General features: G+C 69.6%; 54 protein-coding genes and 1 pseudogene (2 of these 55 cut by a window edge). 24 read left to right on the top strand and 31 right to left on the bottom strand.

The genetic code is table 11. The features are described from left to right. A protein-coding gene (locus ABD907_RS11860; RefSeq protein WP_345216463.1) for a vWA domain-containing protein crosses the window boundary here: on the top strand, positions 1-1,781 show its 3' portion. Its footprint begins 274 nt before the window's first position; the window shows 1,781 of its 2,055 coding nt (coding positions 275-2,055); its start codon lies beyond the left edge, outside the window; the stop codon is at positions 1,779-1,781. Between the two features lie 30 nt (positions 1,782-1,811). On the opposite strand, the gene ABD907_RS11865 is transcribed toward ABD907_RS11860, so the two are convergent. From ABD907_RS11865 to ABD907_RS11885, 5 genes are all read right to left on the bottom strand, one after another. Continuing rightward, positions 1,812-2,588: an SCO1664 family protein gene (locus tag ABD907_RS11865; protein ID WP_486334092.1), complete on the bottom strand. Its 777-nt coding sequence runs from the start codon at positions 2,586-2,588 to the stop codon at positions 1,812-1,814. Then, on the bottom strand, positions 2,582-3,130 hold the full coding sequence (locus tag ABD907_RS11870; protein WP_345216465.1) for a DUF3090 domain-containing protein: 549 nt from the start codon (positions 3,128-3,130) through the stop codon (positions 2,582-2,584). The genes ABD907_RS11865 and ABD907_RS11870 overlap by 7 nt, the downstream gene beginning before the upstream one ends. A 30-nt stretch (positions 3,131-3,160) precedes the next feature. Then, positions 3,161-3,871: an MSMEG_4193 family putative phosphomutase gene (locus tag ABD907_RS11875; RefSeq protein ID WP_345216466.1), complete on the bottom strand. Its 711-nt coding sequence runs from the start codon at positions 3,869-3,871 to the stop codon at positions 3,161-3,163. Between the two features lie 342 nt (positions 3,872-4,213). Continuing rightward, the gene (locus ABD907_RS11880) at positions 4,214-5,536 is read right to left on the bottom strand and encodes an Nramp family divalent metal transporter (RefSeq protein ID WP_345216467.1); all 1,323 of its coding nucleotides are present in this window, start codon (positions 5,534-5,536) and stop codon (positions 4,214-4,216) included. A gap of 60 nt (positions 5,537-5,596) precedes the next feature. Then, positions 5,597-6,325 (bottom strand): GntR family transcriptional regulator, encoded by a 729-nt coding sequence (locus ABD907_RS11885; protein ID WP_345216468.1) that lies wholly within the window; start codon positions 6,323-6,325, stop codon positions 5,597-5,599. A 227-nt stretch (positions 6,326-6,552) separates the two neighbouring features. Between ABD907_RS11885 and ABD907_RS11890 the strand changes: the two genes are divergently transcribed. Further along, positions 6,553-7,932 carry an FAD-dependent oxidoreductase gene (locus ABD907_RS11890; RefSeq protein WP_345216469.1) on the top strand — a complete coding sequence of 460 codons (1,380 nt, stop codon included), beginning with the start codon at positions 6,553-6,555 and terminating at the stop codon, positions 7,930-7,932. A 56-nt stretch (positions 7,933-7,988) separates the two neighbouring features. Here ABD907_RS11890 and ABD907_RS11895 read toward each other — a convergent pair whose 3' ends face one another. Beyond that, entirely contained in the window at positions 7,989-9,218 is a 1,230-nt protein-coding gene (locus ABD907_RS11895) for an MFS transporter (protein ID WP_345216470.1), read from the bottom strand. Between the two features lie 49 nt (positions 9,219-9,267). Here ABD907_RS11895 and ABD907_RS11900 point away from each other — a divergent pair, with 49 nt between their 5' ends. Both ABD907_RS11900 and ABD907_RS11905 read left to right on the top strand, forming a co-directional pair. Beyond that, the gene (locus tag ABD907_RS11900; protein ID WP_486334093.1) at positions 9,268-9,846 is read left to right on the top strand and encodes a sugar O-acetyltransferase; all 579 of its coding nucleotides are present in this window, start codon (positions 9,268-9,270) and stop codon (positions 9,844-9,846) included. Positions 9,847-9,850: 4 nt separating this feature from the next. Continuing rightward, a complete protein-coding gene (locus ABD907_RS11905; RefSeq protein WP_345216472.1) occupies positions 9,851-10,450 on the top strand; it encodes a TetR/AcrR family transcriptional regulator in 600 nt (199 codons plus the stop codon). 24 nt (positions 10,451-10,474) lie between these two features. Here ABD907_RS11905 and ABD907_RS11910 read toward each other — a convergent pair whose 3' ends face one another. Next, positions 10,475-11,410, bottom strand: coding sequence for a LysR family transcriptional regulator (locus ABD907_RS11910; protein WP_345216473.1), 936 nt, complete (start codon positions 11,408-11,410; stop codon positions 10,475-10,477). Positions 11,411-11,554: 144 nt separating this feature from the next. On the opposite strand from ABD907_RS11910, the gene ABD907_RS11915 reads away from it, so the two are divergent. After that, a complete protein-coding gene (locus tag ABD907_RS11915) occupies positions 11,555-12,694 on the top strand; it encodes an MFS transporter (protein WP_345216474.1) in 1,140 nt (379 codons plus the stop codon). Between the two features lie 13 nt (positions 12,695-12,707). Here the strand turns inward: ABD907_RS11915 and ABD907_RS11920 are convergent, their stop codons facing one another. After that, a complete protein-coding gene (locus tag ABD907_RS11920; RefSeq protein ID WP_486334094.1) occupies positions 12,708-13,274 on the bottom strand; it encodes a TetR/AcrR family transcriptional regulator in 567 nt (188 codons plus the stop codon). Between the two features lie 208 nt (positions 13,275-13,482). On the opposite strand from ABD907_RS11920, the gene ABD907_RS11925 reads away from it, so the two are divergent. The 5 genes from ABD907_RS11925 to ABD907_RS11945 all read left to right on the top strand — a co-directional run bounded on the left by ABD907_RS11925 (position 13,483) and on the right by ABD907_RS11945 (position 18,629). Next, a complete protein-coding gene (locus ABD907_RS11925) occupies positions 13,483-14,511 on the top strand; it encodes an aldo/keto reductase (RefSeq protein WP_345216476.1) in 1,029 nt (342 codons plus the stop codon). 116 nt (positions 14,512-14,627) lie between these two features. Continuing rightward, positions 14,628-15,740 carry an alcohol dehydrogenase family protein gene (locus ABD907_RS11930; RefSeq protein ID WP_345216477.1) on the top strand — a complete coding sequence of 371 codons (1,113 nt, stop codon included), beginning with the start codon at positions 14,628-14,630 and terminating at the stop codon, positions 15,738-15,740. Beyond that, complete coding sequence (locus ABD907_RS11935) at positions 15,727-16,773, top strand: proline racemase family protein (protein WP_345216478.1); 1,047 nt, start codon at positions 15,727-15,729, stop codon at positions 16,771-16,773. The genes ABD907_RS11930 and ABD907_RS11935 overlap by 14 nt, the downstream gene beginning before the upstream one ends. 84 nt (positions 16,774-16,857) lie before the next feature. Beyond that, positions 16,858-17,550 (top strand): ThuA domain-containing protein, encoded by a 693-nt coding sequence (locus ABD907_RS11940; protein ID WP_345216479.1) that lies wholly within the window; start codon positions 16,858-16,860, stop codon positions 17,548-17,550. After that, a complete protein-coding gene (locus ABD907_RS11945; RefSeq protein WP_345216480.1) occupies positions 17,535-18,629 on the top strand; it encodes a Gfo/Idh/MocA family protein in 1,095 nt (364 codons plus the stop codon). The genes ABD907_RS11940 and ABD907_RS11945 overlap by 16 nt, the downstream gene beginning before the upstream one ends. 117 nt (positions 18,630-18,746) lie before the next feature. On the opposite strand, the gene ABD907_RS11950 is transcribed toward ABD907_RS11945, so the two are convergent. Next, entirely contained in the window at positions 18,747-19,061 is a 315-nt protein-coding gene (locus ABD907_RS11950) for a hypothetical protein (RefSeq protein WP_345216481.1), read from the bottom strand. Between the two features lie 429 nt (positions 19,062-19,490). On the opposite strand from ABD907_RS11950, the gene ABD907_RS11955 reads away from it, so the two are divergent. From ABD907_RS11955 to ABD907_RS11970, 4 genes are read left to right on the top strand one after another with little or no spacing between them, the layout of a single operon-like run. After that, positions 19,491-19,670 carry a hypothetical protein gene (locus tag ABD907_RS11955; RefSeq protein ID WP_345216482.1) on the top strand — a complete coding sequence of 60 codons (180 nt, stop codon included), beginning with the start codon at positions 19,491-19,493 and terminating at the stop codon, positions 19,668-19,670. A 23-nt stretch (positions 19,671-19,693) separates the two neighbouring features. Beyond that, positions 19,694-20,953 (top strand): aspartate aminotransferase family protein, encoded by a 1,260-nt coding sequence (locus ABD907_RS11960; protein WP_345216483.1) that lies wholly within the window; start codon positions 19,694-19,696, stop codon positions 20,951-20,953. Next, positions 20,953-22,248: an ectoine hydrolase gene (gene doeA, locus ABD907_RS11965; RefSeq protein WP_345216484.1), complete on the top strand. Its 1,296-nt coding sequence runs from the start codon at positions 20,953-20,955 to the stop codon at positions 22,246-22,248. The genes ABD907_RS11960 and doeA overlap by 1 nt, the downstream gene beginning before the upstream one ends. Positions 22,249-22,281: 33 nt before the next feature. After that, positions 22,282-23,658 (top strand): NAD-dependent succinate-semialdehyde dehydrogenase, encoded by a 1,377-nt coding sequence (locus ABD907_RS11970; RefSeq protein WP_345216485.1) that lies wholly within the window; start codon positions 22,282-22,284, stop codon positions 23,656-23,658. A gap of 52 nt (positions 23,659-23,710) precedes the next feature. Here ABD907_RS11970 and nhaA read toward each other — a convergent pair whose 3' ends face one another. Then, a complete protein-coding gene (gene nhaA / locus ABD907_RS11975) occupies positions 23,711-25,534 on the bottom strand; it encodes a Na+/H+ antiporter NhaA (RefSeq protein WP_345216486.1) in 1,824 nt (607 codons plus the stop codon). A 206-nt stretch (positions 25,535-25,740) separates the two neighbouring features. On the opposite strand from nhaA, the gene ABD907_RS11980 reads away from it, so the two are divergent. Continuing rightward, complete coding sequence (locus ABD907_RS11980; RefSeq protein ID WP_345216487.1) at positions 25,741-26,514, top strand: C40 family peptidase; 774 nt, start codon at positions 25,741-25,743, stop codon at positions 26,512-26,514. A gap of 82 nt (positions 26,515-26,596) precedes the next feature. Next, complete coding sequence (locus tag ABD907_RS11985) at positions 26,597-27,259, top strand: DUF998 domain-containing protein (protein WP_345216488.1); 663 nt, start codon at positions 26,597-26,599, stop codon at positions 27,257-27,259. Here the strand turns inward: ABD907_RS11985 and ABD907_RS11990 are convergent. Further along, on the bottom strand, positions 27,171-28,136 hold the full coding sequence (locus ABD907_RS11990) for a LysR family transcriptional regulator (RefSeq protein ID WP_345216489.1): 966 nt from the start codon (positions 28,134-28,136) through the stop codon (positions 27,171-27,173). The genes ABD907_RS11985 and ABD907_RS11990 overlap by 89 nt on opposite strands. A 72-nt stretch (positions 28,137-28,208) precedes the next feature. Here ABD907_RS11990 and ABD907_RS11995 point away from each other — a divergent pair, with 72 nt between their 5' ends. Further along, positions 28,209-29,183, top strand: a complete 975-nt coding sequence (locus ABD907_RS11995) for an EamA family transporter (protein ID WP_345216490.1) — start codon at positions 28,209-28,211, stop codon at positions 29,181-29,183. Next, the gene (locus ABD907_RS12000; protein WP_345216491.1) at positions 29,131-29,700 is read left to right on the top strand and encodes a hemerythrin domain-containing protein; all 570 of its coding nucleotides are present in this window, start codon (positions 29,131-29,133) and stop codon (positions 29,698-29,700) included. Before ABD907_RS11995 ends, ABD907_RS12000 begins: the two co-directional genes overlap by 53 nt. A gap of 287 nt (positions 29,701-29,987) precedes the next feature. Here the strand turns inward: ABD907_RS12000 and ABD907_RS12005 are convergent, their stop codons facing one another. Continuing rightward, entirely contained in the window at positions 29,988-30,869 is an 882-nt protein-coding gene (locus ABD907_RS12005; RefSeq protein ID WP_345216492.1) for a helix-turn-helix transcriptional regulator, read from the bottom strand. Positions 30,870-31,612: 743 nt separating this feature from the next. Here ABD907_RS12005 and ABD907_RS12010 point away from each other — a divergent pair. Further along, the gene (locus tag ABD907_RS12010; RefSeq protein WP_345216493.1) at positions 31,613-35,107 is read left to right on the top strand and encodes a DUF7927 domain-containing protein; all 3,495 of its coding nucleotides are present in this window, start codon (positions 31,613-31,615) and stop codon (positions 35,105-35,107) included. Between the two features lie 197 nt (positions 35,108-35,304). Here ABD907_RS12010 and ABD907_RS12015 read toward each other — a convergent pair whose 3' ends face one another. The 19 genes and pseudogenes from ABD907_RS12015 to ABD907_RS12100 form a co-directional block, all read right to left on the bottom strand. Continuing rightward, positions 35,305-36,666 carry a DEAD/DEAH box helicase gene (locus ABD907_RS12015; protein ID WP_345216494.1) on the bottom strand — a complete coding sequence of 454 codons (1,362 nt, stop codon included), beginning with the start codon at positions 36,664-36,666 and terminating at the stop codon, positions 35,305-35,307. A gap of 234 nt (positions 36,667-36,900) precedes the next feature. Then, complete coding sequence (locus tag ABD907_RS12020; RefSeq protein WP_345216495.1) at positions 36,901-37,665, bottom strand: siderophore-interacting protein; 765 nt, start codon at positions 37,663-37,665, stop codon at positions 36,901-36,903. Positions 37,666-37,828: 163 nt separating this feature from the next. Further along, positions 37,829-39,064, bottom strand: a complete 1,236-nt coding sequence (locus tag ABD907_RS12025) for an alpha-amylase family glycosyl hydrolase (protein WP_345216860.1) — start codon at positions 39,062-39,064, stop codon at positions 37,829-37,831. Between the two features lie 54 nt (positions 39,065-39,118). Further along, complete coding sequence (locus tag ABD907_RS12030; RefSeq protein WP_345216496.1) at positions 39,119-39,256, bottom strand: hypothetical protein; 138 nt, start codon at positions 39,254-39,256, stop codon at positions 39,119-39,121. Between the two features lie 132 nt (positions 39,257-39,388). Continuing rightward, positions 39,389-40,354: an N-acetylglucosamine kinase gene (locus ABD907_RS12035; protein WP_345216497.1), complete on the bottom strand. Its 966-nt coding sequence runs from the start codon at positions 40,352-40,354 to the stop codon at positions 39,389-39,391. Further along, entirely contained in the window at positions 40,351-41,253 is a 903-nt protein-coding gene (locus tag ABD907_RS12040; RefSeq protein ID WP_345216498.1) for an N-acetylmuramic acid 6-phosphate etherase, read from the bottom strand. The genes ABD907_RS12035 and ABD907_RS12040 overlap by 4 nt, the downstream gene beginning before the upstream one ends. After that, the gene (locus tag ABD907_RS12045) at positions 41,250-43,457 is read right to left on the bottom strand and encodes an alpha-N-acetylglucosaminidase (RefSeq protein WP_345216499.1); all 2,208 of its coding nucleotides are present in this window, start codon (positions 43,455-43,457) and stop codon (positions 41,250-41,252) included. Before ABD907_RS12045 ends, ABD907_RS12040 begins: the two co-directional genes overlap by 4 nt. Beyond that, positions 43,454-44,278, bottom strand: coding sequence for a carbohydrate ABC transporter permease (locus tag ABD907_RS12050; RefSeq protein ID WP_345216500.1), 825 nt, complete (start codon positions 44,276-44,278; stop codon positions 43,454-43,456). Before ABD907_RS12050 ends, ABD907_RS12045 begins: the two co-directional genes overlap by 4 nt. After that, positions 44,275-45,222: a carbohydrate ABC transporter permease gene (locus ABD907_RS12055; RefSeq protein ID WP_486334085.1), complete on the bottom strand. Its 948-nt coding sequence runs from the start codon at positions 45,220-45,222 to the stop codon at positions 44,275-44,277. Before ABD907_RS12055 ends, ABD907_RS12050 begins: the two co-directional genes overlap by 4 nt. After that, a pseudogene (locus ABD907_RS12060) lies at positions 45,215-46,537 on the bottom strand (ABC transporter substrate-binding protein). Before ABD907_RS12060 ends, ABD907_RS12055 begins: the two are co-directional and overlap by 8 nt. A 48-nt stretch (positions 46,538-46,585) precedes the next feature. Continuing rightward, positions 46,586-47,884: an ROK family transcriptional regulator gene (locus tag ABD907_RS12065; RefSeq protein ID WP_345216502.1), complete on the bottom strand. Its 1,299-nt coding sequence runs from the start codon at positions 47,882-47,884 to the stop codon at positions 46,586-46,588. Positions 47,885-47,973: 89 nt separating this feature from the next. Further along, complete coding sequence (locus ABD907_RS12070) at positions 47,974-48,354, bottom strand: helix-turn-helix transcriptional regulator (RefSeq protein WP_345216503.1); 381 nt, start codon at positions 48,352-48,354, stop codon at positions 47,974-47,976. Further along, positions 48,351-48,668: a hypothetical protein gene (locus tag ABD907_RS12075; protein ID WP_345216504.1), complete on the bottom strand. Its 318-nt coding sequence runs from the start codon at positions 48,666-48,668 to the stop codon at positions 48,351-48,353. Before ABD907_RS12075 ends, ABD907_RS12070 begins: the two co-directional genes overlap by 4 nt. A gap of 151 nt (positions 48,669-48,819) precedes the next feature. Then, on the bottom strand, positions 48,820-49,053 hold the full coding sequence (locus ABD907_RS12080) for an oxidoreductase C-terminal domain-containing protein (protein WP_345216505.1): 234 nt from the start codon (positions 49,051-49,053) through the stop codon (positions 48,820-48,822). 76 nt (positions 49,054-49,129) lie between these two features. Beyond that, positions 49,130-49,669, bottom strand: a complete 540-nt coding sequence (locus ABD907_RS12085; protein ID WP_425555766.1) for an FAD-dependent oxidoreductase — start codon at positions 49,667-49,669, stop codon at positions 49,130-49,132. Next, positions 49,587-49,985, bottom strand: a complete 399-nt coding sequence (locus ABD907_RS21110) for an FAD-dependent oxidoreductase (RefSeq protein WP_425555760.1) — start codon at positions 49,983-49,985, stop codon at positions 49,587-49,589. The genes ABD907_RS12085 and ABD907_RS21110 overlap by 83 nt, the downstream gene beginning before the upstream one ends. A gap of 48 nt (positions 49,986-50,033) precedes the next feature. Then, positions 50,034-50,192: a ferredoxin gene (locus ABD907_RS12090; protein WP_345216506.1), complete on the bottom strand. Its 159-nt coding sequence runs from the start codon at positions 50,190-50,192 to the stop codon at positions 50,034-50,036. Beyond that, positions 50,189-51,136 (bottom strand): cytochrome P450, encoded by a 948-nt coding sequence (locus tag ABD907_RS12095; protein ID WP_345216507.1) that lies wholly within the window; start codon positions 51,134-51,136, stop codon positions 50,189-50,191. The genes ABD907_RS12090 and ABD907_RS12095 overlap by 4 nt, the downstream gene beginning before the upstream one ends. Before the next feature lie 2 nt (positions 51,137-51,138). Then, positions 51,139-51,441 carry a hypothetical protein gene (locus ABD907_RS12100; RefSeq protein ID WP_345216508.1) on the bottom strand — a complete coding sequence of 101 codons (303 nt, stop codon included), beginning with the start codon at positions 51,439-51,441 and terminating at the stop codon, positions 51,139-51,141. Between the two features lie 388 nt (positions 51,442-51,829). On the opposite strand from ABD907_RS12100, the gene ABD907_RS12105 reads away from it, so the two are divergent. The 5 genes from ABD907_RS12105 to ABD907_RS12125 form a co-directional block, all read left to right on the top strand. Continuing rightward, positions 51,830-52,618, top strand: a complete 789-nt coding sequence (locus ABD907_RS12105) for an IclR family transcriptional regulator (RefSeq protein ID WP_345216509.1) — start codon at positions 51,830-51,832, stop codon at positions 52,616-52,618. Between the two features lie 151 nt (positions 52,619-52,769). Further along, entirely contained in the window at positions 52,770-53,801 is a 1,032-nt protein-coding gene (locus ABD907_RS12110; RefSeq protein WP_345216510.1) for a zinc-dependent alcohol dehydrogenase, read from the top strand. Positions 53,802-53,803: 2 nt separating this feature from the next. After that, the gene (gene rhmD, locus ABD907_RS12115; protein WP_345216511.1) at positions 53,804-54,994 is read left to right on the top strand and encodes an L-rhamnonate dehydratase; all 1,191 of its coding nucleotides are present in this window, start codon (positions 53,804-53,806) and stop codon (positions 54,992-54,994) included. Positions 54,995-55,105: 111 nt separating this feature from the next. Next, entirely contained in the window at positions 55,106-56,440 is a 1,335-nt protein-coding gene (locus ABD907_RS12120) for a GntP family permease (protein WP_345216512.1), read from the top strand. Between the two features lie 104 nt (positions 56,441-56,544). After that, positions 56,545-57,671, top strand: partial view of a UTP--glucose-1-phosphate uridylyltransferase gene (locus ABD907_RS12125; RefSeq protein ID WP_345216513.1) — the 5' portion only. Its footprint extends 274 nt past the window's final position; the window shows 1,127 of its 1,401 coding nt (coding positions 1-1,127); its start codon is at positions 56,545-56,547; the stop codon falls past the right edge of the window.

Here is a 57,671-nt window from a genome sequence, read left to right on the forward strand (position 1 = left end):
CGAAGAAGCTTCTCGACCGGGCGGTGCTGGAGGAGCGCAAGCAGCTCGCGCGGGACGTCGACCTGGACGAGGGTGTGCGTGCACTCTCCGAGATGCAGCTCGACAGCCTGCCCGGCTCGATCGCGGCCGCCGTGAGCGAGCTGAACGACTACCGGTGGCAGAGCAGCCTGGCACGCCAGGACTTCGAGGCGATCAAGGACCTGCTCGGCCGAGAGGTCCTCGACCAGCGTTTCGCCGGGATGAAGCGCGCCCTCGAGAACGCGACCGACGAGGACAGGGCAGCGGTCAAGGAGATGGTCGACGACCTGGGCGAGCTCCTCGCGGCCCACCGGCGCGGCGAGGACACCTCACAACAGTTCGACGACTTCATGGCCAAGCACGGTGACTTCTTCCCCGAGGATCCGCAGACCATCGACGAGCTCATCGACGCGCTCGCCCAGCGCTCCGCGGCCGCCCAGCGGATGCTCAACTCGATGAGTCCGGAGCAACGCCAGGAGCTCGAGGCGCTCGCCCAGCAGGCATTCGGCTCACCCGAGCTGATGGAATCGCTCGGCCGGCTCGACGGCGAGCTCCAGGCATTGCGGCCCGGCGAGGACTGGACGGGCTCGAACAGCATGGACGGCGACGTCGGCCTCGGACTCGGTGACGGGACCGGCGTCTTTCAGGACCTCGCCGACCTCGATGAGCTGACCGAGCAGCTCTCGCAGTCCTACGCCGGCTCCAGCATGGACGACCTCGACCCCGACAAGCTGGCCCGCCAGCTGGGCGAGGACGCCGTCGCCGACGCCCGGGCCCTTCAACAGCTCGAGCAGGCCCTGCGCGACTCCGGGACGATGAAGCGCGCGCCCGACGGGCAGCTCAGGCTGACACCCAAGGCGATGCGCCGGCTCGGCAAGACGCTCCTGCGTGATGTCGCGGATCGGATGTCGGGACGAACGGGCAACCGCGACCTGAGCCGGGCCGGGACCGCGGGCGAGTTCTCCGGAGCCACGCGGGAGTGGGTCTTCGGCGACACCGAGCCGTGGGACGTGACCCGCACGGTCACGAACGCCATCACCCGGACCGCCGCCGCCGGCGGAGCCACCGGCGAGGGGGTGCGGATCGAGCTCGGTGACGTGGAGATACAGGAGACCGAGGCCCGCACCCAGGCCTGTGTGGCGCTGCTCGTCGACACGTCGTTCTCGATGGCGCTGGAGGGGCGCTGGGTGCCGATGAAGCGTACCGCTCTGGCGCTGCACACCCTGATCACGAGCCGTTTTCGCGGTGACGACCTGCTCCTCGTCGGGTTCGGCCGCCACGCGGCGGCCATGGAGATCGAGCAGCTCGTCGGACTCGACGCGATGTACGACAAGGGCACCAACCTGCACCACGCCCTGATGCTGGCCAACCGCCACTTCCGCCGGCAGCCCCGGGCTCAGCCGGTGCTTCTCGTCGTCACCGACGGTGAGCCGACCTCTCACCTCGAGCCCGACGGTGACGTCTACTTCAGCTACCCGCCGGAGCCGCTGACCGTGGCCCGCACCGTCCGGGAGCTCGACAGCTCGATGCGTCTGGGTGCCCAGACGACGTTCTTCCGGCTCGGTGACGATCCCGCCCTGGCTCGGTTCGTCGAGGCGATGGCCAAGCGGGTGGACGGCGCCGTGGTGGCTCCCGAGCTCGACGACCTCGGCGCCGCGGTCGTGGACTCCTATCTCGGCTCCAGGTGGCCCGGCGGCCGGTTCGATGCCCGCACTGCTACCTACGGCGACGTGTTCGGCGACAGGGGCTTCTGGACCGGCTGACCCCGCCCGTGGCCGAGCTTCCTGGTGGCGTCAGAAGGGTGGCCACGGGATCGCCGGCATCTCGCCCTGCGGAGCAGGGAACCGCGCGTTCGCCAGCAGCCGTTCGCACCGTGCCACCAGTGCCGCGATCTCGTCACCGGCCAGCAGGTCGACGAGGGTGTTGCCGAGCGCGCCGGTGAGGGCGCAGAGGACCCGTTCGACTCCCGCCAGCTCGTCGGGGCTCAGGTCCTGGTCCAGCCATCCCCACAGCACTGTCCGCAACTTGTGCTCCGTGTGAAAGGTCAGTCCGTGATCGATGCCGTGGCGGTGCCCGTCGGCCATCTCAAGCACGTGACCGCCCTTGCGGTCAGCGTTGTTCGTCACGACGTCGAAGACCGCCATCTGCCGCAGCACGGGGGAGTCTTCGTGGATGAGGGACACCGGGCGGCCCCGCGCGTCGAGCCCGTCGACGACGTGGCACCATCCCTCGGCGGGTAGGTCGTCGGCCGCCACCACGGCGAGAGCCGGTCGCGCCGGGTCTGGGTCGCGCCACAGCTGCACCATCCCGTGCCCGAGGGGCCCGTCGCGGAGCCAGGTCGGCGGTACCAGGTTCCAACCGAACGCCTCAGACAGGACGTATGCGGCAACCTCACGCCGAGCCAGGGTGCCGTCGGGGAAGTCCCACAGCGGCCGTTCACCGACAACGGGCTTGTAAACCACCTTCACGCCTGAGATGTGGCCCGCGAAGGTTGCGTTCGACGCGGTGGTGATCTGGCCCTCTATGGTGAGCTCACCGCTCGGGAGATCCCCGTGCGGGGCTGTCACGATAGGCCGTCTGCCCGTCGGCAGACGTGGCTGCCGGGGTCCATCGGCGCGTGGCAGACGGGGCAGACAGGTCGGCCCGCATTCACCACTTCATGGGTGCGCTGGGCGAAGGCACGGGCGGCGCCGACCGGGATCCGGACGATGAAGACTTCGTCCGGCTCCGACGCGTCCGGATCGCCCTCCTCCGCAGGGTCGGCCAGAGCCGCGGCCTCGATGACGATCTGGCTGCTCGACGGGTCCCAACCCAGGGTCAGCGTGCCGACGCGGAACTGCTCGTCCACCGGCTGGTCCAACGGCTCGTCGTCGGCGAGCGCCCCGGGCGACACGGCGGGCACGCTGAACGGGTTGTCCGGCCGGGCCATGAGCTCGTCGAGGACCTGGTCGATCCCCGCCGCGAGGGCGGCCGACTGCTCCTTCTCGAGGGCCACGCTGACCAGGTCGTCACGCGTCCGGGCCTGCAGGTAGAAGATGCGCGAGCCCGGCTCGCCCACGGTGCCGACGACGAACCGGTCGGGCCAGTCGAATGCGTGGACAAGAGGTGGCACCTCTCCATCGTAGGGGCGGGCGGCACGTCTTCAGGGCTGTGCGTGGGTGGGCACCTGTGGGACCTGCGGGCCCGCTCCGCCACCGACCTGTGCCTCGACCGCGCTGCCCTCCTTCAGCCAGGAGAGGTCTCCGGCGTCGGAGTTCGTGGCGAAGACCTCGGGCCGGTCGCTCGTGTACCGCACGATCGACAGCGATCCGGGATCGACGTGTATGCGCTGGAAGTCGTCGAGACGCATGCCGAAGGCGTCCGCCAGGATCGACTTGATGACGTCACCGTGGCTCACCGCCACCCACGTCGCTCCCGGGCCGTGCTCCGCCTCGAACGCGGCGTCGTGTCGGCGGACCGCGGCCGCGGCCCTGGACTGCATCGCCGCGAGTGACTCTCCGCCGGGAAACGCGGCCTGCGACGGCCGCTTCTGCACCGTCGACCACAGGGCTTCTTTGGCGAGGTCGGCGAGCCTGCGACCCTGCCACTCGCCGTAGTCGCACTCGGTGATCCCCGGTTCGACCGGGGTCACCGGGGAGCCGGTCTGGCGTTGGAGGATCGCCGTCGAGGTCTGCCGACAGCGCTCCAAAGGGCTCGAGACGACGGCGGTCAGCGGCACGGGTCGGAGGCGCTCAGCCATGCGGGCGGCCTGGTCCCGGCCGGTCTCGTCGAGCCCGACGTCGGTCCGGCCTGCCAGCACGCCGTCGGCGTTCGCGGTCGTGCGGCCGTGCCTGGCAAGGATGACGGTCGACATGCGTTTGACCCTAGACGAGAGACTCCAGGGAGTGTCTCCCGGCGCTTTCCGGCAGGAGCACGTTGGCGCCGACGGGCGCGTATGCACAGCACCGAGGACAGCGACCCGGTGTTCAGTATTGAGGACACGGACCGACCGCGGGGCCCGACCTGGGTCCAAGCTCTGACAGACGGCTCGGGCGTAAGGCGAGGCCGACCGACAACTTCGACGCCACGGAGCTGCCTCGTGAGCCCCATCGCCGATGACGAGCACTGGACCAGGTCAGCGGGCCGAACCGAGAGAGCGGCCAGCAGCACCAGGCGAAACGCGCGGCCGCCACCGCGCCTCGTGGCGCCGGGCGCGCTAGAAGAATATTCCGACGACAGCCTGGTAGGAGGCCCAGATGCCGATGCCACCTACGACGACCAGGGCTGCGGTGACCCACCACCGGTTGACGTACTGCGGCAGGACGAACCGGCTGCTGGAGGTCAGCACGATCACCGCGATGATGATGATCGGTGCGCCCAGTGCGGCCAGAGCATTGACCAGGATCGTGAGCTCCACAAACGAGGGCATGGCCGGTATGGAGAAAACCATCGGCAGCACCAGGAGGAACCCTCCTTGCAGCCACCGGAATGAAGCCTTCTTCTCGAATCCTTCGTCCGCAACCTCCGAAATCTTTTCTGCGCTCGAAAAGGTATGGGCTGCACCATCCAGCAAGAGCTTCGTCTGCCCGTAAGAGTACGCGGGAAATGTCGTGAAGGTGATGAAGAACAGGCCGATCCAGAACAGGATCTCGCCGAGCTGGCCGATCGTGTTGCCGAGCAGGCCCGCAAGGGCGCCGACGTTATCGATGACGCTCCCCGAGACGTCCGCCTCTGCAGCGGCGACCCAGATCGCGAGGTTGATCACGAGGATCACCATGATGCCGACAAAGAGATCGATCAGCTGAATCTTGCGGTGCTGTGGTGTGAGCCAGCCCTTGTCCTGCAGGAAGTAGTTGTACATCAAGTTGGTCGTCGAGCCCCCGACGCCGCCGATGAGCGCAGCGACGATGACAAGGCTCTCGACACCGCCCGTATTCTCCGGGACTTTGAAGGTCAGGCCCTCGACGAAGGCCACGGGGTCGAAGCCCTGGATTACCGCGACGGCGCCGAAGCTGACGAGCAGGATGACCGCTGCGGCGCGTGCAGAGAACTCAAGGGTCGCGTACTGCCGGCGCGAGTAGAGTAGGACCAGCGTGATGGCCACGAGGCCCACCACTGAAAAGAACAGACCCCATTCGGAGTCACCGGGTCGCCCGATGAGGTTGTAGAACGCGGTGCCAGCACCTTTGAGGATGTATGTCGCGTATCCGAATCCGAGGATGAACGCACACAAGCCCACGATGAACGGAAGTGGCCGCCAGATCCTGCGAAACCCTTCCATGATCGAGCTGCTCGAGCTGTTGTTGCACAAGACGTACTTCGCGATCGCGGAGACGAAGACGTAGCGCGCGAGCAACGACAGGACCAGCGCCCACATCAGGGCGTAGCCGTAGTCCGCGCCGGAAACCGATGAGGCGACGAGGTCGCCGGCGCTCATCCACGCCAGCGCCATCACGACACCGGGGCCTAGGGCGCGCAGATGGCCGGCAAATCCTTCGGGTACTGCGGCTGCCTGAACTTTGGGCGCGGTGGTTACCATGCCAGATCACTACTCCTCGTTGAGTGCTGCTCCGGATCGGGTTTGCTGCGGTCTGGTCCTCTACTGGCTCAGCTGGCGCTCAGCGCCACTGGGGGTCGTCGAGGGCTGAGGCGAGTCGCCGGCGAGGTGTGATCGCAGAAAGCGAGCCCAGCTCGACACGTGTGTGCGCATCGCGTGCTCAGCTCCGCCGGGGTCGCCGCGACTGATGGCTCTCGCGATGGTCAGGTGCTCCTCCGCGGCTCGCCGTGCCCCGGAAGGCGAGGCGTGCCCGTAGGTCAGGCGACGACACAGTCTCACTCGGTCGTGGATGGTCGAGGTGAGCTCGATGACGGTGGCGTTCCGGCTGCCCTTGATGACGGCATCGTGGAAGTCGTTCCCCAGCTCGGACTCCTCGGCCGGGTCCATGCGGATCGCCCCGTCGACCAAACCTTCGAACTGCACGATGAACGGCGCGAGGTAGGCGTCGTCGACCCGTTCCGCGGCAAGCCGGGCCGCCATCCCCTCGAGCGCCTCGCGCGCCTCGTAGAGGCTTTGCATGTTCTCCGCGCTGAACCGACGGACCTGGGCGCCTCGCTTGGCGGCTATGGTGACGAGGCCGTCCCGTTCCAGTTGCGAGAGTGCCTCGCGAACAGGCACCCGGCTCACGGCGAGCTCTTCGGCTATCACCCGCTCGGGCATGGGGTCCCCGGGCTCGTAACGACCGCTGAGGATTCGCGAACGGAGCTCCTGACGGATGGCCTCGTACTTGCGAGTACCCCTCCGGCCAGCGTCGTGCTTGGCGGATGTCATCGTCGAGCCTTCCAGTGGTATACCGATGAACCGGTATGGTATACCAGAGGCAAGTCGAGTCAAGGCTTCGAGATCGACGGATCGATGCGTGGAGGAGCGGGCTTGCCGTCTGCAGCACTCTGCGCCCTGGCACTGCGTGAGATCAGATGCCCGTCAGCCGACCCCGCTTCCACAGGAGGGTCCTTGCCAGCTCGCAACCCGTACGACGGTTACTGAAAGAGGGAACCATGGAACATCTCGGCAAGTACGACACCATCGTGGTCGGCGCCGGAGTAACGGGGATCGTCGCCTCCGTCGCCGCAGCCCGTGCCGGCGCACGTACCCTGCTCGTGGAAAGTAGTGGGATTCTCGGCGGCCTCATCACAGGTGGTCGCCTGACCAAGCCGACCGGCATCGTGCAGCCGGGCGTGTACCTGGACCTGATCGAACGGGCCGCCCACTATGGAGGCGCTGACCCGGCTGTCCAGACCTCGCACTGGGGCACCTACAGCGGGGTGTTCGACACCGAGGTGATGCAGCGCGTCATCATCGAGACTCTGGAGGAAGCTGGAGTAGAGGTCCTGCTGTTCGCCCATGTCACCGGCGTCCTCCGTGAAGGTCACCAAGTTTGCGGGGTCGAGCTGCACACCAAAGCCGGACCGTACGTGGCCACCGCCACGACGGTGATCGACGCGAGCGGTGACGGTGACGTCGCGGCTCTGGCCGGTGCCGGCTTCATGTACGGGCGCCCAGGCGACGGGCATGTACAGCCCATGACAAGCTACTTCCGCATCTTGAATGTCCAGTTCTCCGAACTGGCTCAAGACTGTCTCGATCACCCGGATGACATCCGTGAGCTGGTGATCCCGGAGGGCGCTGGTCGAGACAACGACGACTACGTCCTGAAGTTCTACATGGCCGGGTTCGAGCAGCGCATCGTGGACGCACGTCGTGACGGATTCGAGTGGATCATTCCCAAGGCGCACCTGCACATGAAGGCCGGGCTCCTGCCGGGCGAGCTCAACGTGAACGCCACTCGGGTACAAGGCAACGCCCTCGACCCGCGGACTCGCACAAGAGCAGCGATCGAGGTGCGGAAGCAGGCCTACTGCGCATTCGACTTCCTGAAGCGTTACGTGCGTGGCATGGAGTCGGCGATCTTCCTCGACGTCGCCCCGGTTCTCGGCGTTCGCGAGACCCGGCGCATCGAGGGCGACTACGTGCTCACGGAGGACGACGTCCGGTCGGAAGCGAGGTTCGACGATGCCATCGGGCTGTCGAACGCCCCCCTTGATATTCACGAGCCGGGCGGCGAAGGCGGTGCGATGATCGGTGTCGGCAGCGGTTACGGTATTCCCTACCGTTGCCTGCTACCCCAGGGAGTCGAAGGGTTGTTGGTTGCCGGTCGGTGCTTGTCTGTCGACTCAGGCGCCTTTGCTTCCACCCGCAACACGCCGGCGTGCGCCATCACCGCCCAGGCAGCCGGCATCGCCGCGGCAGAATGCGCGCGACGAGACATCACCCCCCGAGAGTTGCGCCCGGAGATCGTGCAGGACGCGCTCACCGCGGTCGGCGTCTCGCTCGGAAGCCATGTGTCCGACCGTGCCGCCGTCGTCATGACGTCATGACCCGCCGCGCCGCGCGGGAGGCGGTCGAGCTCTGGATGCCGCCGCCTGTCAGGGCGTCAGGACCGTAGTGGCGGGTCTGCCACTACTACCCGCTCCTCGCCAGGACGAGCACGCGCCGCACCGGCGGCGAACGCCGCGACCACGAGCAGCGCGACCACGACGAACATCGCCGCCCGCAGCCCGGCGTGCTCGCCGAGGAAGCCGAGGAGCGGCGGCCCGACGAGGAACGCCAGGTAACCGCTGGTCGCAACCGCGCTCACGCGCTCGGAGGCCCGTTCGGGGTCGTCGCCGGCGGCGGAGATGGCAACCGGGAAGCCGAGGGACGCACCCAGACCCCACAGCGCCACGGCCGCTCCGGCCAGGACGGGGCTGGGGGAGAGGATCACGATCACGATGCCGATGATCGCGAGCACCGCGCTCGTGCGCAGCACCGGGGCGCGACCGAAGCGGACCACGATCGGCCCGCCGGCGAAGCGCCCGACGGTCATCGCCGCAGCGAAGCCGGCGTAGACCAGGGAGCCGCTCGTCGCCGAGACGCCGTGCCCGTCCACCATCAGCAGCGGCAGCCAGTCATTCGCGGCACCCTCGGCGAATGCCATGGCCAGCACGACGGCGCCGATGAGGATCAGCCGCCGGTCGCGCCAGACGCTCGGACCGGACTTGCGTGGCCTGCCGTCGGCGGCCGCCGTGACCGGGGCCCGTCCGGTCCCTGCAGGGAGGCCAGGCAGCGCCCACATCGCCAGACCGCTCATGACGAGTGCGACGACCAGGAGGTGCCACGACGGCGGGAACGCGACATTGGTCAGGGCGATACCCGCCAAGGCGCCAAGGACCGTGCCGAGGCTGAAGCTGCCGTGCAGCACGGGCAGCACGGGCCGGTCGGTCTCCCGCTCGACGGCGGCGCCCTCGATGTTGAGGCCGATCTCGCCGAGCCCGCCGCCCAGCCCGAAGGCCAGCAGGCCGGCGAACGCTCCCGCCGTCGACGTCCCTGCGGCGGAGAGACCGACGACGGCGGTCCCGACCAGGATGGCCAGCGTCCCGGCGATCACCACTGGCCGGGCACCCCAACGGCGCACCAACGAGCCGGCGGCCGTCACGCCCACCATGGACCCGACCGAGAGGTCGAAGAGGATCAGACCCATCTGTGCGGTGGACGCCTCGAGCGCGTCCCGGACTGCCGGCGTCCGCGTCACCCACGAGGAAAGCCCCAGGCCGACGAGCAACGTCAGCGCGAACAACGAGAGGCGACGACGTCGCATGGCGGCCACCCGGGCGATGGTACCCATATGTACGATCGTACGCATGAGCGACCAGCCGCTGAGCACCGACGCCGCGATGCGCACGTACTTCGCGGACGACCCGCGAACCAACTACGAGCGCATGCGCGCCGGTGAGCTCTACCTCTCCGACGACCCGGCGATCCTCGAGGAGCAGACAAGGGCCGTCCGCCTCGCCGCCCGGTTCGACGCCGCCTACCGCGAGGACCCCGAGCGCGCCCAGCAGATCGCTCGAGGGCTCTTCGGATCGCTGGACACCACGGCCTTCGTGCGCGCCCCGGTCTACGTCGACTACGGCAGCAACGTCACGATCGGCGCGCGCACCTTCATCAACTACGGCCTCACCGCCGCCGACGTCGCCACCATCACCATCGGCGCGGACTGCCAGATCGGCCCGCACGTGCAGCTGCTGACCCCGACGCACCCGGCGGACCCCCGGATGCGACGGGACAAGCTCGAGGCCGCGGAACAGATCACCCTCGGTGACAACGTCTGGCTCGGCGGCGGAGTCATCGTCTGCCCGGGCGTGACCATCGGCGAGAACTCCGTGATCGGGGCCGGTGCGGTCGTCACCCGCGACATCCGGGCCAACGTCCTTGCCGTCGGCAACCCTGCCCGCGTGGTCCGGGAGATCTAGTCCCATGCCCCCTTCCTCCGGGCGTCACGCCGACGATGTGCCGCGATCGAGCCGACGCACGCGCCGTCACGACCCCGAGCGGCGCGACCGCATCATCGGCGCCTGCCTCGAGGTGATCGCCGACGTCGGCGTCTCCGGGACGTCGCACCGCCGGGTCGCCGCGGCCGCGGACGTCCCGCTGGGGTCGATGACCTACCACTTCGGCGGCCGGGACGAGCTGCTGCACGAGGCGTTCGCGCGTTTCGCCGCCTCCGTCGCGGACCAGTTCGAGCACCGCATGGCCGGAGCGCTCGACCGCGAGGCCGCCGTCGAGGCGGTAGTGCAGATGATCGATCACGACCTGTTCGCCACCCAGCGCGACCTCGTCCTCACTCACGAGCTCTACGTCCTTGCCGCCCGCGACCCCGCCTACCGCACCCTGACCAACTGGTGGATGGGCAGCAGCCGTGCCGCACTCGAGCGGCACTTCGACCCGACGACGAGCCGGCTCCTCGACGCCCTGATCGAAGGGTTGACGATCCACCGCGCCCTGGACACCCAGCCACGCGACGAGGCCGACACGAGGGACGCGGTACGCCGCATCACTCGCGAATGCCCACCGTGACGGCCGAACCTGCGAGAGCACAGGTCACGCATCGCCGGTGAGGCCGCGCAGGGCCGAGCGGGCGTCAGCCTCGGGGCTAGGCCTCGCCCACGTGTCGCGCAGCGCCTCGAGGACCGCGTCGGTGGCGGGGCCATGGTGACGGCGGGGGTGGGTGATGACGTGGACGTCGCAGTCGGGCAGCGCTGGGGCGTCGAGTGCTTGCAGCGCCCCGGAGTCGATCTCCTCGGTGGCGGTGAGCACCGGGAGCGCCGTCCAGCCGAGGCCCGCGGCGACGCAGCGCTTGATGGCCTCGACGCTTCCGAAGCGTGAGCGTCTGCCAGGTTTCTCGCCGGTCTCGGTGAGGTGACGAGCGACGTCGTCGCTGTAGCCGCAGCCCTCTTCGATGAGGAGGGCGTCTCTGCGCGCGAGCTCCGCCCAGCTGGTGGCGTTCGAGACGGCAGCCAGTGCCGGGTGATCCAGGACAGCCAGCGGTTCCGCGCCGAGGCGCTCGGCGGCGAGCTCGCCCGGCGCGAGCCGCGGTTCCATGCACAACCCCACATCGACCGCACCGCGGCGGACCGCGTCCAGGCACGCCGTCATCCCGCCGGGCGCGACCCAGACCTGGACGTCGGGCTCACTGGCCCGCACGGCGGTGATGACGGCGGGGAGCCGGTAGGTGCACAGCGACTCGGGGGCCATCACGCGCACCGTGCCGATCGGGCGGGTGCCGTGCTGAGTGGTGTCGCGCAGGCGGTCCTCGGCGGCGAGCAGCTCCTCGGCGCGGGGGACCAGTCGGTGGCCGGTGTCGGTCAGTCGCACGCCGCTGGACAGTCGGTCCAGGAGCCGGGCGCCCAGCTGACGTTCGAGCTTCTGCACATGGCTGGTCACCGTGGACTGCGTGAAGCCCAGCTCGCCGGCGGCGTCGGTGAAGCTGGAGAACCGCGCGACGGCGAGAAAGCTCCGCAGCAACCTCGTATCCATCAGCAGCCGCCGTGCCCGGCCCGCGATCGCGCTTCCCGATCGCGATCATCTGAATTCATCGTTGGACACGATACCTCTGTTGCCTCCACAGTGGCACGCATGCGCCGGGCGTTCCCAGAACGACAGGATCACGACGGTCCGGCTGTGTCGGCTGGAGCGGGTGGCGCCGGCAGGCTGACCGCGCTGCTGGCGGTGACGTTCCTGGCCTTCGTCAACTACGCCGCGATGCTGCCCGTCGTCCCGATGTGGGCGTCCGTCGCCGGTGCGGCCAGCCTGTCGGTCGGCATGACGACCGGGTCAATGATGGCCGCCACCGTCCTGACGCAGCTCACCGCGCCCTGGTTGTTCCGGCTCTTGCGTCTGCGGCCGATGATGATCCTCGGAGCCGTGCTGCTCGCGGTCCCGACACCGGCCTACCTCCTCTCGGGGGACATGTCCTGGATCCTGACGATCACCGTGGTCCGGGGTGTGGGCTTCGCCCTGGTGGTGATGGCCGGCGCCACCTTGGTCGCGGACCTGGCCGGACCGGGCCGGCTGTCCTCATCGGCCTCGCTCTACGGGGCAGCCGCCGCACTGCCGAACCTCGGCGCGCTGGCCGGCGGGGTGTGGGTCGCCCAGACCTGGGGGTTCCCCGTCGTCTTCTGGGTCGCAGGCGTGGCCGCCCTGCTGGCGGCAGCCTGTGCGAGAGCGCTGCCGGGCACTGCCCGCGGCGCCTTCGCTCTCGCCGCGCTCGCCGACCTGCGCCGCGTCGTGGCACCCGTTGGGCTGTTCCTGCTGACCGCCGCGGCGTTCGGGGCCGCCACCACGTTCCTGCCCCTCGCGGGCCCCGGCGCCGCTGAGGCGTCAGTGGCGTTGCTCGTTGCCTCGGTCGCGCTGCTGCTGGGCAGGCTCGGCTCGGGTGTCGTCGGCGACCGCGTCCGCGCTGGCCGCATGCTGGTCCCCACCGTGCTGCTCGCGGCGGCCGGCCTGGCGACCCTTGCCGCGGCTCTGCGGCTCAGCCCGGCCCTGCTGCCGGTGGGTGCCGCCATGCTCGGTGCGGGTTTCGGTGCCTGCCAGAACGACTCCTTCGTCACCACCGTCCAGCGACTCGGCCCCACCCGGACAGCACCGGCCAGCACCGTGTGGAACGCCGCCTACGACGGCGGGCTCGGGCTCGGTGCCGTCGTGCTCGGCTGGGTGATCGGCGGCGCCGGTTACGGCTCGGCATTCCTCGTGATGGCTCTGTCGATCACGGGGCTGGCCCTGACGATCCGGCTAGCGGGGAGCCGCCGGAGCCAGAGGTAGGCCCTTGAGCCACTCAGGAAGCGGGCCGGCTCCCGCCGGTGCCGTGGCGCAGTCCGTCGACGAGGAGCGCGACCATGCGCCGACTGTGCGCGGCTCCCTCGCCGCTCATCGGCATGCAGAGCTTGGAGACGGCATACAGGAGGTCCTTGGCGCTGATGTCGTCGCAGATCTCGCCGTTCGCTCGTGCCGCGTCGAGCAGCGATCCCAGGGCGGGCCCGAGTCGTTGCATGAAGTAGTCCGGGAGGGCCGCGAACGCGGGGTCGCCGGAGTGCAGGGCTGACGCGAGTCCCTGTTTGGTCGCGAGAAACTCGGTATACCGGTGGAGCCACTTCTCGAGCGCCACTCCGGATTCGTTCGCCGCGGCCAGTTCCGGGGCTGCGTCGGCGCAGGCGTCGACCTCGCGTTGGAACACGGCCTTGACGAGGTCCGAGCGCTGGGGGAAGTGCCGGTACAGGGTCCCCACGCCGACACCGGCCAGGTCGGCGATCTGCTTCGCGGGGGCGTCCACTCCTGAGGTGGCGAACGTGGTTGTGGCTGCTTCGAGGAGTGAGTCGATGTTGCGCCGGGCGTCGGCGCGCAGCCGTCTCGGCGCGCGCTCGGCGCCGTCCGGAACTGCCGAGCCGGTCGCTTCGGTACCGGTGCTCGCTGTGTTGTCAGTCACGTCCAGGGCCTTCCTTGCTATCCGGAACGCCCTTCCGTATAGTTCTGGAAGAGCGTTCCGCTTCACTTCAGCGTACGCCATCGAAGGAGCGCTCACCACACCTCGGCCACAAACCTCAGGAGAAGTGATGCAGTACCGCACCCTCGGCCGGACCGGCTTCAAGGTCAGCCCGTACGCCCTCGGCGCCATGATGTTCGGTGCCATCGGCAATCCCGACCACGACGACTCGATCCGCATCATCCACAAGGCGCTGGACGCGGGGATCAACTTCATCGACACCGCCGACGCGTACTCCCACGGTGAGTCGGAGCAGATCGTCGGGAAGGCCCTCAAGGGCCGCCGTGGCGACGTCGTGCTCGCCACCAAGGCAGGGCTCCCGATGAGCGAGGACCCGAACCACAAGGGTGCCTCCGGGCGGTGGCTGGTCCGGGCGTTGGAGGACTCGCTGCGCCGGCTGGACACCGACCACGTCGACCTTTTCCAGATCCATCGACCTGACCCGGAGACCGACATCGAGGAGACGCTCTCGGCGCTGACCGACCTGGTGCGTGCCGGCAAGGTTCGAGCCATCGGGACGTCCTCCATGCCCGCCTCGGACGTGGTCCAGGCGCAGTGGGTCTCCGAGCGGCGCGGGCTGGCCCGGTTCCGAACCGAGCAGCCGCCGTACTCCATCCTCGACCGCGGCGCCGAACGTGAGGTCCTGCCCGTCGCCCAGCAGTACGGCATGGGCACCCTGGTCTACAGCCCGCTGGCAGGCGGCATGCTCACCGGCCGCTACCGCACGGGAAAGCGGACCGACACCCACCGGTCCCAGTACGGGTTCAAGCACCTGGCCGACGAACGGCGACTCGACGCCGTCGAGCAGCTCATCCCCGTCGCCCAGGACGCCGGGATCCCGCTGACCCATCTCGCCATGGCCTTCGCCATCGCCCACCCAGGCGTCACCTCCGCGCTCATCGGACCGCGGACGATGGACCACCTCGACAGCACGCTCGCCGGCCTGGACGTCACCCTCAGCGACGAGACGCTCGATCGCATCGACCAGATCGTCCCGCCCGGCACCGAGATCGGACGGCTCGACATGGCCTACAACCCGCCCGCCATCGAGCAGGCCGGCCTCCGCCGTCGGCCCGCCGAGTGGCGTTCGGCCGCCTGAGCCGCGGGCGCCCTCCCATCGCCTTCGGTACCGAGGGGCACACCCGGCCAAGCCGGCACGGTTCACCATGCATGAACCGTGGGTCGGCACGCCTCGAGCGGTCCTAGAGTGGCGGCATGGTGGCGATTCCGGACGTGATGAAGGCGGTGCAGCTCATCGGCCACGGCGGGCTGGACCAGCTCGTCTATCGCGATGACGTACCCACGCCACGGGCGTCGGCGGGCGAAGTGCTGATCGACGTGCACGCGTGCGGCATGAACAACACGGACGTGTGGGTCCGCGAGGGAGCCTACGGGACCGAGACCGCCCCGGAGTCGATCTCCACGTGGCGACGCGGTCGGTCCACACTGACCTTCCCCCGCATCCAGGGCGCCGACACGGTCGGCCGCATCGTCGACGTCGGCGCGGGCGTGCCGGACGAGCGGGTCGGCCAACGCGTGATGGTGGACTTCAGCATCTACAACCGTCCCGAGGGCGACGAGAGCCTGGCTGACATCGACTACATCGGGCACGGCCGCGACGGCGGATACGCCGAGTACGTGGCCGTGCCGGCCGAGAACGCCTACGAGATCACCGCCGACATCACCGACGCCGAGCTGGCCACCTTCTGCTGCGCGTACCTGACGGCGGAACAGATGCTGGACCGCGCCCAGCTCGTCGGGGGGGAGCGGATCCTGGTGACCGGGGCCTCCGGCGGGGTGGGGTCGGCGATCGTCCAGCTGGCGCGCGTACGCGGCGCCATCCCGTACGCCGTCTCCAGCCCGGGCAAGGAAGCGGCACTGCGGGAGATCGGCGCCGAGGACGTCGTCCTGCGGGACACGCCCGAGCTGGTCGCCGATGTCGAACGGGTGGTCGACGGGCCGGTCGACGTGGTCGCCGATCTCGTGGCCGGCCCGATGTTCAACGATCTGCTCCGTATCCTCCGGCCGGAGGGTCGCTACACGACGGCGGGCGCCATCGCTGGACCGGTGGTCGAGCTGGACCTGCGCACCATGTACCTCAAGCACCTGGAGCTGCACGGATCCTCCCAGGGAACGCGGACCGCCTTCCGCCGCCTGGTTCGCTACATCGAGAACGGCGACATCCGGCCGTTGCTCGACAAGACCTTCCCACTCTCCGACTTCCACGAGGCTCAAAGGACGTTCATGGCGAAGACCTACATCGGGAAGCTTGTCGTCGTCCCCGACCGGCACTGGGACAGCGTGGGAGCCCTTCATGCCGCATCGTGAACGCACCCTGGAGCTGATCGACACCCAGTCCGGCGGCGACGTGAGCCGCATCGTCACCTCCGGCGTCGAACCGCTGCCGGGGACGACGGTTCTCGAGAAGGCCCGCTACCTGCAGCGCGACGGGGACGGCCTGCGGCGGCTGCTGCTCTCCGAGCCGTACGGCGACCCGGCGATGTCTGTCGATCTGATCGTCGAGCCGTCCCATCCCGAGGCGCAGGCGGGCTACATCATCATGGAAGCGATGGGCTACCCGCTGTACTCGGGCTCGAACACGATCTGCACCGCCACGGCTCTGCTGCAGAGCGGGACGATCCCCATGCAGGAGGGGCTGCAGAGCGTCGTTCTCGAGTCGCCCGCTGGTCTGGCTCGGATCACCGCACGCGTGATCGGCGGCCGGGTCCGGTCGATCACCACGCAGGGCGAACCCGCGTACGTGTCCGACGAAGGGCTGACCGTGGAGGTGCCGCACTACGGCCAGGTGCGGTTCGACCTGGTCTGGAGCGGCGCGTACTACGCCATGATCGACGCGTCTCGTCACGGCTTCGGCATCGGACCCGAGGACCAGATCGCGCTGACGGCCTTGGGCGACGCATTCGTCCGCGCCGCCCAGACCGGGCTCCGGCAGGAGCATCCGGAACTGGGTGACGTCGGCCCGCTCTCGTTCGTCCACTTCGCGGGGCCGATCCGCGACGTCGGCGAGGGGCGGTTGGAGTCGCCCTCGGCGACCTACGTCCATCCCGGCGTGCTCTGCCGCAGCCCCACCGGGACCGGCACCTCGGCACGTCTCGCGCTGATGGCCCGGCGTGGCCAGATCCGCGAGGGAGAGTCGCTGGAAACGGTCTCACCACGGGGGAGCCGCTTCGTCGGGACCGTGATGGGCCAAGCGAAGGTGGGCGACTACACGGCGCTGCACTCGACCATCACCGGCGGCGCCAAGATGATGGCGCACTCGCGGATCACGGTCGACCTGGACGACCCGCTGGTGGACGCCTCGGACCTGGAGCACGTGCTGTCGGCCCTCCCCGCTCTCTGACGGCAGGTCCTGGTCGTCGTCACCGCTCTGCCAAGATGGCGGCAATGCCTAGCACCGCACCGTGACGACAGGGAGCACCAGCGCGTGAACAAGCAAGCGATCATCGTCCGAGGCGGCTGGGAGGGGCACCAGCCCGAGGCCGCCACCGACCTCTTCCTGCCATTCCTCGCCGACAGCGGGTTCGACTACGAGATCTTCGACTCGCCGGCTGTCTACGCCGACGCCGACCGGATGGCGACGACCGACCTGATCGTCCAGTGCGTGACCATGTCGACCATCGAGAAGGACCAGGTCCTCGGCCTGCGCGCGGCGATCGAGGCGGGCACCGGCTTCGCCGGTTGGCACGGCGGCATCGCGGACTCCTTCCGCGCCAGCGACGACTACCTCCACCTGATGGGGGCCCAGTTCGCCACCCACCCGGGCAAGCACCCCCACGAGCGGGTCGGCGAGCAGTCCGACAACTACCTCCCCCACCGCATCGACATCCTCCCGGAGGCGGCCGACCACCCGATCACGCGCGGCATCGAGAGCTTCGACCTCGACACCGAGCAGTACTGGGTACTGACCGACGACCTCCTCGACGTCCTCGCGACGACGACCCTGCCCAGCCGCGAGTTCGACCCCTGGCACGGCCGGGCCACCTGCCCTGCGGTCTGGACGCGCCGGTGGGGCCGCGGGCGCATCTTCGTCAGCACACCCGGTCACCGCGTCGAGGTCCTCGAGCACCCCAGCGTCCGCACCATCATCGAGAGGGGCATGCTGTGGGCCAGCCGCTGAACGTCGGCCTCGTCGGCGCCGGGCACATCAGCGGCCAGTACCTGGAGACGTTGGACCGCCTGGACGACCTCCGGCTGGTCGCGGTCGCCGACCTCGACCTCGACCGTGCGCGGGCGGTCGCCGAGCCACGTGACGCCGCCGGGACGAGCGTCGACGAGCTCCTCGCCCGCGATGACGTCGACGCCATCATCAACCTCACGGTGCCGACCGCACACGCCGACATCTCGCTCGCGGCGATCGCCGCCGGCAAGGGCGTCTACGTCGAGAAGCCGCTGGCCGCCACGACGACGGAAGGCCGGGGCATGCTCGACGCCGCGTCGGCCGCGGGGGCGGTGCTCGGCGCCGCCCCGGACACCGTGCTCGGCACCGGCATCCAGACCGCGCGGGCCGCCGTCGACTCCGGGCTCGTCGGGACTCCGGTGAGTGCGACGGCGACGATGGTGACGCCGGGCCACGAGCGGTGGCATCCTTCTCCCGACTTCTACTACCAACCGGGTGGCGGCCCGCTGCTCGACATGGGCCCGTACTACGTCACCTCGCTCGTCACGCTCCTCGGTCCGGTCGTCAGCGTGATCGGCGCGGCGAGCGCCCTGCGCGACGAGCGCGTGATCGGGAAGGGACCGCGGTCCGGCGAACGCATCACCGTCTCGACGCCGAGCCACGTCACCGGTGCCCTCGTGCATGCCTCGGGGGCGATCTCGACGCTTCTGATGAGCTTCGACGCGACCGCGACGCGGGCGGCCAACATCGAGGTGCACGGCACGGAGGGCACCCTCGGCGTGCCCGATCCGAACCGTTTCGCCGGACCCGTCTGGCTGACCACGGCACCGAACTCGCCGTGGCGGGAGCTGCCGCCCTCCGCGGGCTACCGCGGTGCGGCCCGCGGCTACGGGCTGGCCGACCTGCACTGGTCGGGGGCGTTCGCCTCCGATCCGTCGGCCGGGAGGGCACAGGGCAAGCTCGCCTTCCACGTGCTCGAGACCATGGAGGCGGTGCTCGAGTCAGCGCGCGAAGGCTGCGCGGTCCAGGTCGTCAGCACCGTCGAACGACCTTCCGCGGTCCCGCTCGACGAACGCTGACCGAGGGCATCGAGGTCGCCGTGCCGGTGTTCCCGCTGAGCGGGACCGGCGCGACCAAGCAGGGATGATCAGGCCGGACGGTCCGGCTGCTCGACGGCGACCCTGCGTCGGGGGACCTCACGCGCACGTCTCGCACTCGATGACCTTGCGCGCGACCGGGGTCTCGCGCAGGACCGGCGTGGTCTCGCGCAGGACCGGCGTGCCGACCGCCTGCCGGCCCGCACCCGCTCGCTGCCAGACCTCACGAGCGGCGCGAAGGAGCCCGTTCTCGGGACGTGCCGGGCGGATCCGGCCCGTGCCGTTGCAGGCCGAGCAGATCTCGGCGGCCACCTTGTAGTTGAGGACGCCGATGGACGAGCCGATCACGTCACCGTGGCGCGGGACTCCCAGCCCGTCACAGATCGGGCACTGCGCCGAAGGTGGTCGTCGCATGGTTCTACCTTTCGTCTGGCCCGGCCAGCCCGGCATGCCGAGCGCGTGAGGACGACGTGCCGGACGTCGTCGGCGAACGAGCGGGCTGAGCGCGACAGAGACAAGCTCGCCGTCGTCGTTCACCGGAGGACCGGCGCAAGCGGGCGGCGTCGCAGCGAGTGGGGAACGGTCCGTGGGGGCGCTCTCTCTGCGGCCCCGTGAACCCCGCGGCCCTGAGCCGCGGACAACAAGTTTACGAAGACTCCCGCGGATGTGGGAGGGACTGGCACTACCACCCTGCGGAGCCCGGCTCCGGATCACCGCCGACCAGGACTCGCCGAAGGCGACTGCCGCATTCCCCGAGCAGATCGGCGAGGTGTGGAGGTAGATTCCCTACATGTCGGCTACCTGGTACCACGTGAGCGCACCTCGCGGTGCCGAGGAGGCCGGTTGACGCATCGCTGGCCCACCGTTGTCCACGCAGCTCTCCGGCTGCATCACGACCCGCACCGCCGCCCAGAGACGACCGACGCCGGGGTGGACCGCGACCAGATCACGAACACTTTCATGACCCCCGCCGGCGCACCGGCCGTCGGGGAGACCACCGAGGAGACCCAACCACGCCCCTGAGCGACCAGAAAGAGGTGCCGGCTATGGACACGACCGCGTTCGAGCAGCGTGAATCCACCGTACGCGGCTACTGCCGTGCCTATCCGACCGTATTCGCGTCCGCGTCCAACGCCCGGCAGGTCGCCGAGGACGGTACGTCCTACATCGACTTCTTCGCCGGCGCCGGAGTGCTGAACTTCGGGCACAACAACCCGTTGATGAAGGACGCGATGATCGCCTTCCTCGAACGCGACGGCGTGGCCCACAGCCTCGACACCTATACGACGACGAAGCGCGACTTCGTCGAGAAGTTCCGGGACGTGATCCTCGAGCCGCGGGGCATGGACCACCGCATGCAGTTCATGGGTCCGACGGGCACCAACGCGGTAGAGGCTGCGCTGAAGCTGGCGCGGCTGGCCACCGGCCGAAGGGAGATCGTGGCCTTCAGCCACGGGTTCCACGGGATGACCCTGGGATCGTTGGCCGCAACTGCCAACCATGCCTTCCGGCAGTGGGCCGGCGTGCCGTTGGCCGACGTCGTCCGGCTACCGTTCGAGACGGCGCCGGGCGGCGATACCGCTGTGGCCGACTACGGGGCGGCCCTGCGGGACGCGTCCAGCGGCCTCACGCCGCCCGCCGCGTTCCTGGTCGAGCCGTTGCAGGCCGAAGGCGGCGTCAACGTCGCCACCGCCGAGTGGCTGCGCCAGGTCCAGGACCTGGCCCACGAGGTCGGAGCGCTGTTCATCATCGACGACATCCAGGCGGCCTGCGGCCGCACTGGCAGCTACTTCTCCTTCGACGGCATGGGCCTCGACCCCGACATCGTCACCCTCGCCAAGGGGCTCGGCGGGTTCGGCACCCCGATCGCGATGAACCTGAACAAGCCGTGGGTCGACGACCACTGGTCGCCCGGTGCACACACCGGCACCTTCCGCGGCCAGGGACTCTCCTTCGTCGCCGGCGCTGTCGCCCTCGACTACTTCACCGACGACGTGCTGATGAACGAGGTGAAGACCAAGGGCGAGGTGATGCGGAACCGTCTGCAACGCATCGCCGACGCCCATCCGGGGCAGCGCTGGGAGGTCCGTGGCCGCGGCATGATGCAGGGGCTGGACACCGGCGACGGCGCCTTCGCCAAGCGAGTCCAGGCAGCGGCCTTCGACGCCGGGCTCCTGATCGGCCCGTGCGGAACAGGTGGGCAGGTGATCAAGCTGATCCCACCGCTGACCATCCCCGACGACGACCTCGAACTCGGCCTGGACCGTCTCGACAAGGCCATCGCGACAGCAATGGAGGGGGACTGATGCTTGCTCGTGTCGACATGACCTTCCCGCCCGAGGAGTACGAGCGGCGTCTCCACGACCTGCGGGAGCGGATGGCCCGGCGACGGTTGGACGCCGTGGTCATCACCGACCCCGAGAACCTGATGTACCTGACCGACTACCAGACCACCGGGTACTCGTTCTTCCAGGCGCTGGTCGTTCCGCTCGACGGCGAGCCGGTGATGATCACCCGTGCGATGGAGGAGTCGAACGTCATCCAGCGCACCTGGGTCGACCACACCCGGCCCTATCCCGACACCGGCGACGCCATCCAGGAGCTCGTGCTGGCGCTGAACCAGTTCGGGCTGGGCGACAAGCGGATCGGTTACGAACGCAACAGCTACTACTTCCCCGCCTACCTGCAGGACCGCATCCACACGTCCTTCCAGCAAGGCGTGCTGATGGACTGCTTCGGGATCGTCGAGGCCGGCCGTGCGCGCAAGTCCGACGTCGAGATCGAGGTGATGCGCAAGGCGGCCAAGGCGAACGAGATCGGCATGGCCGCCGGCCTCGAGGCCTGCGTCCCGGGGGCGACCGAGAACGAGGTGGCCGCGGCCATCTCGGCCGCCATGTTCCGCGCCGGTGGAGAGTTCCCGGCGGTGATGCCCTACGTCGCGTCCGGGCCACGGTCGATGATCGGGCATGCCACCTGGGAGGGCCGAGTCATCGAGCCCGAGGACCACGTGTTCCTCGAGGTCGGCGGCTGCTACCGCCGCTACCACACCGCGATGATGCGCACCGCGGTCATCGGCGAGCTGTCCGAGTCGATGTTCTACGCCCAGGAGCGGATGAAGTTCGCCCTCTCAGAGCTCAAGGCCCTCATGGGTCCGGGCATGACCGTCTCCGACGCCGACTCGATCGTGCGCCGCATCATCTCGGACAACCAGGTCGGCGCCCGGCTGGTCACCCGGTCGGGGTACTCGATGGGCATCGCCTTCCCACCGTCCTGGGACGAGGGATACATCTTGTCGCTGAACCCGGGCGACTTCTCCGTCCTCGAACCCGGCATGGTCTTCCACATCATCCCGTGGATGTGGGGAGTGGACGGCGACAAGACCGTGGGGATCTCCGACACGATCCGGATCACGGAGGACGGCTGCGAGTCGTTCTTCACCCTGGACGAGGACTTCGTCGTCCACCCCGGTGGAGCAACGCTGACGTCGGTGACCGACGTCGATTCCCACGCCGACGCCTACACCGACGCCTACACCGACGCGGCGGAGCCGTCGGACGACGACGATGACGACGCGCCCGCCGAAGCCATCGAGCTGCGCTGAGTCCTCGAGCTGCGCTGACAGAAAGGCCGAATGATGAGCGTCCTCACAGCTACTGACCCCGCCCGCGGCACCGTCGTCCAGGAGGTGCCCGCGGCGACGCCGCAGGAGATCACCGCCACCATCGACCGCGCCCAGTCCGCCTTCGACAGCTGGCGCACCACCTCCTTCGAGGAACGCGCAGAGGTGTTGCGGGCGGTGGCCGGGCACATGCGCGACCACGTGGACGAGCTCGCCCTGCTCATGACCGAAGAGATGGGCAAACCCATCACCGAGGCGCGTGGTGAGGTCAACAAGGCAGCGTGGGCGGCCGAGCACTACGCCGAGCACGCGCAGGCGTACCTGGCCGACGAGGTCATCGCCTCGGACGCCACCTCCAGCTATGTGCAGTACCTGCCGCTCGGGCCGATCCTCGGGGTGCTGCCGTGGAACGCCCCCTTCTGGCTGGCGTTCCGGTTCTGCGCTCCGACGCTGATGGCCGGTAACACCTGTGTCATGAAGCACGACCCGCACGTGCCCGGCTGCGCCAAGGCGATCGCCGACGTCTTCGACGCCGTCGGCGCCCCTGCGGGGATCTTCCAGACCCTGTTCGCCCAGACGCCCGACGTCGAGCAGGCAATCCGGGACCCGCGGATCCGGGCCGTGTCCTTCACCGGGTCGGAACGCGGTGGGTCGGCCGTGGCCTCTATCGCGGCCAGCGAGATCAAGCCCGCGGTCCTCGAGCTCGGCGGCTCGGACCCCTGCATCGTGCTGGCCGACGCCGATCTGGTCGAGGCGGCCGACATCGTCACGCTCTCACGGATCGTCAACGCCGGTCAATCGTGCATCGCGGCCAAGCGGATCATCGTCGAGCGGTCGGTCCACGACGAGTTCGTCGGCCTGCTGGCCGAGCGGCTGGGCCGGCTGGTCGTCGGAGACCCGCGGGAGGAGAGCACCCAGGTGGGGCCCATCGCCCGGGCCGATCTGCGGGAGAACCTGCACCGTCAGGTCACCGAGACGGTGGCGGCCGGCGCCACCTGCGTCCTCGGCGGCGAGCTGCCCGACGGCGACGGCTGGTTCTACCCGGTGACGCTCCTGACCGGCGTCACCCCCGGCATGGCGGCCTGCCGTGAGGAGACGTTCGGACCCGTCGCCGTGGTGATGGCTGCCGACGACGCCGAGCAGGCGCTGGCGCTGGCGAACGACACGCCGTACGGCCTGGCGGCCGCCGTGTGGACCAGCGCCGAGCGGGGGGAGGCCATGGCCAGGGACATCGCCGCCGGACAGGTGGCGGTGAACGGGATCGTCAAGACCGACCCCCGGCTCCCCAGCGGCGGCATCAAGCGCTCCGGGTACGGGCGCGAGCTGGGCGCGCACGGTATCCGCGAGTTCGTGAACGCCCAGCAGGTCTGGGTCGGTCCGAAGCAAGCCTGACCCGCCGGCGCCTCGGTGCCGCCGACAGCGGCACCGCGGGCCCGCCCGCGGCTCAGACGGTCCGCGAAGCCTCGAGCGCCGCAACAAGGGAGCGGGCGTCGTGCGGTCCTCGGTGCCTGATGCCGTTGAGGAAGAACGTGGGCGTACCCCGCGCACCGCTCGCCCGGGCGCTCCGGACGTCCTCCAGGACGCGCTCGCGGACGGCCCCGTCGGTCACGTCGGCGTCGAAGCGGCCCATGTCGAGCCCGAGCTGCTCCGCGTAACCACGCAGATCCTCCGGATCGAGCCGCGCCTGATGGCTGAAGAGCAGATCGTGCATGTCCCAGAACCGGCCCTGCCGCGCGGCCGCCTCGGCGGCGATCGCGGCGTCGAAAGCCTGCGGGTGCACGTCCTCGAGCGGCAGGTGCCGCACGACGTAGCGGATACGGTCGCCGAAGTGGTCCCGCATGTCTACCCACATCCCGGTGGCGCGGGCGCAGAACGGACACTGGAAGTCCAGGTACTCGACCACGGTGAACGGGGCGTCGTCGGCGCCGTGCACGTGGTCGCGCGTGCTGTCGACGGGTGGCCGGAGCGTCACCGGCAGGTCCGCGCTCGTCTCGCCCCAGCGCACTCGCGCGAGCGTGAACGCCAGCCACCCGATCAGCGCGGCCACGACGATGGCGACGAGCACACCGACCGTCGCCGCCTGGGCCTGCGCCGGGTCGGTGAAGGCGAGGCCGATGATCAGCAGCGAGACGGTGAAACCGACGCCGGACAGCGCCGCGCCGCCGGCGACGCTCCCCGGGCCCACGCCGTCGGGCAGGCGCCCCAACCGCAATCGCACCGCCGCCCACGTGCCGATGGAGATGCCGACGAGCTTGCCGAGCACGAGGCCGCCGGCGACGCCCCACATGATCACGGAGCCGAACGCCTCGCCGAGCGCGCCCCCGCGCAGGTCGATCCCGGCGTTCGCGAGCACGAAGATCGGCACGACGACGAGCGACACCGGGCCGCGCAGCACCACGTACAGCCGCTCGTTCACCGAGATGGAGCGGGCCAGGCCGAGACGCACGTTTCGTGCCTGCCCCGCGTCGGGCGACTGCCAGTAGTCCCGGAAGAGGTGCTTGGCGCGCAGCACGTCCGCGCGCTCGGTCGCGCGGGAGGGGACCAGCAGCCCGGCCGCCATCCCGGCGAGCGAGGGGTGCACCCCGCCGAGCAGCGTCGCCGCCCACAGCACCACGATGACGGTGACATAGGGGCCGCTGCGCCACTCCCGGGTGCGCCCGAGAAGCCACAGCACCACCAGGCAGGTGAGCGCGACGGCCAGCGGCGCGAGGGCGACGTCCTCGGAGTAGACGACGCCGATGATCGCCACGGCGAGGAAGTCGTCGACGACCGACAGCGTGAGCAGGAAGACCCGCAGCTGACTCGACAGCGCCGGCCCGACGATCGCGAGCACTCCCAGCAGGAACGCCGTGTCCGTACCGACGACGACGCCCCATCCCTCCGGCGCCGACCGCCCCGCGACCGCCAGGTAGACGAGGGCTGGGAGCACGACGCCGGCGGTGCCGGCGACGAGCGGGACCAGCCGGCTGCGCCGCTGACGCAGCGACCCGACGGCGAGCTCCTGGCGCACCTCGAGCCCGACGAGCACGAAGAAGGCCACCATCAGGCCGTCGTTGACCCAGTGGTGCAGGTCCATGTCGAAGCGCAGGTCAGCGATCTCGACGTTGATCGGCGTCTCCCACAGGCGGGTGTACGCGCCGGACAGCGGCGAGTTGGCCCACACGAGCGCCAGGACCGCCACGCCGACGAGCAGCAGGGCGTTGCCCGACTCGGTGCGCAGGCGGTCGAGGAACGCCCTGCCCCGAGCTGGCGCGCGGTCGCCGTCCATGGTGCGAGGTTATGCCCTCCCAGCCCACGTTCAGATTGTTATCAAAACGTGACAATTCGTCGGTGTGTTGGGTAGCGTCCGTCGCGCTCCCCACCCTCCGGGGAGTCCGCGGGCGTTCGCCGGACCCTGCCGTCGCCCGTGGTAAGCGATTGGCTGGTGGCAGGGACGGGGCAGCCGACCTCGTAGGCGGCAGGAGAGGCTTGCTTGTGAAGGTCACGAGAAACAGCCCAGGGCGGCATCGCGCACCGGGTCGCCCCGCGACGGCGTTCTCACCGTCCGGTGACTCCCTGCCCGGCAAGGTGGTGCGCCGCAGCGTGCTGGCCGCCGCCACCTCGGGCCTGGCGATCACCATGGCCGCGACGTCGGCCTCGGCGATGGACACGTCCTCCACACCCGAGGACGAGACCACGGTCAGCACGCAGACGGCGGGCACGACCACCCACACGGTCGAGTCCGGCGACACCGTCGCCGAGCTGGCACAGAGCCACGGGAGCACGGTCGAGGGCATCATCGAGGCCAACGGCATCGGTGCGGATGCGCTCATCTACGTCGGCCAGGTCCTGGAGATCCCGGGCGGCGACTCCGGCACGTCGGCCTCCGCAGACACATCTGCCTCGGCCGACGTGCAGACGGTCAGCGTCGACTCCTCGAGCAGCGGCGTCGTCGGCATCGCGATGCAGTACATCGGCACCCCGTACCAGTACGGCGGCGAGGCGCCGGGCGGCTTCGACTGCTCCGGCTTCACGCAGTACGTGTTCGAGCAGGTGGGCGTCGAGCTGCCGCGCACCACCGACGGGCAGCGCTACGCCGGCACCGAGGTGTCGGAGGCCGAGGCGCGGCCCGGCGACCTGGTCTGGTGGCCGGGTCACGTGGGCATCTACGCGGGTGACGGCGAGTACATCGCCGCCCACAGCCCCGGCAACCCGCTCTCGGTCCGCGAGGTCTACATGGACAACCCCACGTACATCCGCGTGGCCTGAGCGACTCGGTGGTGGCCCGCGCCGGTGCCGCGTGCGGGCCACCACCGTCTCGTCCGGATCCTTGCGGTGCGATGGTGGACCGATGTTCCCAGTGCCGCACGGCAGCCGTGACGCCGAGTCGGTGACGACCCGTCGGCTGCTCGCCTGCGGCGTCGTGGCGGGGCCCCTCTTCCTTGCCGCCCTGCTCGGACAGGCCCTGTGGCGGCCCGGCTTCGAGCTCGGCGTGCACGCCATCTCGCTGCTCAGCCGCGGCGACCACGGTTGGACCCAGATCGCGACGTTCGTGACGACCGGCCTGCTCGTCGCCGCGGCCGGCGTCGGGGTGCGCGCGACCCTGGCGGGCGGGACCGGCACCGCAGCGGGCTGGTTGATCACGACCATGGGGGTCGGACTGGTGGTGACGGGCGTGTTCGTCGTCGACCCCGGCATCGGGTTCCCGCCCGGTGGGCCGCCGCCCGCCTCCACGTTGTCCTGGCGGGGCGCCCTGCACGACGTCGGCACGGCGCTGGCCCTGAACGGCGGCGTCGCGGCGGCGCTGCTGCTGGGATGGCGCGCCGCGAGAGCGGGAGCTCGGGCCGGCGCGGCCGGCTGCCTGCTCTCGGGCGTCGCCGTCGCCACGCTGGCCTGGTGGAGCGGCCCGGGTGTCCCGCTGCGGGTCACGGTCGCGGCGTCCGTGCTGACGGTCTGGCTGACGGCGGTCTCGGTGGTTCTTCGTCGGCAGCAGCGACACGGTGGAGAGCGCTGAGTCCGGCCGCCACGACGGGGTGGCCGGCGCTGCCGCGCCGTACGCAGGCGATCAGCCGGCGGGACGGGACCGGCTCACCGTGCAGCGGGACCCGCACGACCCGGTGCGTCGACGGGACCGGCACCATCCTCGGGAGCAGGCAGACGCCGAGGCCCTCGCCGACCAGGGCAGAGACGGCGTACCACTCCTTGACCTCATGGGTGACGCGTGGCGTGAACCCCGCGGCGGCGCAGGCGACGGTCAGCAGCGCATACGTGTCGTTGTTGTGCTTCTTGACGATCCATGGCTCGCCGGCGGCTGCGGCAAGCTCCGCGTAACCTTCCTCGGCGAGCCGGTGACCCCGCGGGACGAGCAGGTCGAGGGGGTCATCGAGCAGGGGCTGCTGCTCGAACCTCGGATCGACGGTCGACGGCGCGTCGGGGGTGGGGAGCACCATGGCGATGTCGGCCTCGTCGGTGAGCAGGAGCTGGTAGCAGTCAGCGCTCTCCTCCTCGGTGATGCGGGTCTGCAGCCGGGGGTGGGTGCGCTGCAGCCGGGTCACGGCAGGCGCGGCGAGCGCGGCGACGGCGGACGAGACGCCACACAGCCGAAGCGTCCCGCCGAGGCCGGCGGCGTGCGCGGCGAGATCTGCCTTCGCACGCTCCCACTGGGTCCGCAGGACCTCACCGTGCTCGAGCAGGACGTGCGCGGCGGGCGTCAGACGAACGTGCCTGCCCTCGTGCCGGAGCAGCGTGACACCGACCTCGCGGCCCAGCTGGGCGATCTGCTGCGAGACGGCTGACGGCGTGAGGTGCAGGGCCGTGGCCGCCGCCGTCACCGTGCCGTGCTCTGCCAGCGCTCGCAGAGCCGACAGTCTCCGGAGGTCCGCCTCAACCATGTAGGAATAGTAGACGAATCGTTCGAGAATCTTTCGCTGGACGTTGACGGTGTGGCCATCGAGGCTGGTCTCATGGCCTCGATACCGGCTCCCGTCCTGGTGCTCGGCAGCGTGCTGAGCATCCAGTTCGGCCAGGCCCTCGGGAAGACGCTGTTCGCGTCGGTCGGGCCCGAGGGCGCCGTCGCCCTCCGGCTGGGCCTGGCGGCTGTCATCCTCTGCGCCGTCCATCGGCCGGCGTTGCCACGGACCGGCCGGGGTCTCACCGTGGTGCTCGGCTTCGGGACCGCCATCGCGGGGATGAACCTCATCTACCCGGCGCTGACCTACCTGCCGCTGGGTCTGGCGGCGTCCCTGCAGCTTCTTGGTCCGATCACCTTGGCGTTGGCGACATCCCGGCGTCGGCTCGACGTCGTGCTCGCGGCGACGGCCGGCGTCGGGGTGTGGCTGTTCCATGGGGCGCAGGGTGAGAGCTTCTCCCTCCCCGGCGTCCTGCTCGCCCTGGCCTCCGGCGTGTCCATGGCGGCGTACCTCCTGCTCAGCAGGCGAGCGGGAGCCGCCCACGCGGGCACCGCCCCGCTGGCGCTCGCGGTCGCATGGGCCGCCGTGCTGACGGTGCCGTGGGGCGTCGTCGTCAATGGTGCCGCGCTGCTCGAGCCTGCCGTGCTCGGAACCGGCGCGGTCGTCGCCGTCCTGTCCGCGGTGCTGCCCTACTCGCTGGAGCTCGTGGCGCTACGTCGCCTGCCGCCCCGGACCGTGGGCGTGATGCAGAGCCTCGAACCGGCCATGGCGGGAGTGGCGGGGACGGTCGTCCTGGCCGAGCACCTGCGTGCCGTCCAGTGGCTCGGGCTCGGCTGTGTCAGCCTGGCGAGCGCGGGCACGGTCGCGCTGGGACGCGGTCGTGGCCGTCGCTCCGAGGATGTCGCCGCAGCGAGTGCGGGCACCGGGGCCCGTACCTACGCTCGGGGACAACCACCATCCGATGGAGGGAGCTCCCGTGAGCGAGACCCGAGGCGCAGGCACGGATGTCGTCGACATCCTCACCGCTGACCACCAGGACATGATCAAGCTGCTCGGCCAGATCGAGGGTGCGGCGGCTGCCGACCAGCGCCGAGAGCTGGCGGACACGGTGATCGCCGAGGTGATGCGGCACGCCGTCGCCGAGGAGATGTTCGTCTACCCCGCGGTGGAGAAGCACGTGCCGAACGGGGCCCAGGAGGTCGAGCACGACAAGCAGGAGCACGAGGAGATCGTCCAGCTGATGAAGCAGATCGAGGACCTCGATGCCTCGGGCTCGGCGTTCATGGAACGCGTGCGGGAGCTGGAGTCGCAGCTGCGCCACCACGCGCACGACGAGGAGTCCGAGCAGTTCCCGCAGCTTCGGGCGCACATCCCCGCCGAGGATCTCGTCGAGCTGGGCGAGAAGGTGGAGAAGGCCAAGGAGGCGGCACCGACCCGGCCGCACCCGAACGCGCCGCACTCCGAGCTGTTCCACAAGAGCGTCGGACCGGGCGTGGGAATGGTCGACCGGTTGCGGGACAAGCTCGAGGGGCGGCAGACCGGCTGACCGCCGACCTGACGTCGAGCCGCAGAGCCGTCACCGGGCGGCGCGCCCGGGAGGGCGCCGCCCGCCCGAGCGATGCGGTACGCCTCGTGCTCGGCCGGCGGGTCGGCGTGGATCACGCGCGATGTCGCGAACGTGCATGCGCGGGCGGCGATTTCGGTGGCTAGCAGGGTGGGCGCTGCACCGCCGTGGAAAGCGGCGGTTCCGGGCGCGGGCGGAATGGCTCAGGTTGCCGTGAAGCTTGACCGCTTGGTGCGGGTGAGCACGAGCGTACGACCCGCGCCGGCTCGTCACTGCGGCGCAGCATTACCCGTACTGTCGTTAGCCTGGAGGTGGCCGTACCGGGTGGCGATCTTGACAGCCTGGTCACGGGAGGTGACGTTGAGCTTGCGGTAGATTCGTTGGGTCTGATTGCGCACGGTGTGGACCGAGACGAACAGTCGCGCCGCGATCTCGGCAGCGGTCATTCCGGTTGCGAGCAGTTCGAGAATCGTGCCTTCGCGTCGAGTCAGCGGCAGCGCGGCGCTCTGGCCAGTGTTGTCGAAGGGCGCCATGAACAGCGCGTTGTCGAGCGAGCTCAGGGCCGCGGCGATCGCAGCATCTCGCTCCGCGGCGCTCTGCAGGCTTTCCCGGTCGGCGGCGGCCAGACTGTAGGCGATCTGTGTCGGCGTGCCGGCCTGCGTGACAGCATGCCGGATCGTCCTGGCCGCCTCGTCCGTCTCGCCCGTGCGGTCGAGTGCTGCGGCGAGTGTCAACCGCAGCTCGATACGCCCGCGCCGCGGAGCATCGTCCAACCAGGTGGAGTGCACCAGCTGCCGAACGGCGACACCCGCTGCGCCACTGGCGAGGTGCACTCTCGCTCTCAGATGGGCGTGCAGATAGGAGTCGCCGACCGGGGGCAACGCGGCCCTCGCCCGTGGGACGTCGCCGATGCTCAGTGCCAGCTCACCTTCGGCATGGCCGAGCAGAGTCGTGTGCAAGGGGGTTGTGCTTTCTGACCTACTCTGTGCGGCACGATCCATCCGCCGAAGGAGCCGGCGCTGGTCGCCGCGGACCAGGGCAGCTCTGGCCTGGAGGTAGAAGCTGAGGTCTCGGTGTGATCGTGAGGTGAACGGGATCGCCCCGAGCTCGGCGAGAGTCTCGTCGAACTTCAGCCAGTCGAGGTGATCCAACGCAAGCAGTGCACTGGCGATGAGTGAGCTCGCCACCGGCTCGAGGTGTGCTTGCGTCTCCGCTACCGATGGGCTGCGTGCGAGCCAAAGATGTGCGGTTGCATGCTCACCGTCGAGTGCATGAACCAGGGCGCGCTCACCGGGGGAGAACTCCTGGTCTCGCGACGCGCGGCGGGGAGCGTGGTCACTCGTTGTCGTTGCCACCAGTCCCCCCATTGAGACCGGCGTCGCCCGCTCAGGACGAGAGGACGGAGACGGCGCCGTGCCACAACTTGTTGAACCCAAATGAGAATCTCGCAGCCCTGGTTCTTCGCCAGGTCCGCACTGCGGGAACGAGACTACGGCCGACTCGCAGCCGTTCCTATCGGCCGCTCGACCGGGATAGTCAACTGACTATATCGGACGCGCTCGTGCATCAAGTGATTGACCGATTCTATCGATGGTCCTATCGGAAATGTAGCGATCACCGATACCAAGGACCGGGAGCGTCGAGGTGCCTGCGACCAGCAGCCCGAACCGCCATCCCTCCAGCCCCTCTCTGGTGAATCTCGATACTCGGAAAAACATCGATGAAGGAGCAGCTCTTGAAGACTGTCTGGGGCCTGCGTGGACGGCCAAGACGAGGGGCAGCGGGTGTGGGTCCCGTTGACGCGGCATTGTGGGACAGAGGTCGAGCGGGCTTCCGCGCCCTGGCGATCATGATGCCGTTCGCTCTGGTCCTCGGATTCTTCACGCTCGGGGGCGTGGCTTCTCCTGCCCGTGCCGAGACCAACACCGCGCCGTCGTACGGCGCGGCGATCAGCACGGCCAACTCGAACACCTTCTACGCCTACGTGGACGAGGGTGAGACGCTGGACCTGAGCTTCGTCCTTCGCCATGGCGCCGCCGACGGTCAGCAGCGGGGCGTCGAGTACACGGTGACGGACCCCTCCGGTGCGGTGCTGTGGACCTGCGCTCAGCCCGCTGACGCGCAGCCGGGAGACACGTGTGAGACGACCGGCCTGACAGGTGCGCCGGGTGCGTGGAAGATCGAGGTTGTCGCGGAGACCGGTGACGGGCTCACCGCCTACGAGTGGTCGATCGACGTCCGTGACGGCGGCGGCACGGCCGTGCCCGGACGCGTCTGGGCCAACCAGTACGTCACCCACCAGGAGAACGACGCGGCGGTCGCCGACCTGCGTTACTGGCTGGTCAACGACAGCGGCTACATCTACGACACGCGCCTGAACGACTACAACGGCATCGGCTCGGTCATCGCCGCCGACGCGGTGGGCAATGTGGCCACCGCGGGTGGCTGTGACGCCCTGTATCGGTCGGTCCAGAGCTCGGACGCCGTCGCGTCCGGCGAGTGTGGGACGTACCGGATCTTCTTCGACGAGCCCAGCGCCGACCTGCCCGCCAGCGCCCCGTCGGTCGACGGCACACTCACTGTGCTGCCTCCCATCCTCACCGAGGACGACCTGGCGGTCGACGATCTTGCCTTCACGCCGGACGCCGCGCGCTCGGCGGCTGGGACGTTCTCCCACTCGATCTCGCCCCGGTTCGTCGGCTCCTACTGGCTGGAGATCGACACCGACGGGGACGGCGCCTACGTCGGGCCGGCCGACCGGCGGATCCAGCTCGCAGCCGACGGCTCGGGCAGCTACGACTACGCGTTCGACGGCGAGGACGGGCAGGGCAACGCCATCGCCCAGTGCACCACGCTGAATGCGCGCGTGTTCTACGACCGAGTCGGGGAGATCCACGTCCTCAACCAGGACGTGGAGGGCCGCGCCGGTGGCATCTCGATGACCCGGCTGAACGGTGGAGGTGCCCCCGACTCCACGGTCTACTGGGACGACACCCAGCTGCAGCCGGGACCGGAGAACACGACGAACCCGACCCCGGTTGTCGACGGTACGGCCGGTGTCGATAGCTCGGCCGGTGTCCATGGCTGGGACTTCTCGTACACCTCCTGGGGCAACGCCCGCACCATCGATGATTGGGCGTATGACCCGGTCGAGCTCGCTACCGGTGAAATAGCCATCAGTGGCGGATGCTTGACGGTCGAAAAGACCTCGGACGCCGGAGAGAACAGCCAGGCCGGCGATGTGGTGACCTACACGGTCGACGTGACGAACGTCGGTGACAGCGCCTACACGGCGGACGAGCCGGCCACACTGACCGACGACCTGTCCGACGTGCTCGACGACGCGTCCTACAACGACGACGCGGCTGTCACGTTCTCCGGCGGGTCGGCCTCCGACGCACCGACGGTCGCGGATGGCACGCTGACTTGGTCGGGTCCGCTCGAGCCCGGTGAGACCGCCACCATCACCTACTCGGTCACCCTCGAGCGTGGCGGTGACCGAACGGTCACCAATCAGGCCTGCATCCCCGAGGAACAGGCGCAGGACCCCGCGAGCGTCTGCGTGTCCACCACGACGGAGCTGCCGGCACTCGAGGTCACGAAGACCGCGGACACGACCGAGCTGCCTGGGGTCGGCGAGACGGTCACCTACACGGTGACTGGGACCAACATCGGCCCGGGCGACTACACCGCGGACGACCCCGCGTACGTCTTCGACGACCTCACGGACGTGCGGGACGACGCGACTCTGGACGAGGCCAGCCTTGCGGCCGACGTGGGCGACGACCCGGCCTACAGCGAGCCGGTCATCAGCTGGAGCGGTCCCCTGACGGCCGGCGAATCGGTGACCATCACCTACGAGGTGACGTACACCGGGACGGGTGACTTCCGCCTCGTCAACGTGGCGTGGGAGCCGACGGATCCCGAGGACTCGGAGACACCGGAGTGCGACCCCGCCGACGAGAACGGGCTCGACCCCGTAACCGGTGAGTCGTGCGGGCGCGTGGAGATCCCCGCCGCGCTGCTCGACGTGGCGAAGAGCGTGAACCCGGAGAAGGGCACCGCCGTCACCACCGGTGAGCAGCTCACCTACACGATCACCTTCTCCAACTCCGGAGAGGCGTCGGCCCCGGTGGACGGCTGGGTCGACGACCTGACGCCCGTCCTGGACGACGCCCAGGTCGTGTCCCAGCCTGCATCGGCCGATCTCACGGTGTCGGAGATCGCGGACGGTCGGTTCACCGTGGACGGGAGCGTCCCAGCGGGCGAGTCGTACACGGTCACCTACGTCGTGGAGGTTCTGCCCGACGGTGAACGCGGCGACGACGTGCTCGCCAACTTCGTCTTCCCGGAGGACGAGGTGCCGGACGATCCGCCGGACCCGCAGGACTGCGCCGACGACGACCCGCTGTGCACCTACAACCCCGTACCCGAGATCGTCGACTCCAAGAGCGTGGACCCGGAGTCGGGCACGACCGTGCAGGCGGGCCAGGAGCTGACCTACACGTTGACGTTCAGCAACACCGGCGCAGGTGAGGGAGAGGTGGATCGGGTCGATGACCTGACGCATCTTCTGGACGACGCCGAGGTGATCAGTGTCCCGTCGGCCTCCGACGACGCACTGTCGGTCTCGGAGGTCGCCGATGGGCGGTACTCGATCACCGGGACACTGGAGCCGGGGCAGACGGAGACCGTCACATACACCGTCCAGGTCCTTCCCGCGGACGAGATCGGTGACCACCAGCTGGCGAACTTCCTGCTCGATCCCGAAGACGTCACCCCGGACGACCCGGGGCAGTGCGAGGAGGGCGACGAAGACTGCACCTACAACCCGGTGTCCCACGTCACCGTGGTGAAGTCGTCCGACCCGGCCTCCGGAACCGAGCTGGAGGACGGGCAGCAGGTCACGTACACCCTGACCTTCACCAACACTGGTGCAGCCACCGGCGACGTGGACCACACCGACCACATGGCAGGCGTCCTGGACGACGCCGCGATCGTCAGCGGTCCAGAGGCCTCGGACATGTCGTTCGCCATCATCGACGGTGGTGACGAATACACGATCCAGGGCTCTCTCGAGCCGAGTGCGACGGTAACCGTCTCCTACACCGTCGAGGTGCGCGAGTGGGACGAGCAGGGTGACCACCAGCTCGGCAACTTCGTCACGGTCAGTGGTGACGAGCCGCCCGAGACATGTGTCGACGGCAGTCCGCTGTGCACCGAGCATCCGGTCGACCCGCCGCCCAGCCCGAGCCCAGTTCCGGAAGGCCTTCCGGACACCGGTGCCCGGGCGGTGCTCCTTCCGCTGCTCGGCGGCCTCCTCCTGATCGGCACTGGAGGCACCCTGATGAGCCTCCGACGCCGTGGGCTCTCCGGCCAGGAGAGCTGATCGGCGTCAGGAAATGGCCCGCGCTACAGATTGACCCGCTGCCGACCGTGCCGTCCGGGTGAATGAGCTTGCCTGGGTCACGACGTCACCCAGGCAAGCTTGTGCCCCGGCCTGCGTCGCCTGCGAGCGAGGTGGAGAACCGTCTCCGGGCGGGCGACACGCTTGCAGCTGTCGCCCGCCCGGCGAGGCGTCGCCGACTATCGGTTGCGCGACTGCGAGCTCGCGCCGGTGCGGGACGGCGCGCCGGCGCCGGAGCGGTTACGGCGGCGCGAACGGCCGCGGCCGCCGCCGCTGCGCCGTCCCGCCCCGGCCGGACGGGGCTGCGGTGCCGTGTGGTTCGTCGGGGCCATCCAGGCGCCGGGCTGGGTCCGCTCGCCGGGGGCGAGCTGGTGCAGCACGGGGTGCCCGATCTTGTCGACCGTGCTGGTGGCCGGCTTGATGCCGGCTGCTCGGGTCAGCGCACGCACGTCGCGGGACTGCTCCGAGGTGGCGAGGGTGACCACGGTCCCGGCCGCGCCGGCGCGGGCCGTCCGGCCTGAGCGGTGCAGGTACGCCTTGTGCTCGGCGGGCGGGTCGGCGTGGATCACGAGCGCGATGTCATCGACGTGGATGCCGCGGGCGGCGATGTCGGTGGCCACCAGGGTGGTGGCCGCACCGCTGTGGAAGGCGGCCATGTTCCGGGTGCGCGCCGACTGGCTCAGGTTGCCGTGCAGCTCGACCGAGGGCACGCCGCTGCCGTTGAGCTTGCGGGCCAGCGCCTTGGCGCCGTGCTTGGTGCGGGTGAAGACCAGGGTGCGGCCTGGTGCGCTGGTGAGGTCGATCAGGACCGGCAGTCGCAGGTCGCGCGAGACGTTGAGCACGTGGTGCTCCATCGCCACGACCGGTGACTGCGCCGAGTCGGCCTCGTGCACCGAGGGCTTGTGCAGGTACCGCCTGACGAGCACGTCGATCGCGCCGTCGAGGGTGGCGGAGAACAGCAGCCGCTGGCTTCCGCGCGGGGTCGCGTCGAGGAGGCGGCGCACGGCGGGAAGGAAGCCGAGGTCGGCCATGTGGTCGGCCTCGTCCAGGACGGTGGTCTCGACCGCGCCGAGGTCGCAGTGGCGCTGGCCGATCAGGTCCTCGAGCCGGCCTGGGCAGGCGATGAGGATGTCGACGCCGCGGCGCAGCGCGTCCACCTGGGGCTGTTGACCCACGCCGCCGAAAACGGTGCAGGTGCGAAGGCCGGCCGCGTCGGCCAGGGGCTTGACGGACGCCTCGATCTGGGTCACGAGCTCACGCGTGGGTGCCAGGATCAGCGCACGCGGCCGCTTGGTCTGCGGCTGCTGGCCCGAATGGCGCAGGCGGGCCACCAGCGGGATGCCGAAGGCGAGGGTCTTACCGGATCCGGTGCGACCGCGGCCGAGCACGTCGCGACCGGCCAGGGAGTCCGGCAGGGTCGCGGCCTGGATCGGGGTGGGGACGGTGATGTTGGACCTGCCGAGGACGGCAAGCAGGTCAGCGGGGACGCCCAGGTCGGCGAAGGTGCCGGTAGCAGGGCTGGATGAAGCAGAAGAAGTCACAGGTGTGTTTCTCTCGGTCGGCGTCTCGCCGTGCCGTCCCGTCGGCGACGGGACCAAAGAAGCATGCCTCGATATCGAGGGGCGCAGCGGGCCATACGAGGCTCTGCGCGAGGACCGGGGCAAGACCACCCGGGCCAGTGGGCACCACACTACAGCGTCCGGAGACGACCCGGCTCTCCAGGACCACCGGGAGCGCAGTGACATGGCACTCGCTCGTGCTGGCGACCTCGCCGCTCAGCGGTTCTCGATCGCCTCGTCGTCCTTCTCGACGGCGGCCATCCAGTCGCGCTTCTGGGTGCGCCAGGCCTCGTCGTCGACGCCGCGGCGCCAGTAGCCCGACGCCGAGAGTTCCTCGCGCGTGACGCCGAGCTCGGCACGTGCCCAGCGGCGCAGCACGCGCACGCAGCCCGCCTCGCCGTGCAGGAAGGCCTGCGGGACGCCGTCGGGGAGGTCGCCACGGGCGTAGGCGGCGATGACGGCGTCCTCGAGCGTGCCGTTCCCGCGCACGAGCCAGGTGATGGCGGTGTCGGCCGGTCCGGCGATCTCCTGCCGGTCGGCCTCGGTGGCGATCTCGACGAAGGCGCGGACGACGGCGTCGCCCGGCATGGCTTCGATCGCGGCGGCGATCGCCGGGAGGGCGGAGTCGTCGCCGACCAGCAGGTGCCAGCTGGCAGCCGGGTCCGGCGCGTACCCGCCGCCGGGACCGAGGAAGGTGACCTCGTCGCCGGGCCGGACCCGGGTGGCCCAGGGTCCGCCGTAGCCGACCTCGCCGTGCAGGACGATGTCGAGGTCCCACTCCCGCTCGCGCACCGCACGCACCGTGTAGGTGCGCACGACCGGGCGGGCCTCCGGTTCCTCGGGTTCGGCCATGACGAGCTTGACGTAACGGTCGGTGTGCGGCGTCGGGTCGATCTTCTCGAGCTCCTCGCCGGTGATCGTGACGCGCACGAGGTTCGGTGAGACCTCGCGTCTGGCGGCGACCGTCACGGTGCGCGGCACTCGCTTCCGCCGCGGTGCGCCACCCGACTTGTCGGCTGCGGGGGTCGCTTCGTCGGCTCGGGAAGCGGCGGCTGCCGATGCCCCGGCCGGTGCGTGAGGGGTTGCCATGGTTAGGCAAGCCTAACCTCTGGTGCTGCCGAGGTGCACGGTCCTTGGTGCGATGTCACCCGGCCCCGGTGCCGAGCACCGCCCACCCGTGAGCCGGCAGGGTCACCGCGCGTTCGCCGTCGTCCAGGTCCGCCGCGCCGGCCAGTACGGCCGTGGCGTCGGCGGCGGGGAGCGTGACCCGTTCACCGTCGATGTTGAGGACGGTGACGATAGCGCCGTCCCCGGTGCCCGTGCGCAGCACGAGGCTGCCGTTCGCCACGTGCACGACGTCGGTCCGCGCCGTGCGTAGCCAAGGATGGCGACGGCGGACGCCGACCAGCTCGCGGTGGGCGCGCCAGACCGGGTCGTCCCCGAGCGCCTCCGGGGACGGTGGCTCCGCGGGGAACATCGGTCGGACGGCGTCGTCGCCGCCCAGGCGCTCCTCCTTGACCCCGGTCATCCCGAGCTCGTCACCGGCGTAGATGCTCGGGGTCCCCGCGACCGTCAGCAGCACCGCCAGCGCGTGCGGCACCAGGTCGTGGCCGACGGCGGAGGCGATCCGGGTGACGTCGTGGTTGCCCACGAACGTGGCCGGCACGAAGGAGGCGAGCATCTCGTCGTGGCGCTGCAGGGCGTGCACCGTCTCGAAGAAGTTGTGATCGCTGATGCCGTGCCAGATGCCCTGCCACAGCTCGTACTGCGTCACGGTGTCCATGCCCGAGGCGGCCACGATCGCGGGGTAGTCGCCGTGGATCACCTCGCCGAGGAACCACGCGTCCGGATACTGCTCACGCACCCGCGGGAGGACCCGCTGCCAGAACGCTGGCGGCAACGCGTACGCGGCGTCCAACCGCCAGCCGTCGATCCCGCGGTCGAGCCAGTGCAGCATCACCTCGGTCACCAGGTCGGCGATGGCGGGGGAGGAGTGGTCGAGCACGACGAGGCTCTCGTGGCCCTCGAAGACCTCACCCTGCTGCGACAGGTCGTGGGCGGCTGGATGTGCGCGGCTGACGTGGTTGAACACGCCGTCGAGCACCAGGCGCACGCCGCGCGCGTGGCAGGCGGCGACGAGGCGGTCGAGGTCGGCGTCGTCGCCGAGGCGTGGGTCGATCCGGAAGTAGTCCACCGTGTCGTAGCCGTGGGTGTCCGAGGCGAAGATCGGTCCCAGCAGGAGGCCGTTGAGGCCCAGGCCCACGACGTGGTCCAGCCACGCCTCGAGGTGGCGCAGTCGGTGGGTCAGCGCTCGCTCGCTTTCCGACGCCGGCCGCACCGGTGCTCCGGTGAAGCCGAGCGGGTACACGTGCCACCACATGGCGTCGGGGACCCATGCCGGCTCGATGCTCACCCGGACGATGCTAGGCGCAGATCATGCCGACGGGGTGGCCAGCAGGCTGTCCATCTGTCCGACGGCCGGCGCGAGCCCTTCCTCCATCCGCATGCCGAGGAGCTGCTCGAGCTGTTCGTGGGTCTCGAACGCCGCGACGAGCGTGGTCGACCTGTTCACGGGACAGCATGCCCTACAACCATTTGGTTGTAGGGCACCCATCGGCGGTGCCGGCGTCCAGGCCCCCGGCCGGGCGGACCGCGTGAGGCCGACTCGCGGCGCCGAGAGCGGACGCCGTGAGGCGGGGCGCGTTCAGCCGAAGACGTACAGGTGCGGCTCGTGCGTGGCGACCCGTCCGTCCGCGGCGCGACGGGCCAGCAGCAACGCTCCCTGCAGTGCCGTGCCGACCGGCTCCAGGACCTCGGCCTCGGGGAGCGAACGGCGGATCTCCTCACGGAACGGGTCGAGCAGCAGGTGTCCGGCATTGAACAAGCCGCCACCCCACGAGATTCGCGGGGGCAGTCCGCGTAGGGCCGCGACGGCGGCGGAGCCGAGGAGCGTGCCAGCCTCGAGCCAGATGCCAGCGGCCACCGGATCGCCGTGCGCGGCGGCGGCCTCGACGGCGGGCGCGAACGAGGCGAGCTGGTTCGCCGGTGACTCGGCGGGATAGACCTGGTTGATCACCTCGAGCGGGTCGCCGAACCGTTCATACATCCGCGTTCGTAGCTTCGCAGATCCTCCCGGCCTTCCGTCGTAGCTCCGCAGCGCAGCCTGGAGGCCTTGTCGTCCGATCCAGGCCCCGCTGCCCTCATCGCCGAGCAGCACGCCCCATCCGTCGGCCTGGTTCCAGATGCGGTCCAGGTCCGTTCCGAGAGTGATCATGCCTGTGCCCGCGGCGACGACAGATCCCGCTTCACCGCCGAGCGCTCCGACGTGCGTGGTGAGCGCGTCGCTGGCGACGACAAGGGTCTCGATCCCGAGGTCCGGCTTGAGCCGGCGCCAGAACTCTTCCGAGTCCTCCACCAGTCCGGGAAGGCCGGTCAGGCCGATTCCCACGCGAGTCAGGCCTGTAGCGTCAACTTCGTCGAGCGCACCATCCAGGCCGTCGAGGATCAGGCCGCACACCGCCGGTACGTCGATGCGGCCACCGCGCCGGGGGATCGCTATGTCCCGGCGCTGCTCGGCGCTCCGGCCATCACGCTCGACCCTTATCCGGATCCCGCCCCCTCCGACGTCGACGCCGGCAGCCGCGGATCCGAGAGGGTCCTCGTGGCTCACTCCCGACCGTCCTGCACCAGGCGCAGGGCCGATCGGACACTGCCGCCGCGCGCCAGCGCCTCCTCGGCCGCCTCGCCGGTGACACCGGACAGCATGCGTGTGAGCGCGAGCGGGAGTCGACCGGAGCACTCGGCGAGCATCTCCTGGCACTCAGGCTGTGGACGACCGGTCGCTTCCGTGAGCAGTGCCGTCGAGCGCTGCCTTAGCTTCTCGTTGCTCGCGACGAGTCCCACCATCAGGTTTGAGTAGCTCCGGCCCGTGCCGATCATGACCGCCGTCGAGAAGGCGTTGAGAATGACCTTCGTTGCGGTGCCCGCCTTCAGCCGGGTCGATCCGGTCAGTGCTTCCGGGCCGGTGTCGGCGGCGACGACGATGTCGGCGAGCTCGGCGATCGGTGACTCGCGGTTGCTCGTGACGAGTGCTGTCGCAGCGCCGATCGTACGGGCCGCCTGGAGGGCGCCACGGACGTATGCCGTATGGCCTGAAGCGGTGACTCCGATCACGAGGTCCACCTCAGCCACGTCGGCGAGGTCCAGCCGGCCTTGGTCGAAGGCATCCTCCAGGTCGATCGTCGAGTCGACGAGTGCCGAGGCACCCCCGGGGAAGTGGGCATGAATGAGCTCGGGATCGACGCCGAAGGTGGGCGTGGTCTCTGTGGCGTCGAGCACTGCGAGCCGTCCAGAGGCGCCGGCACCGGCGTAGTGGATCTGGCCGCCTCCCTGGAGCCGCTCGACGGCGCGGTCCACCAGCCGAGCGAGCTCGGGAACGGCCGCCCGGGAGGCGTCGATGGCGACGGCATCCTCACGCAGGACCATCTCGAGCGCCTCGGCCGAAGGTACGGCATCGATGTCGAGCGTTCGGGGGTTTCGCCCCTCGGTTGCCGGATGAGCGGGGGTCATCGATCTGTTCCCATCTTCGGGTGCGTGCCCGCTCGGCCCGCGGGGAGGTTCGCGCGGAACCTCTGGACCTCGTCGCAGAAGGCATCGGCGTAGCGGTCGACGAGCCGCCTCGACTCGGCGACGACGTCACCGCCCGCGGGGAGCGGCGCGGGCCCGTCGCGCAGGAATGCGTGCTCGCGCCGGCGCAGGGCAGCCTCGAGGTGCTTGCCGGTTCCGTCGTCGGAGGTATGCCTGTGGGCATCGGCCCACAGGCGCCAGCGGTCACGGTAATAGCTGATAAGACCGGCCCACAGGCGGGCCGAGTAGTCGTCGAGCCGGCCGTCTCCGACGTCACCCCACACCGTCACGAGGCGCCGTGCGTTGTCGGCGAGCGCACGCTCGTCCTCCGGGGAGGTGGCCCATCTAGCGGCCGCACGCTCCCAGGTGTCGTATCGCAGTTCGGCCCGCGTGCCGAGCAGTCGCTCCAGGTCTTCGAGGACAGCGAAGAAGCGGGCTCCGTCGTCGTCCTGACGGTCCGACGCGGGGTCGAACGCCGCCAGGAAGCACAGCTCCGCGTAGCGGGGGAGGACGGCCGACGCCACCTCGGCGAGGTCGTGACCGAGGGCACCTGCGGCACGCTCGGGCGCGGCCTCACCGACCGCGACGAGTGACCGCCAGGCGTCGGCGAGCGTCGTCGGCTTGTACCAGAGCAGCTCGGACACCTCGTGCCTGAGTCGGTTCGGGCTGCTGAAGAGGTCGAGCTCGGGCCGCTGTGTGATCAGCCCCGTGAAGTCCTCGGGAAAGATCCTGAGGTCCCCGCTCGCGAGCACGGTCGACGCAAGCCCGTGCCATGCCGCGGTGGCGTCCTCCAGGACCGGTCCGGCCGGCAGCCGGTACCGCTGGGCTGCCCACTCGCGCAGCCAGTCCCCGAGCGGGGGAGCGTCCCGCCACGTCAGGTCGAGCAGCCGCTCGAAGTAGGCGGGTGCGGTGCCGGTCGCCTCCATCGATAGTCCGATACCGACCGGCGGGTTCTCGGAGCCGAGCGCGCGATCCAGCTCCTGGTCCAGGCCGGGAAGGTCGGCGAGAGGGTCGTTGCGGCCGCCGAAGTTGAGCAGCGCGCACCACATCCAGCCCCTGCCGGCGAACCCGTCGAAGCGTCGCCACTGGGGTGCCTCCTCGGCCCAAAGATCCAGTAGCACCAGCCGCTCGTCGGGGATGGCCTCGAGGAAGGCACGCACCCGCTCCTCGGTCCAGAAGTCGCTCTGGTAGGCGAAGGGCCAGCACTGCAGGAACCAGACGGCCTGCCGGTCGGCATCGGTCAGTCCCGCGAGCAGCGCTTCGGCCACCCTGCCCGGGTAGTCCGGATCGTCCTCGACCGGCACCATCTCGATGAACGGATCGGAGGCGTAGCGGTGATCTGTGCCCCACAGCTCCTGCTGGACGTGCACCGTCGACGCCGCCAGCCGGCGGAACAGCGGGTCCTCTGGACCGATCACCTGCGTGCGATGGCCTTGCCACTCCCGGGAGGAACCCCTGCCGGCCGCCAGCTCAGCCGGTACATGGCCCGTGAAGGCGGGCAGCACGGGGCGCATGCCGAGGTCTCGCTGCCGCTGCAGGATCTGGCCGGCGAGCTTGCGGCGGGCCGGGATCCAGCCGTCCGGCAGGGGACCTGCGAAACCGTCGAGATTCCCCATCGCGAGGAAGGGCAGGTACGCCGGTCCGGACAGGAAGCCGGACACCGCGGCGGGTTCGAGCCCCTCGTCGAGGAGGACCCGCTCGATCACCGCTTCGTGGCCGACCATCATTAACGGCGTGGTGATGCCGTGGAGCGCCATCCAGTCGATCTCGCGCTCCCACTGCTCCCAGTCCCACCAGGCGCTCGTGTAGCTGAACGTGCAGAAGTTGAGGTAGTAGGTCTCGGTGACGTGTGCCGATCGCTCGGTCGGCGGTGCGTCCGGCAGCCAGCGCGGTCCGGGCGGGCGCGGGTCGTCCCAGCTGACCGCCGTGCCGCAGTGGCGGCGCAGGTAGTCGTGAAGCCCTACTGCCGCGCTGCCCGGTCCGGTGGCCCGTACCGTGAGTTGCCCCTGCGTCGCGGAGTAGGAGAAGCGTCGTCCCGGACCGTCCAGCCACTCGAACGTGACGTCTGCTGCTCGAGCGCCGATCACCCGCGCCGCCAGGCCGTCGAGCGCCGGCTCCCAGTCAGGGCCTTCGTGTGCCGACCTCATCCCTTGATCGCCCCCTGGCTGATTCCGGAGACGAAGTTGCGCTGGAAGATCAGGTAGACCGCGACGATCGGCGCGATCGTGATGATCGCCGCCGCCGACAACAGCGGGATGTTCGTCGAGTACTGCCCCACGAAGAATCCGAGGCCGCCGGGTGCGGTCCGCAGCGAGGGGTCCTGCATGAGGACGATCACGAGCAGGAACTGGTTCCACGACCACATGAAGACCAGCACCGCCAGTGTCGTGATCGCGGGCCAGGAGATCGGGAGCAGCACCCGCAGCAGGACCGTCATGTCGCGCGCTCCGTCGATGCGTCCGGCCTCCACGAGTTCTTCCGGCACGCTCGAGAAATGGGACTGCATCCAGTAGACGCTGAACGGCAGAAATAGGGCTATCTCGGCAAGGATCACGCCGATGTGGTTGTTCGTGAGGCCGACGTTCCGGAGGTTGAAGTACAGCGCGATGACGACGAGCTCGACGGGCAGGGTCAGTCCGAGCACGAACGCGACCGAGATGACGTGCCGGCCCCAGACCTTGAGGATCGCCAGGGAGTAACCCGCCAGGGTTGCGCAGACGACGACGATCGGCACGACGCCGAACGTGATCGTGAAGCTCGAACGCATGAGGTCGTCGTAGCCGCCCTGCTCCCAGGCGAGCGCGAAATTCTCCCAGGACCACGCGTCCGGGATGCTCAGGCCGGCGACCTGAGACCCGGAGGGGTGCAGGGCCGCCAGCACGATGCTCACGAAGGGCAGCAGCACCACGAGAGCGAAGATCGAGAGAATGCCGTAGCGCAGGCCGGTGCCGGGGAGGCTGGGTCTCATGCGTCTCCCTCCTTCGCCAGGCGACGGATGACGGTGACGAAGAGCACGACGAGGGCGGTGAGAGTGACCGCCAGTGCGCTCGCGGTGCCGATCTCGCCCTGGTTGAACGCAAGCCGGTAGACCAGCAAGGCCGGCACGGTGGTCTGGTCGGCGGGACCACCGTTGGTGGTGACGAAGACGAGGTCGAAGCTCGCCAGCGCAGCGATCGTGGTGATCACCGCGGCGATGGTGATCTCCTTGCGTACGCCGGGAACGGTGATGCTGCGGAACTGGCGGAGAGGTCCGGCGCCATCGAGAGTCGCCGCCTCGTACAGCGCCTTGTCGATCCTCTGGGCGCCGCTCAGGAAGAGCATCATGCACAGGCCGCTCATGGTCCACGTGCCGATGAGCCCGAGGGCGACGAGCGCGAGATCGAAGTCGCCGAGCCAAGGCCGGGTGACGGAGCCGAGCCCGATGGTCTCCAGGAACTGGTTGATCAGGCCGGTGTCGTTGTAGAGCCATCGCCAGGTGACACCGACGGCCACCAGGGGCAGCACCTGTGGGAGGAAGAACACGGTGCGAAAGAACGTCATCCCGCGGCGGATGCGCCCCATGAGCAGCCCTGTCATGACCAGCCCGACGCAGACGGGGATCAGCGAGAAGAAGATAATCAGGGCGAGGGCGTGCAGCACTGAGTTGTAGAGCGCGGGATCCTGGAGGATCTCCGCGTAGTTGTCGAGGCCGACCCACGTCGGTGCCTGGACGCCGTCCCACTCGAGCAGCGACAGCTGGAGCGTGTTCAGCGAAGGCGCGATCGCGAACGTGGAGTAGATGGCCACTGCCGGCAGTAGGTAGAGCCAGCCCTTGAACGCTCTGCGGCGCTGAAGCCGGCGCGGCCTGCCTCTTCGGACATCGGCGCGTGCCAGAGGTGGCGATGACGCCTGGCTCATCGGCGGACTAGCCATGATGGTCGGCCCAGGTCTCCTGCAAGGAGCTCAGGTACTCCTCGGGCGTGGTCTGGCTGCTGATGATGCCCTGGAGCCCTGCCGTGAGGCGGTCGATCATGCCGGGAGCGGCGAAGTCGGGGAACGGGACGATGCCGTCGTTCTCGGCAACCGGGCCGAAGCTGTCGGCGATGTCGCCCGTCAGTCCCTCGGTCGCGACGTCGGCCTCCGTGTCGACCGGCATGAACCCAGTGTCCATCTGGATCCGAGCCGCCTCGGCGCTGCTCATGTGGTCGAGGAATGCCGCCGCGACGTCCGGGTGCTCGGTTCGGGACGAGATGGAGTACGCGACGCTCGAGCCGGAGGCGACCGGCGTCGCGTCCGCCCTCTCGTTCGGTAGGAGGAAGAAGCCGGCGTTGTCGCCCATCTCCTGCTCGACCGAGGCCGCGGCCCAGTTTCCGGTCACGTGGAACGCACTGCTGCCGCTCGTGAAGTTGGCTAGGGCGTCCGCGTCGGACGTCGCGTTGGCGCCCTCTGCGATGTAGCCGGCCTCGACCCAGTCGGCGAGGATCTCGGACGCCTCGCGGGCCTCAGGTGTCTCGATGGTGGCGTCCGGCGCACCGTAGACCCAGTCGCGGTAGTCCTCGACGTTGCCGACGCTGTTGAGCAGGGCGTTTCAGAGGTGGATCGCGCCGACCTGCAGCGCTCCGAGACTCAACGGACGGGTGCCGGCCTGTTCCACGGTGTCCATCGCCTCGACGAACTCATCGAGGGTGCTTGGCAAGGAGTCCACGCCCGCCTCTTCGAGCATCTCCTTGTTGTAGTAGACGCCGAGAACCGAGAGTCCGCCGGGGGCCGCGTACAGGCTCCCAGTGCCGAACTCCTTCGCTTCTTCGTCCGACATCAGCTGTTCGAGGCTCGCCGGGGGAAAGGACTCCTCCCAGCTGTAGAGATCCGAGTACTGCTCCAGGTCCAGCACCTCGCCGGCGGGAACCAGCGAGCGCATGGCTCCAGGGTTGTACTGCGCGATGTCGGGAGCATCCTCGGACGACATGGACCGGGTGATCGAGCTGATGTAGTTGCTGAAGCCCGTCTGCTCTGTCTCGATGGTCACGTTCGGGTACTTCTCGGTGAATCCGTCGACGAGCGCTTCGGTCGGCGGGTCATCGGTGTACGCCAGGCGAAGAGTGACCGGTTCGTCGGTGATCTCGTCGGAGACCTCGGTCGGCTCGGTCTGGTCGTTGCCGTCACCGCTCCCTGACGTGGCACAGCCGGTGAGCGCCAGCGCGACGGTCGCGAGCACGCCGACACCGGCACGGCGGATGGGAACGTTCATGGTTGTTCTCCTTCGGACTTGTCGGATGGTGCGGAGGCCGGCGCCCCGTTATGGCCGGTACGCCGCGACGGGTCTGTTCCTGTCTTCGATTCGCTCGTATCGGGTGCTCTCCAGCTCGTCCAGACAGTGGCGCACCGCCCCGTGCACGACTGCGTCTTCACCGAGCGTCGAGATCTGGAGCTCGGGCGACCCGAGCGGATAGTCGGCGAGGCACTGTCGGATCGTCTCCAAGAGCGGTGTACCGGCCCGGGAAAGCGGCCCGCTGAGGACGACGAGATGCGGATCGAGAATGGCGCGTATCGCTGCGAGTCCCACCGAGAATCGGGCAGCGAGCTGCCGGAGCGCGGCATCGCAGGAAGGATCACCCTGCAGCGCGGCATCGAGGACGACGGCGACGGCGTGCTCGCCGGCGTTGACGATCTGCCGCAGACGCTCGTGATCGCCGGCCGTCTCCAGCTCCTTGCGCGTGAGCCGTATCAGGGCGCCGGCGCCCGCCCAGCCTTCGAAGCGGCCGAGACCAGGTGCCGGGTCAGTGAGCTCCGGATCAGTGAGCTCCGCGTCGACCAGGAGGTCGAGGAACCCCAGGTCACCGGCGTCGTTCGTGGCGCCGCGGTACAGCGAGCCGTTCAAGACGATGCCGGCCCCGATGCGCTCTCCCCAGTGGATGACCACCAGCGACTCGTCGTCACGGCGCACGCCGTGCCAGCGCTCACCCTGCGTGGCGAGCTTGAGGTCGTTGTCGAGGTAAACCGGGCAGTCGAGATGCTCCTCGAGTGCTCGCACGAGCACGTCCCCGCGCAGTGCCGACATGCTGGGCACGAGTCGGATCACGCCTTGGGAGGGATCGACGATGCCGGGAGCCCCGACGGCGGCAGAGTGGACGTCGGTGGTGGCGACCCGCGCGCGGTCCAACAGGGCAGCGGCCTGCTCCACGAGCGAGGAGACGGCATCGTGTCCGTCGCCGTCGCCGTCGCCGTCGCCGTCGCCGTCGGCGACCAGCGGTGTGACCGTGGACGAGACCACGTTGCCGAGGAGGTCGGCGAGCGCCAGGCGGATCTGTTGCGGCGTGATCAGGGCGCCGAGGACGTAACCCGCCTCGGCGCGGAACCGCACCGTCTGCGCGGGCCGACCGGAGCCCCGCACCGAACGCTGCGGCGCGAGGAAGTCGACGAGACCAAGCTGCTGCAGGCCGGACAGCGATCGCGTGACAGCTTGCCGCGAGAGGCCCGTGCCGGTGGCCAGCTGGGAGACGCTCATCCGCTCGTGCTCGCGCAGCTGCTCGAGCACGGCAGCGGTGTTGACCTCGCGCATGAACCTCAGGTCCACCGCTACGGGTACGTCAGCCATGACATCTCCTGGTCCGCGGCGAGCAGCTCGGGGTAGCCCGCTCGTTCAGTACCAGATTACATACGTGCCATATGGAAAGAAAGGGCCATTCACAGCAGACGCAGCAGGCCCCCGAGTTGCCTCAGCTCCACGGTGAGCTCGAGCCGTGCGTCCGGATCTCGCCGGAAGGCGGACGGCGCCCATCCTGTCAGGACCCGGAAGGAGCGCGAGAAGTGGAACTCGTTGGCGAATCCGAGTGCGTTCGCGATCTCGGCGACGCCCAGGTTCGTGCTGGAGAGCAGCTCGGCGGCGCGGTAGAGGCGAAGCGTTCGGATCGCCGAGACGGGGCCCATTCCGACGTGGCGCCCGTAGACACGGCACAGGTACTCACCGGTTACGCCCGCGGCGGCCGCGAGCTCGCTGAGCGAGAGTTGCGACGGACCCTCCGACTGCCATCGCGACCGCACCGCGCCGAGCGATCTGATGATCACGTCGGGTAGCTGACGGTCGGGTGACGGGTGGACGAGGCTCGTGTGACGAAGGCGCGGATCGCATAGGCGAGCGCGACGGTCGCGGATCGGTGCGAGCCATCGGGGTGCTGGGAGTCGAGCCAGAGCACGTGATCGAGCAGCGAGACCACGATGTCGTCCGGTCGCGCCGTCCTGAATCGCAGCCAGCCGGGATGTTCCTCCGGCATCGTGAAGATCGCGTAGCCGTAGCTGCTGCTCGACACGGCATGCCACTGGTAGAAGTTCCGGAGACCGGGAGGAGTCAGTTGGAGCGCGCCGGTACCGAACTCGAGCACCTGCTCACCCGAAGTGACCTGTGCCGAGCCGTCGATGCACAGATGAACTCCCAGTACGCCGTCGTGTACGGGCGGTAGATGGACCCCGCCGGCACCCTGGTCGACCCGGCCCAGGAGAAATCGAGCCGGGGCAGATCGGCGTCCACGCCTGTCATGTCGTGGTCGTCGCCAGCCACCGGCGGTCCGCGGCGAAGTCCTTCGGCATGCGCCAGTCGAGGACGCCCGTCGTCCTGCCCCCGTATTCGGCGGTCATGACGAATCGCCGTGCGCTCGTGTCTCCTGCGACGACGTGCATCTCGGCACCGTCCGGGAGCGAACTGGCGACCTGGACGCGTTCGTCGTATTGGTCGGACGAGAAGTACGGGGCGACTCGGCCGGGAGGCATGCCGTGGACGATGTGCCGTGCCACGTCGAGGGCCTGCTCCGTGGCGTTGGAGCGATGCTCGAGGCGGCCGGCGCCTTCAGCGCCGTAGCTCCACCGGGCGACGTCGCCGACGGCGTACACCCGGGGTGGCCCGGCCGGCCGAGTCGCAGAGTACGCCGTCCTCGACGTCGATACCGGACCCCGCGAGCCAGCCGACGTTGGGTGTCGACCCGACCGCCGCGACGACGAGGTCGGACGTGAGGCACGATCCGTCGTCGAGAACCACCTCGTGGCCGGCGGTGGGGCCGGTACGTCGTACTTCCCGCAACGCCGCACCGAGACGGAGGCGTACCCCGCGTTCCCGGTGAAGCTGCGCGACCATCGGCCCCGCCATCGACCCCAGCGGCCGCACCAACGGCGCCGTACGCCGATCCGCGAGCGTCACATCAGGCCGGTGGTTTCGAGCGGATGCCGCGATCTCGTAGCCAAGGAGGCCGCCACCGAGGACGACGGCGCTACGGGCCGTACGGATCGCGTCCGCGAGTCGGCGGGCGTCAGTGAGCGTCCGGAGCAGGTGGACGCCCTGATCGGCGGAGACGCCGTCGGGCAGCTTCGGCCGCACGCCGGTCGCCAGGATGAGCTCGGTACGTGACGAGCGACCCGTCGTCGATGTGGAGACGCCGAGTGGTGGTCTCGAGGCGGGTCGCGCTTCGCCCGAGTCGGAGATCGATGCCGAGGCTTGCGATTCCAGCGGATTCGCGAAGAGTCATGCGAGCTTCGTCGACCGTGCCGAGCGGGAACGCCTTGGAAAGCGGCGGGCGGTCGTAGGGCATGTGCGGCTCGTTGCCGATGAGCATGATCGGTCGCCTGTCACCTTCGCGGCGCAGAGCCTCGGCGACCGTCACCCCGGCGGCTCCGGCTCCGACGACGACAACGGGTGCATCCGACGACATCGCCGGTCACCGGCTGCTGACGCGGATGGCGGCCGCCGGGCACAGCAGCTAGGCACGGCGGACAGCCTCCAGCCGCTCCTCGGGCGGGTCGGCGTCCAGTAGGACGACCACACCATCGTCGTCCCGCTGGTCGAACACGTCGTCGGCTGTCATCACGCACTGGCCTCCAGCGACGCAGCGCGCCTCGTCGACCTCGATCCGGCTCATGCCGTGCTCCCTTCGTCGTCAGCTCCCCACGCAACCGGCAGCGCGTGGACGCCGTGCCCCGGATATGTGCCGGGATTGACCTCGAGCTCGTCGATCGGCACCGCCGGCCGTAGGTCGGGAAACCGCTCGACCAGTCTGGTGAAGGCGATTCGCAGCTCGAGTCGGGCGAGGTGTTGACCGAGGCACTGATGAACGCCGTCACCGAAGGTCAGGTGGCCGGTAGGGTCTCGTTCCGGGTCGAACTCGTCTGGGCGCTCGAAGACCTCAGGGTCGCGATTGGCGGCGGGGCTGCTCACCTGGACGCGTTCGCCCGCACGGACCAGGACGTCGCCGATGGTCACGTCCGCGGTAGCCGTGCGGGTGAAGGGCGCCAGCTGCAGGACCGTGATGTACCGAATGAGTTCTTCGATCATGTTCGGGAGTGCGTCGGGGCCGTGCGCGATCGCGTCCCAGTGGCGCCGGTCGCGCTGCAGGACCAGGGTGCCGAGAGTAATCATGTTCGACGTCGTGTGGTGCCCGGCGACGACCATGAATTGGCCGGCCCCCGCCACTTCTTCGTCGGTCATGCCGACGTCGTGCAGCAGGAAGCTCAGCACGCCCTCGTGGGGCGCTTCCCGGAGCGAGCTCACCTCTTCTGTCATCGCCGCAAGGAATTGCTGGTAGTCCGCGAGCAAGTCTTCCTCGAGCGGCGGATCCAGCTCCATGACGTCGAGGATCGAGTTCCATTCCGGACGCACATGAATGCCGAGCACATGACAGATCGTCCCGAGAGCGACCGGTAGGGAGAAGACGGACTGAAGGTCGAGGGGTTTCTGGGATCGTTCCATGGCGTCCAGGCGGTCGTCCACGATCTGCTCGATCGTCTCGGCGAGACGTGTGACGCGCTTGGGTGAGAACCGACCACCCAGGGCTCGACGAAAACAAGTGTGTTCCGGTGCGTCCATGTTCACGAACGTGCCGGCCTCGCCGGGCGAAGCGCCTCTTCCATGTACGGACGAAGCGATTCGTCGTCCGGCCCGCGTGACGGCGACCGCGCGATGAATCGCGGGCTCTCTTTCATCGAGAACCGGTCGTCACCCAGCACCTGCCGGGTGAGCTCGTGAGAAGTGACCAGCCATCCGTGGGGCCCGTCCGGGTAGACCAGTGGGCGAATCGGAGCTTCGCCGCGGTACTCGGCAAGCTCCTCGGGCGGATCGAAGAGCGTCCGCTTCGTCGGGTAGGGCACAGGTGGCACGTCGGTGGCGGCCATGGTGCGTTCCTCCTACGAGGGGTAGTACGCCGTTGTGGATGGGTTCCATCCTCCTGCCGCCGGTACGGGGTGACCATGGAAGTGGTTGGCCGACACCGACCAAAAATTGACCTCTGAGACGGTCGGTCCGAGTCCTCTTGGCTCGCGCGATGGTCGCTCTCACCCTCCGATTGGCCGTCACGATCGGAGCATCATGAGGACGTGGCCCACCAGTGCGTCGGCATACTCCGGCGTCAGGGGGTCGGTGCGGAGGAGCCAGCGCTGGGTGAACGGGGGCGGCTGGCGGAGATGTGGGGTGACGAGGCTGGCGCGGGCCCGCCGCGGCGGCCCGGGCAGGCGTCCGGCTGATTAGGGTGTCGGACGACGATGACGCTCGTGAGGGGCTGTGATGACGGTGGGGGAGGAGACGGCCAAGAAGGTCAAGTCCGCCGGGCGAGCGCTCGACCTCGTCGACCTCGTCGCCGAGCGGGGCAGCGTGACGTTCCAGGACGTCGTCGACTCCGGGATCCCGAAGTCGAGCGCACACGGCCTGCTCACGACCCTCGTCAGCTCCGGGTGGCTCGAGCACTCGGGTCAGAGCCGCCGCTACCGGCTCGGGCTGCACGCGTGGCAGGTCGGACACGCCTACGACGGCCACCGCATGCTGCTGGAGGCGTCCGAGGACGTCATGGACGACCTGTCGGCCCAGGTCGGCGAGACGGTCCAGCTGGCTCGGCTCGAGGGCATCGAGAACGTCTACATCGCGATCCGGCTGTCGCCCAAGCCGATGCGCATGGCGTCATCGGTCGGCATGCGGCTGCACGCGCACGCGACCGGCATCGGCAAGGCGCTGCTCGGCACCCTGGAGCCGACCGAGGCGAGGCGACGGCTCGAGGCGGTCGCACTTCCGCGGCTGACCCAGAACACCGTCACCGACGTCGACGACCTGATGCGGGTCATCGGTCGGACCCGTGAGCTCGGCTTCGCCGTGGACGACGAGGAGTTCATCGAGGGCTGCCGGTGCATCGCCGTGCCGGTGAGCACCGACGCCGAGACCGGCGTGTGCGCGGCCGTGAGCATCACCATGCCGACGTCGCGGACGGACGAGCGGTGGCCGCACTCGATGTACCCGATGCTGCGTGACGGAGCGGACCGGATCCGTCGGGCCATGGGTCTGCCGGGCTCGCTCTCGCCCTGACGGCGGCCTTGTGCGGGACGCGCACCGGCTGCCATACTCCCGCGATTTCATGGTCGAGAACGCCGGTTCACCTATGTGAACCGAGCCATTCGAAGGAGAATCGCGTGGCACGAACACACGCCGCAGCCCCTCACCGCACCGAGGACGTTCGATGAAGGCGCTCAAGCTCGCCGAGTTCGGACGCATGGAGGTCGTCGACCTGCCCGACCCCGAGCCCGGACCCGGCGAGGTCGTCATCCGCATCGTGGCGACCGGCGTGTGCGGTTCCGACCTGCACGGGTTCACCGGCGAGAACGGGCGCCGGGTGCCCGGGCAGGTCATGGGCCACGAGTCCGTCGGCACGGTCGCAGCGCTCGGCTCCGGCGTGGACGGGTTCGACGTCGGAGACCCCGTCACGTTCAACCCGGTCGTCGTCCCGGAGGCCGACGTCGAGGCCTACGCCGGCCGTGAGCAGCTGAGCCCCGACAAGCGCGTGATCGGCGTGACGCCCGACATCGTCGCCTCCTTCGCCCAGCTCATCGTGGTCCCCGCACGGAACGTCGTGGCGCTGCCGGCGTCGATGCCGATCGAGCTCGGTGCACTCGTCGAGCCGCTGGCGGTCGCCGTCCACGCGGTCCGCAACGCGGGGGTGCAGGCGTCCGACGCCGTGCTGGTCACCGGCGCCGGCCCGATCGGCCAGTCGGTGGTCCTCGCGCTCCAGATGCACGGGGTGAGCCGCGTCGCGGTCACCGAGGTCGTCCCGTCACGCCGCGCGCTGATCGAGGACCTGGGGGTGACCGCCGTCGACCCCACGAGCGACGACGCCGACGAGGAGGTCTCGAGGGCCCTCGGCGGGCCGGCCGACCGGGCGATCGACGCCGTCGGGATCGAGGCCACCCTCCGCTCGGCGCTGAAGGCCACGAAGATCGGGGGGACCGTCTGCCTCGTCGGGATGGGCGCGCCCACCCTCGCGCTGGACGCCTTCCTGATCAGCACCCAGGAGCGTGCCCTCGTCGGGTCCTTCACGTACTCGGCGCAGGACTTCGCCGACGCCGCCGCCTGGATCGGCTCCGCCCCGCCACAGGCCCGGGCGCTGATCTCGCGCCAGGTTCCCCTGGCACAGGGACCGCAGACCTTCGCCGACCTCGCCTCCGGCGACGACACCGCCGGCAAGGTGCTCGTCCGGCTCGACGAGGAGGAGTGACGATGGCCAGCTCATCCCGGAAGACCCCGACCATCGCGCAGGTGCGCGCCTCCACGGTGCGCGGCAAGGGGGCCGACTACCACGACCAGGCGGGCTACCACTGGATCGACGACCACATCGCGACGCCGATGTCCGTCTACCCCGAGTACCGCGAGTCCCGCCAGAGCTTCGGGCTCAACGTGCTCGGCACGCTGGTCGTCGAGATCGAGGCCGACGACGGCACGGTCGGCTTCGCCGTCACCACGGCCGGTGAGATCGGTGCCTGGATCGTGGAGAAGCACCTGGCGCGCTTCCTCGAGGGACGGCCGGTCACGGACCTCGAACGCATCTGGGACCAGATGTACCGGTCCACCCTCTTCTACGGTCGGCGCGGCGTGGTGCTCAACGCCATCAGCGCCGTCGACCTCGCGCTGTACGACCTCCTCGGCCGGCTCCGGGGCGAGCCGGTCTACGCCCTGCTCGGTGGACCGGTGCGCGACGAGCTGCAGTTCTACGCCACCGGCGCCCGGCCCGACGTCGCGAAGGAGCTCGGCTTCATCGGCGGCAAGATGCCGCTGCACCACGGCCCCGCGGAGGGCGAGGAGGGCCTGCGCAAGAACCTCGACGCGCTCGCCGACATGCGCGAGCGGGTCGGCGAGGACTTCTGGCTCATGTGGGACTGCTGGATGTCGCTGGACGTCGACTACGCCACCCGCCTCGCGCGCGGTGCCGCCGAGCACGGCCTCCGGTGGATCGAGGAGGCCCTCATCCCGGACGACTACTGGGGTTACGCACAGCTCAAGCGCCAGGTCCCGCCCGGCATGCTGGTCACCACCGGCGAGCACGAGGCGACGCGCTGGGGCTTCCGGCAGCTGCTGGAGACCGGCGTCGACATCATCCAGCCCGACGTCGGCTGGTGCGGCGGCATCACCGAACTGCTGAAGATCTCGGCGCTGGCGGACTCGCACGGAACGATGGTCGTCCCGCACGGGTCGTCGGTGTACTCGTACCACTTCGTCGTGACGCGCACGAACAGCCCGTTCGCGGAGTTCCTCATGATGCACGAGACCGCCGAGAAGGTCGTGCCGATGTTCGAGCCGCTGCTGCTCGGCGAGCCGGTGCCCGTCAACGGGCGCCTGCGCGTGCCGGAGACGCCCGGCTTCGGCGTCGAGCTCAACCCCGACGTCGAGCGGGAACGCCCCTTCACGCACTGACCGCGCAAACCGACGAGAAGTCACGGAGCGAGGTCGCTCTCGCGCGCAACCGCCGCGCCCGCGAACGGGCACGGCGCGCCCCATGACGGGTAAGACGAAAGGACACAGACAGTGATCGACCTGCTCTGGCTCGCCGCCAGCATCGTCGTGATCGTGGTGCTGATCATCAAGGTCAAGCTGCACCCGGCCATCTCGCTGATCATCGGCACGTTGCTGCTCGGGCTGCTCACCCAGATCCCGTTGCCCGAGCTCGCGAGCGGCGCTGCCGCCGGGTTCGGCGACCTCATGACCGGTATCGGCCTGTCCGTGGGCTTCGGCATCATCCTCGGTCAGCTGATGTCCGACTCGGGCGGCGCGCGCGTGATCGCACGCACGCTGGTGGGCGCGACGTCGGAACGGTTCGCCATGTACGGCCTGGCCGGCGCGGCGTTCCTGCTGTCCATCCCCGTCTTCTATGACGTCACGTTCGTCATCCTCATCCCGCTCGCCGTGGCCATCGCCAGGGAGTCCGGCAAGCCGCTGCCCCTCGCCGTCGGCGCGGTGGCCCTGGGTGCCGGGACGGCCCACACCATGGTCCCGCCGACCCCGAACCCGCTCGCGGCCGGCGAGATCATGGACTTCGACGTCGGCATCATGCTGATCGTGGGTGGCATCGGCGGCTTCGTCGCCGTCATCGCGGCGGTCGCCGCCTACTCGGCGATCATCGCGAAGGTCTGGCGGCCCGAGCGGGACGTCGACAGCGAACCGGCCTTCGTCGAGCATGGCGCGGAGGGCCGGCGCGCGCCGAGCTTCGTCGTGGCGCTGCTGCCGCTGATCGCACCGATCGCGCTCATCCTGCTCGGGACCGTGTGGAACGCGGTGGCCGGCGAACCGCCCAGCTGGGTCGCCTTCTTCAGCGACAAGACCATCGCGTTGCTGATCGGCGTGCTGGTGGCCTACCTCGTCGCCTCGCGCAGCATGAGTCGGTCGGACATGAACGACTCGGCCAACACCGCCGTGCAGAGCGCAGGAATCGTCCTGCTCATCACCGGCGCCGGCGGCGCGTTCGGAGCCATCATCGAGCGGGCCGGCATCGGCGACCTGATCGCGGAGTCCGTGTCGGCGCTCGGCGGGAACTACGCGTTGGCGCTCCTCGCCTGCTACGGGGTCGGCCTGGCGTTCCGCCTGGCGGTCGGCTCCGGCACCGTCGCCTCGATCACCACGATGACGATCATGGCCTCGGTCGCGCCGGCGATCGGCATCCATCCCGTGTGGGTGGCCATGGCCTGCCTGGCCGGCGCCCTCAGCCTGGGTCACATCAACGACAGCGGCTTCTGGGTCACCGCCAAGATCCCGGGCTTCTCCGTCTCCGGCGGCCTGAAGACGTACACGTTGCCGCAGTTCCTGGCATCCGTCGCCGCGCTGCTGTTCACGCTGGTGGGCGCGACGGTGCTGCCGATGGGTTAGCTGCGGCGTGGGCGGTCGAGCCCGGTGGTACGACGCCCGGGCGCCACGGGTGGGGTTCTCCAGTACGTTGGCCGTGGAGCATCCGGACGACGAAACGGACATTGATGAGTGAGCGCGGACTCGAGCTGGCACGCGAGAAGATGGCCTCCGCCGGGGTGGCCCAGGCCGCGATAGACACGTTCTCCCGCTTCTACGGCATTCTCGAGTCCGGCGCCTCCGGGCTGATCCGCGAGGGCGACGTCGAGCCGCTGCGCGACATCCCCCGCCACGCCGACCTGACGGTCTCCGAAGGCGAGGCCGCGGATGCCCTCGGCAAGACCGCGATCATCAAGCTCAACGGCGGCCTCGGCACGTCCATGGGCATGGACAGGGCCAAGTCGTTGCTGCCGGTGCGGACCAGCGACGGCGAGACCTACTCCTTCCTCGACGTCGTCGTCGGGCAGGTCCGCGCGGCACGCGCCGCCACGGGGGCACGCCTGCCGCTGGTCCTGATGAACTCCTTCCGTACCCGGGACGACACGTTGGCCGCGCTCGCGTCCTACGGTGATCTGGCCGTCGACGGGCTCCCGCTCGACTTTCTGCAGAACCGCGAGCCGAAGCTGCTCGCCGACACCCTCGAACCGGTCGAGTGGCCGGCCGATCCGGAGCTCGAGTGGTGCCCGCCCGGCCACGGCGACCTCTATCCGGCTCTCCACGCCTCGGGTGTGGTCAAGGACCTGCTCGCGGCGGGCTTCCGGTTCGCCAGCGTCTCCAACTCGGACAACCTCGGCGCCGCCCCGGACGCCGAGATCGCCGCCTGGTTCGCCGCCTCCGGCGCACCGTATGCCGCCGAGATGTGTCTCAAGACCCCGGCGGACGTCAAGGGCGGACAGCTCGTGGTGCGTCAGGACGACGGCCGGATCATCCAGCGCGAGACCGCCCAGACGCACCCGGACGACATGGAGGTCTCCCTGGACCCCACGCGCCACCGCTACTTCCACACCAACAACCTGTGGTTCGACCTCCAGGCACTCGACGCCGAGCTCGAGCGTACGGGCGGCGTGCTCGAGCTGCCCCTCATCCGGAACGAGAAGAACGTCGACCCCACCGACCCGTCCTCGCCGAAGGTGGTCCAGATCGAGTCCGCGATGGGCGCCGCGGTCGCCGTCTTCGACGGCGCGCAGGTCATCGAGGTGGGACGCGAACGCTTCCTGCCCGTCAAGACGACCAACGATCTGCTGGTGCTCCGCTC

The organism is Georgenia halophila (assembly GCF_039541595.1).

Coding starts and splice junctions, on each gene's coding strand:
- ABD907_RS11875 (WP_345216466.1), bottom strand. CDS start 3,871: ATGTCGACCGTCATCCTTGCCAGGCACGGCCGCACGACCGCGAACGCC.
- ABD907_RS11880 (WP_345216467.1), bottom strand. CDS start 5,536: ATGGTAACCACCGCGCCCAAAGTTCAGGCAGCCGCAGTACCCGAAGGA.
- ABD907_RS11885 (WP_345216468.1), bottom strand. CDS start 6,325: ATGACATCCGCCAAGCACGACGCTGGCCGGAGGGGTACTCGCAAGTAC.
- ABD907_RS11890 (WP_345216469.1), top strand. CDS start 6,553: ATGGAACATCTCGGCAAGTACGACACCATCGTGGTCGGCGCCGGAGTA.
- ABD907_RS11895 (WP_345216470.1), bottom strand. CDS start 9,218: ATGGGTACCATCGCCCGGGTGGCCGCCATGCGACGTCGTCGCCTCTCG.
- ABD907_RS11900 (WP_486334093.1), top strand. CDS start 9,268: ATGCGCACGTACTTCGCGGACGACCCGCGAACCAACTACGAGCGCATG.
- ABD907_RS11905 (WP_345216472.1), top strand. CDS start 9,851: ATGCCCCCTTCCTCCGGGCGTCACGCCGACGATGTGCCGCGATCGAGC.
- ABD907_RS11910 (WP_345216473.1), bottom strand. CDS start 11,410: ATGGATACGAGGTTGCTGCGGAGCTTTCTCGCCGTCGCGCGGTTCTCC.
- ABD907_RS11925 (WP_345216476.1), top strand. CDS start 13,483: ATGCAGTACCGCACCCTCGGCCGGACCGGCTTCAAGGTCAGCCCGTAC.
- ABD907_RS11930 (WP_345216477.1), top strand. CDS start 14,628: ATGGTGGCGATTCCGGACGTGATGAAGGCGGTGCAGCTCATCGGCCAC.
- ABD907_RS11935 (WP_345216478.1), top strand. CDS start 15,727: ATGCCGCATCGTGAACGCACCCTGGAGCTGATCGACACCCAGTCCGGC.
- ABD907_RS11950 (WP_345216481.1), bottom strand. CDS start 19,061: ATGCGACGACCACCTTCGGCGCAGTGCCCGATCTGTGACGGGCTGGGA.
- ABD907_RS11960 (WP_345216483.1), top strand. CDS start 19,694: ATGGACACGACCGCGTTCGAGCAGCGTGAATCCACCGTACGCGGCTAC.
- doeA (WP_345216484.1), top strand. CDS start 20,953: ATGCTTGCTCGTGTCGACATGACCTTCCCGCCCGAGGAGTACGAGCGG.
- ABD907_RS11970 (WP_345216485.1), top strand. CDS start 22,282: ATGAGCGTCCTCACAGCTACTGACCCCGCCCGCGGCACCGTCGTCCAG.
- nhaA (WP_345216486.1), bottom strand. CDS start 25,534: ATGGACGGCGACCGCGCGCCAGCTCGGGGCAGGGCGTTCCTCGACCGC.
- ABD907_RS11985 (WP_345216488.1), top strand. CDS start 26,597: ATGTTCCCAGTGCCGCACGGCAGCCGTGACGCCGAGTCGGTGACGACC.
- ABD907_RS11990 (WP_345216489.1), bottom strand. CDS start 28,136: ATGGTTGAGGCGGACCTCCGGAGACTGTCGGCTCTGCGAGCGCTGGCA.
- ABD907_RS11995 (WP_345216490.1), top strand. CDS start 28,209: ATGGCCTCGATACCGGCTCCCGTCCTGGTGCTCGGCAGCGTGCTGAGC.
- ABD907_RS12025 (WP_345216860.1), bottom strand. CDS start 39,064: ATGTGGTGGCACGTGTACCCGCTCGGCTTCACCGGAGCACCGGTGCGG.
- ABD907_RS12040 (WP_345216498.1), bottom strand. CDS start 41,253: ATGACCCCCGCTCATCCGGCAACCGAGGGGCGAAACCCCCGAACGCTC.
- ABD907_RS12045 (WP_345216499.1), bottom strand. CDS start 43,457: ATGAGGTCGGCACACGAAGGCCCTGACTGGGAGCCGGCGCTCGACGGC.
- ABD907_RS12050 (WP_345216500.1), bottom strand. CDS start 44,278: ATGAGACCCAGCCTCCCCGGCACCGGCCTGCGCTACGGCATTCTCTCG.
- ABD907_RS12055 (WP_486334085.1), bottom strand. CDS start 45,222: ATGGCTAGTCCGCCGATGAGCCAGGCGTCATCGCCACCTCTGGCACGC.
- ABD907_RS12065 (WP_345216502.1), bottom strand. CDS start 47,884: ATGGCTGACGTACCCGTAGCGGTGGACCTGAGGTTCATGCGCGAGGTC.
- ABD907_RS12080 (WP_345216505.1), bottom strand. CDS start 49,053: ATGCCTCCCGGCCGAGTCGCCCCGTACTTCTCGTCCGACCAATACGAC.
- ABD907_RS21110 (WP_425555760.1), bottom strand. CDS start 49,985: ATGTCGTCGGATGCACCCGTTGTCGTCGTCGGAGCCGGAGCCGCCGGG.
- ABD907_RS12090 (WP_345216506.1), bottom strand. CDS start 50,192: ATGAGCCGGATCGAGGTCGACGAGGCGCGCTGCGTCGCTGGAGGCCAG.
- ABD907_RS12095 (WP_345216507.1), bottom strand. CDS start 51,136: ATGGACGCACCGGAACACACTTGTTTTCGTCGAGCCCTGGGTGGTCGG.
- ABD907_RS12100 (WP_345216508.1), bottom strand. CDS start 51,441: ATGGCCGCCACCGACGTGCCACCTGTGCCCTACCCGACGAAGCGGACG.
- ABD907_RS12105 (WP_345216509.1), top strand. CDS start 51,830: ATGACGGTGGGGGAGGAGACGGCCAAGAAGGTCAAGTCCGCCGGGCGA.
- ABD907_RS12110 (WP_345216510.1), top strand. CDS start 52,770: ATGAAGGCGCTCAAGCTCGCCGAGTTCGGACGCATGGAGGTCGTCGAC.
- rhmD (WP_345216511.1), top strand. CDS start 53,804: ATGGCCAGCTCATCCCGGAAGACCCCGACCATCGCGCAGGTGCGCGCC.